This window comes from Psychrobacillus sp. NPDC093180 (assembly GCF_044754065.1).
Classification (GTDB): Bacteria; Bacillota; Bacilli; order Bacillales_A; family Planococcaceae; genus Psychrobacillus.
Genome location: NZ_JBIVOJ010000008.1, coordinates 190554 through 248224 on the forward strand (window position 1 = coordinate 190554; position 57671 = coordinate 248224).

The window sequence follows — 57671 nt, forward strand, 5'->3', positions numbered from 1 at the left end:
TAACATGATGTATACTGCTCACCAGAAATTAGAGGAAATCAGACAGGCGCTCAATTCCAAGTTTCTTGAACGAGAAAATGAGGTGGAGGGAATTCTAGTTGCATTGCTTTCCAGGCAGCATATGCTCATGATTGGGCCTGCAGGAACAGCTAAATCAGCTTTGTCGAGTGAATTATCCAAAATTATCGAGGGGACTACCTATTTTCAGTGGTTGCTGACAAAGTTCAGTACACCCGAGGAAGTATTTGGTCCATTATCGTTAAAAGATTTAGAACAGGGCGTATATAAGCGAATTACTAAAACTAAAATGCCAGAAGCGAATATAGTTTTCTTGGATGAAATATTTAAAGCGAACTCAGCAATTTTGAATAGCTTGCTGACCCTTATTAACGAAAGGCTATTCTATAATGACGGGTCACCGGCTAAAGTTCCCTTGATATCTGTAATAGGGACTTCCAATGAATACCCTGAGGAGGAGGAGGGACTTGATGCACTTGTTGATCGTTTCCTCTTACGATATGAGATTAACCCTATAGTAGATGAAAAAAATTTTATTTCGATGTTAAAAGCAGAGGAACAAATTATGCACATGCCGTGTATGACAATGGAAGAATTGATGCATCTTCAGTTCTTGACTGATAAAGTAGTCATTCCTGACGAGGTATATAAAGCACTATCAAAGATTCGCGTGGGATTAAGAGATGAAGGAATTCATCCATCAGATCGAAGGTTCAAGCAGTCTTTAAGTGTATTGCAAGCAAAAGCATTGATTAACCAACGGCAAATCGTTCAGATAGATGATATGAAGATTCTTGAAAACGTTCTTTGGGAAAAGGTGGAGCAAAAAGAGGTCGTATCATACATTATTCGAAACAATGCACATGATGCTTTAACTCAAACTTTGTATTCCTTGCAAAATGAAGCAGATGAAGTGTTCTACTCCATACTCCACGATCAGTCACCAGAGGCAGGTATAGAAGCAACTCAAAAAATGAAGGACCTAGTGGCTGATTTAAATAAGCTTAAAAGTCACTATTCAAGTAGAGAGGCTGATATCGATGTCTTACTAAATAAAGTAACCTTAATGCAACATGAAATTTTGAATAGGATTTTAGAACCTTCTTATTTAGATAATCTAGAAGAAAAAAGATGGTCTACAAGTATCTTTTTTAAAATGTGAAAAGGGGTGACATCTATGAATTCTTCTATAGGTTACAGAGATAACCTCTCCGTATTAAATACGGACTCATTCGATAAAAGGCGTTTCAAAGAAGTTTTGGAGATGTCACCTGGTCTTCAAAAGATTAGAGGAGAAGGTGTATTGCCCTTGTTCGAACCATTACTGGGAGACATTTGGGCTTCGTTATATAAGATGAAACCTAAAATTACGGAAATCGATATAGATAACGTTCTGATAGTCAATAAATCACTCATGGAAAGAATTATGAAGGATGAATATTTTGTAGACTACCGGCACTTCACTCGATTGGATGATTTGTCTTCGGCTATTGCCACGGTGAAATTCGGAGAGAGGACAAACCAATGGCTAGCTGAACAAGATGAAAAATTTCAGAACCAGCTGAAGGAACTTCACACCATTCACAGGGAATTTCAAAAGCAAAAAAGGCAAGAAGGTACAGCAAATGAGACAGTGTTAGAAGAGAAACTTAAAGAAGCGATGAATAAGTTTAATGAGAAATTGCAATGGCTGCTTCAAAGCAATTGGGAGACCTTTTCCCAAGCTATAGCACAAGCAATGGAGGAAACAAAACAAGTGAAAGAGGGGCTGAAATCGTTATTTGGAGGCTTCAGTGCAGGAAGTGGAGATGCAGAATTGAAAAAGATTCCTTTGCGTGATCAAATTTCCTTAGCTGAAAAAATTGCATCTAATAGGAAAATGAAAGAAATTGCAGAGTGGGCTGGAAGATTCAAACAGATAGCTCACAATAAGCAAAAGCCTAAGCAATGTGATTCAATAGGAAAAAGTGGAGTTACATTAGGCAATGATGTGGAGAAATTACTACCGATAGAGTTGAGCTTATATATGCACCCTTTAACAAAGAAAGACTTTCTCCGTCGTTTTGTGGAGGGTCAGACGATGCAATATGAGCAAAAAGGGCAAGAGGTATTGGGGAAAGGACCAATCATACTTTGTCTAGACCAATCGGGAAGTATGCAAAGGTTGGATACCCAATCCAAAGGTTTTGCGTTAGCTCTTATGTCCATTGCAAGGAGGCAAAGAAGAGACTTTTGTTTAATATTGTTCTCTTCCTCTATGCAAATATTAACATTCGAAAAAGGACATGTAAAAAGCTCTGACATGATCCAGTTAGCCCAAACCTTCTTAGGTGGAGGTACGAACTTTGTGCTTCCTCTTGATAGTGCATTAAATGTAATTAATGAAAGCCGTTTTAAACTAGCAGACATTGTGTTTGTTACGGACGGAGAAGATAAGGTACCGACTTCATTTATCGAAGCTTTTAATACAAAGAAAAAGGAAAAAGATTTTAATGTTCTTTCTCTTGTAATAGGAAATAGTATTGATGCCGTTAAACAATTTGCCGATAAAGTGATTCAAATTAATGATCTGGATGAAGAGGGAAGTTTTACTGCATTTGAAATATAGAGGATTGTTTCTAATTTGGCTCTTCTTTTCATCTACTTTAAAGAGAAAGAAGAGCCATCGATCATTTCAATATCTTTTCTTGTTTTTACTTCCTCCATTAATGTAAAAAGTGCCTCGTCTTTCTTTTTAGCCTCAATCATACAGTCAATTTGTGGAATGCTGCCTTTAATTGTATTAAGAAATCTAAAAAACATATCTATATCCACATAATCTGCATGATGACGAAAAGCTTTTTCACTCTTTGGACTCGATATATGCATTTTAATGGGAAGAGGAGAATGTCTCCATGTCTGCACAACTCTATTCCAGTTGTTTTCCCAATTAGCATCTTGGTGATAGGCAAGATGATGATGATAATCGAACACTAGTGGTATATCTAGTTTTTCACATAAGTAAAGTGTATCTTCTAAGGTAAAGGAGGTATCATCGTTTTCGAGCATAATCATATTTTGAATCACCTTTGGGACGTCCATCCAATTATCAACAAAACGTTCCAGTGACATTTCGGTTTCTTTATAATTACCACCAACGTGCATGACACAGCGATGAGTTGGATCAATTCCCATTGCTTTTAATAATAAGTAATGTAGCTTTAAAGTATTGATAGAGTTTTTGAAGATATGCTTTTCTTTCGAATTAATGAGAACAAAGTGATCAGGGTGAAAATCAATTCTAATCTTATATTTTATTGCAAAATTCCCAATCTCACGCAGTGTTTCTTTTAATGGCTTTATATAATTCCAATCGGGAAGCTCTTCATGGTTTGCTAAAGGGATAAGGTGTGAGGTTAATCGATAAAAATGGATATCAGAAGCAACATTATGTTTTAACAGTCTTAGGGTGTTGTGTAAGTTCGAAAGTGCGATCCGTTCTAATTTACGAATAGCGGCTTCCCGATCATCAATTTTTGTGAATTGGGTAAAAGTCATTGTTTGAGATGGGGATGCGTTTTTTAGTTCCATACTCATTGCGACATAACCAAGACGTACAATTGTCATTTATTTCACCTCATCAATTTTATTTATTCTATTCCATGCTGTTACCATTCCACAGATGAGCTTGTAATCCGTTTAACTCCCCGAAGTGCAGCTATTTCCTCTACGAGTTTTTGCATTGCAAGGTTCTTTTGTTTTGCTTCTATCATTATGTCAAAGTCCTGGTTAAGCTCTTTTGCTAACTTTAAAAAGGGAAGGATAAAGTCTAAGGAAACAAAATCCGCATGGGAACGATAGGCTTGGTCAGATTTTGGAGAAGAAATGTGGACTTTTGGTACCATATTAAAGTTATTCCAAGTGTTATATATGCGTTGTAAGTAAAGAGGGAGTTCATTCTCACCGGTATTTGCCATGTGGTGATGATAATCGAGTATCATTGGAATGTTTTCCTTTTCGCAAGTAATGAGTGTTTCCTTCACATCATACGTTTTATCATCATTTTCAAGCGTCATATGTTTCTTGATTTCCTTTGGTAGTTTTGTTAGATTTTGATGAAATCTGTTTATGGCATTATTTTTATCCCCGTAGGCTCCGCCGATATGAATATTAATTAATCCAGTATCGAGGGCGTTCATTGCTTGGAGCATTTTATAATGATATTCCATATCTTTTACCGCATTTATTGTAACTTCTTCTTTAGGACTGGTGAAAAGTGTAAATTGATTCGGGTGAAAGCTTACTCTTAGTTTAAATTGACGGATAATACTTCCGAGCTCATCCCATTCCTTTTTAAATGGAGTTAGGAAATCCCAACATACTTCGGGATGGGTTGCTAAAGGAACAAGGGAGCTGGAAAGTCGGTACAATTCTATTTCATGTGCGATATTGTAGTACAAAATTCTTTTTGTGTGCTGTAAGTTTTGTGCGGTAATAGATTTCAGCTTTTCTATTCGCTCATTTTTAGGAAGAGTTGAATACCGTGTAAAAGTTAAAGTTTTTGATGGACTTGCATCCCATAATCCTAATGCATTTGCCACATAGCCGAACCGAATCTTCATCTAGTTTCCCCTTTATCTATTGCTGTAGCAGATTTTTTAAGCATTTATAGCTTATCTTCCGCAAAACCTAATAATGTATACGTAAAACATATGAAATGGCAAATGCTGCGTTTATCTATGTAGAAATCCAGACTTCTTCCAAATATGTATAAACAATCAAAATGGTACTTGTTTCAGTTGAGCTGATTTTGTGTCTAAATTATGTATTAAGTTACAATTAGAGTGTTAAAAAAGACTTGAATTATAGCGTTTTTTTTTGTTATAGTTAAAAACAGACCGGTTGGTATAGTGGGGGTGTGCTACGGGAATGGATACAAAATCGCTGATAATAGAAATCGCGACGAATCTTTTTCAACAAAAAGGATATAAAGGAGTAGGACTAAATGAAATTATTAAAGCATGTAATATTTCAAAGGGTTCGCTTTATCATCACTTTCCAAATGGAAAAGAAGAATTACTCATTGCTTGTCTTCAAATGTTGAATGAAGAGATTACAAAGGATATTGTAGAGATTTTCGAACGATATTCGACTACACGTGAAGCCGCAGAAGCAATGATTTCAAAATTAGTGGAAAATTTTGAGGCGGAGGGAACCCTTACTGGATATACATTTAGCAGTATTGTGAGTGAAATGGCTTCGTTAAGTGAGCCAGTTCGAAATGCATGTGCTCAGTTGTATCAAAAGATACAAGCTATTTATATGGAAAAGTTATTAGCAGATGGATTTCCAAAGGATAAAGCTAATGCTATTGCACTTATGATGACAGCTTCCATTGAAGGGGCCATGCTTCTTTGCCTGACTCAAAAAGAGGCAGAACCGCTTAAGATTATTTCACAGTTATTACCCAAAATGCTTTAGAGGAGATTTATTAAGTGAAGAAAGAAATAAAAACTGGCCCTATAATGACAGCTCTATTAGTTGCTGGCTTTGTAGGACTTTTTAGTGAAACGGCATTAAATATTGCTTTGGGAGACTTGGGTACTATTTTCGAAGTTGGACCAACAACAGTTCAATGGTTGGCAACAGGTTACTTTTTAACGCTAGGTATTTTAATACCAGTTACAGGTATTCTTATGCAAAAGTTTACAACAAGACAGATGTTTTTAACTTCTATCATTCTAACTATTATCGGTACGGTTTTAGCAGCATTATCACCTTCATTTGGTTTTTTATTGGCGGGCCGTATTATCCAAGCGGCAGGACTAGCTATTAACTTACCGTTAACGCAAAATGTCATTTTCACTATTTTCCCTCCAAATCGACGTGGAGCGGCTATGGGGATTATGGGATTAGTTATGTTAGCTGGACCAGCTTTAGGTCCGACAATAGCTGGACTTATATTAGATACATTATCGTGGGATTGGATTTTCTGGGCTCAAGTACCATTCCTATTACTGTCACTTATTATCGGAGTCTTTTATGTACCAAATGTGAATGAAGTACGTAAAATTTCCATTGACCTATTATCCGTCATTCTTTCAACGATTGGATTTGGTGGAATTGTGTACGGATTCAGTGTATCCGGTGATAATGGATGGACTAGTTCAATAGTTATCGGATCAATTGTTATTGGTTTAATAGGAGTTATTTTATTCTCTATGCGTCAAATGAAAATGGAGCAGCCAATGATGAATTTAAGAGCATTTAAATATCCTCTTTTCGTTCTTGGTGTATTTATGAGTTTTATAACTTTCTTCAATATGCTTTCCATGCTCGTTATTTTACCTATGTATATGCAAATGGCTTTATTAATCGCAGCATTTACAACTGGACTTGTACTTCTGCCTGGTAGCTTACTTAACTGTATTTTAGCACCTATAATAGGTGGGTTATTTGACAAATATGGCCCAAGAGCAATTATCACTCCTGGTACAATTCTAGTAATTATTGCATATGCACTTTACGCACAATTAGGGACAGACGCGGCTCTATGGGTTGTTATCGTCATTCATATTATTATGATGTTAGGAATCGGTGCTGTACTTGCTTCTACACAAACAAATACACTAAATTCTTTGCCGAAACGATACTATCCAGATGGGATCGCTATCACCCAAACCATCCAACAAGTAGCAGGTGCGGTTGGAATTGCAGTAATGGTTTCATTGTTATCTGCTAAACAAAATAGTTATCTATCAACTGTTAACGATCATCTACCGGAGGCTGTGGCATCGGGCTCATCCTTTGTGTTTACGATAGGTTTGATATTTGCAGTGATTAACTTTGTATTGTCATTGTTCATGAAAAAACCAATAGATGTAAACTAAATATAAATACTAAAAAGAAGTCATGACGGAATGTCATGGCTTCTTTTTATGGAAATATTAAACCCATTTTGTAGTGATTACTTTTTTGCGTGTGTAAAATTGCAATCCATCTTTACCATTGGCATGTAGATCACCGTAGAAGGAATCTTTCCATCCAGAGAATGGGAAGAAAGCCATTGGAGCAGGAACACCAATATTTACACCTAACATACCTGCATCAATTGTTTCTCGGAATTTGCGAACACTTCCTCCATCATTTGTAAAGATACAAGCACCATTCGCAAAACGTGATTGGTTACTTAAAACGATCGCATCTTCCAGGTTTTTTACTCTTGAAATGGACAATACTGGCGCGAAAATTTCCTCCTGCCATATTTTCATTTCTGAAGTCACATTATCAAAGATAGTAGGTCCTACAAAATATCCTTCTTGTTTGGCTGCTTCATCTAGACGACCATCCCGGACAAGTTTAGCTCCTTCTTTTTCGCCACTTTCGATAAAGCCAAGTGTACGCGCTTTATGATTGTCACGGATGACAGGACCAAGGAAAATCCCTTCATCTAATCCGTTTCCAATTTGAATCTGGTTCGCTTTTTCTGTAAGTAATGCAATAAACTCATCGGCTATTGAATCTTCTACCGCAACTACAGAGGCAGCCATACAACGTTCTCCAGCAGATCCAAATGCAGCATTCATAATTTGTGTTGTAGCATTTTCCAAATTTGCATCACTTAATACGATGGAGTGATTTTTTGCTCCGGCTAAGGCTTGAACACGTTTCAGGTTACTTGTTCCTCGTTTGTAAACATACTCGGCAACAGGCTGAGAACCAACGAAAGAAATGGCTGCTGTTTGTTTGTGGTCCAATAAACTATTTACAACATCATGTGCACCGTGAACAATATTAAATACGCCTGCTGGTAAACCTGCTTCTTCTAGTAGCTCTGCCAAGCGATTTGCAAGTAATGGTGTGCGCTCTGATGGCTTCATAACAAATGTATTACCAGTAGCAATAGCCATTGGGAACATCCAGCAAGGTACCATCATTGGAAAGTTAAATGGTGTAATTCCAGCAATAACGCCAATTGGATAACGGTATACGCCAGATTCCAACTCTGTAGCTATGGATGGAAGAGATTCACCCATCATTAACGTTGGGGCTCCTGCCGCGAATTCCACATTTTCAATTCCGCGCTGCACTTCACCGTATGCTTCCGCAAAATTTTTACCATTCTCTATAGTGATCAATTTAGCCAACTCGTCATGATTGTCTACTAATAATTGTTGATACTTAAAGAGAATACGAGCACGTTTTGGAACAGGAACGTCTTTCCAAGTTTCGAACGCTTCTGCGGCAACCTCAATAGCATGGTCTGTATCTTTTGTAGTTGAAATTGGGACATGGGCGATTATTTCACCTGTTGCTGGATTATAGACTTCAAGTGATTGATTTGTATTTGCCTCTATCCATTTACCGCCTACATAGTTTTTTAGTGTTTTTAATGTTGTTTGTGTCAATGAAAAAACCTCCTGCTGATTTTCTTATTTTATTTTGTTACCATGCTTTCTGAGCTGAATTGATAGTCGAAGCATACTTCATAGAGTTCTTCGATTTCTTGTTTCGTAGGTACTTTTGGATTATTATTTGGACTCCCACTTGCTAGTGCATCTTCTGCCATTTTGCTAATTGCATTATTAAATGCCTCTGGTTGGATTCCCCAGCCTTTTAAATTAGGAATCTCTAATTCTTGGCAAAGTTTTTTTACTTCGTATACAGTTAGCTCAGCAGCCTCTTTAGTGGAAAGATTATCACAGTCTGGCTTAAATAATCTAGCTAAATCAGCTAAGCGTTCGATACAGGCATCGATACTGAATTCAAGAACAGCAGGCAGTAGCATTGCATTGGATATACCATGCGGGACATGAAACAATGCACCGATTGGTCTAGACATTCCATGGACAAGGCAAACGGATGCATTGGTAAAAGCCATTCCAGCTTGTAGGGATCCTAGTGCCATGGCTTCTCTTGCATCAATATTTTTTCCATCCTCATAAGCAGTTTTTAAGCTTTTTACTATTTTTTCTATAGCCGAGAGAGCAAGAGTATCTGTCATTGGCTGTGCTTTTATAGATAAGTATGCTTCGATTGCATGGCTTAGCGCATCAATTCCCGTAGCTGCTGTAACACCTTTGGGAGAAGAGAGTGTTAATAATGGATCGACAATGGCAACTTCCGGCATAAATGCGGGTTGCTTAATCATCATTTTTACGTCATTGGTTGTATTTGTAATAATGGTAGCATCTGTGGCCTCTGAGCCTGTTCCGGCAGTCGTCGGAATAGAAATATGGGGGATTGGCTGCTTATCAGCAAGTTTTTTCCCACCCATGTAATCGCCTATGTAACCACCATTGGTTGCCAACACTGAAATTGCCTTTGCAGTATCAATACAGCTTCCACCACCAAGGGAAATGATTACATCGCAGTTTTCTTTTTCAAATATTTCAAGTGATTCCGCTACATAAACATCTGTTGGTTCGGAAGCGACTCCTGTGTAAAAAGCACTTTCAATTTTCCAATTCAAAAGTAGATTGCTACATTCCTCTATATAGCCTAAGCTTTCCATCACTTTATCACTGATGATCAATGCTTTTTTCCCTTTGGCCGACGTTTCCTCACCGACTTTTTCAAAGGCTTTTCGACCATAGTGAATTGTTTGGGGTGTACGAAAAACAACAGGTTGATCCAATTAAATTACCTCCCTTTCTTTTCACATATAACTATGCAAGAACCATGCCAAGTTATAACGGTAGTAGGGGGAAGTACTCCAATAAAAAAAGTGTAGCTAATAAGCTACACTTTTGTAGAAGGTGTTGCTTTTAAACTACACTAATCGATTACTGCAAGCCGTGTTTCTTCAATTTTTTATATAATGTCGTACGGTGAATTCCCAGTCTATCGGCTGCTTTTGATTTATTTCCCAATGACTCCTTCAAGGATTGTATTAGCATTTCTTTTTCCTTATTATCCTCTTCCTTTTTCAATTGATTAATGGGGGACAGAGTAGGAATTTGAGAAAAATGCTGACGTTTAATATAATTTGGAAGATGATGTGAATCTATTATATTTTCCTCAGTTAAGATAACTACCTTCTCAATGATGTTTGCAAGCTCGCGTACGTTTCCATACCATTCATAACTCATTAAAGAGGAAATTGCATCAACTGTAATTTCTTTTTCTGCCATATCATATTTCTTACAAATCTCAGTTAAGTAATGAGCTATTAGGATTGGAATATCCTCCTGTCTATTTCTTAGCGGTGCTATATTAAGTTCAATCACGTTTATTCGATAATATAGATCCTCCCGAAAAGTGCCTGCAAGAACCATTTCCTTCAAATTCCGATTTGTTGCTGTAATAACCCGTGCTTTTAGTTGGATTTGTTTGACTCCTCCAACTCTTTCAAACATCTTTTCCTGTAAGACACGCAACAATTTTGTTTGCATCATTTGGGGCATTTCACCAATTTCATCTAGAAATATCGTGCCAGATGCAGCCAATTCGAATTTACCGGGTTTTCCACCTTTTTTGGCACCGGTAAATGCACCTTCTTCATAGCCAAATAACTCTGATTCAAATAGATGCTCTGGAATTGCCCCGCAATTTACACTTATAAAAGGCCCTTGATTGTAATGGCTAAGATCATGAATGCTGTGTGCAAACATTTCCTTTCCTGTGCCGCTTTCACCTGTAATTAAAACAGTAGCCTCCGTTTTAGCTACTTTTCTTGTCATACGTTTAAGATTTGCAATTGAATCACTAGTACCAATGATTTGTTCTATAGTCGAATTAGTCTCTTTTCTCTCTTCAAGCCGTTCTTGACTACTAAGATTTCCGGTAAGTGCCTTTTTTTCTAGAAAACGTTCATAAATACGATAAAGCTCTGTCACACCCTCAAAAATTAACATGCCAACAGCTCCTACCAACTCCCCATCCTTCCACAATGGGATTCTGTGGACGACCATTGGTTGGCCTTGAATATATTGGATGACACCTCGTTCAGAAATCCCTGACTTTACCGTATGATGAAGATTAGTATTATCAATCACCTCTGAGACAGGGCAACCAATAGCATCTTTTTTGTCGACTCCTATAAATCGACTGTAAGCTTCATTAAATTCAACAATAATTCCTTCCTTATTAACAACAGCTATACCTTCGTAGGCACTATTTAAAATGATATCTAAAATGTCAGTAGTATGTAAGTCTTGAGCTCTTCCCACCAAATTCTCACCCCGTATCATTATATCGAAAGACTAATTATTTATTAGTATACCTCTTTTTCTAAAGTAAAGATGAGTGTTTTTCACTAGGTGAGTTCGTATGGTAAAATGAGCTATATATTCGGTAGGAGCGATAGATATGTATAAAATAATGATAGTAGAAGATGAAGAAAAAATTAGAAGTATAGTAATGGACACCTTAGAGAAATGGCAGTATGAAGTGGTTGTTATCACAAAATTTGATCAGGTTCTTCTTGCTTTTGAAAAAGAACAGCCGCATTTAGTATTGCTTGATATCAATTTGCCAGTGTTTGACGGTTATTATTGGTGCCAACAAATTCGTTCCATATCAAAAGTGCCAATTATTTTTCTATCTTCTCGAAACCAAAATATGGACATAATTATGGCAATCAATATGGGCGGTGATGACTTTGTGCAAAAACCATTCGATTTATCGGTCCTAGCAGCAAAAGTTAATGCACTTCTTCGTCGTAATTATGATTATCAAGATGAATCAGACTTACAATTATTTCATAGGGGACTTGTGCTTTATCTGAACAATTCTACTGTCCAATATAAAGCACAAACAGAGCAACTTACACGCAACGAACTGGTCATTTTGCAATTATTAATGAGACAAATTGGTAAAATCGTTTCACGAGATGAATTAATGCAAACGTTATGGAATGACGAGCAATTCATTGATGATAACACATTAACGGTCAATGTTAATCGTCTTCGTCGTAAAATCGCTGCTATTGGTTTGGACGATTTTATTGTAACGAGAAAGGGAATGGGGTACTTGATTGAATGAAGTTCCTGCGCTTTCTATACTATGAAAAGCCTTATATTTACTTGTATCTAGCTTGTTTCTTAATCACTAGTGCTGTATTTTTTACTGATAGCAATGACGGTTGGAGGTCGGAGACCTTCTTTTATGCCTTCATCCTATCTGGGATTGTGCTACTGGTATTCTTATTGTTTCGTTATCAGCAAAATGTACGTGTAATCCGACGACTGAAACGGGAGGATCATGACAGCTTGTCGTTAGAAGGAGAATTAGCGAAAGTGTATATCGATGAGCTGAAAAGAAACCATATCCGTGAAATAAACGAAGTTCACGACAAGCAAAATCAACATTATGACTTTATTGTCTCTTGGTTTCATGAGATAAAGACACCGATTGCGGTTCTTCGGTTATTGCAACAAACCGATATGGACACAGATAGTTTAAGGGAAGAGATTACTAGGATAGAAAATTACGTCGATCAAGCTCTCTACTATGCTAAGCTTGATAGCTTTAATCAGGATTATGATATTCAAAACTGCGACGTTATCCATGTTTCAAAAGAGATTGTTAAGTCTCATTCTAAAACATTTTTTTCTAAAAAAATTCGTATCAACATCCAGACAGAAACACTTAAGGTTCAAAGTGACTCTAAATGGTTGCAGTTCATTGTCAATCAGTTATTGACAAATAGTTTAAAATATACAGAACAGGGCGGAGAAATTATCATTTCAGCAATAGAAACCCCGAAAGAAAAACAGCTGCTTATTCGGGATAATGGAATTGGTATTAGCCAAAAGGACCTTCCTCGAATTTTTAATCGCGGTTTTACCGGTGAAACAGGACGAACATATACGAAGTCTACTGGTATGGGGTTATATTTAGCTCAACAGTTAAGCAACAAATTGGGACACCACATCAGTTGTACTTCGAAAGTAGGGGAGTTCACTCAATTCATTGTTCACTTCCCGATAGATAGTGATCCGTTTTTTTCACTACAAAAAACACACGATGAGTAAAATAACTCATCGTGTGTTTTTGTCATTAATTATTTTATAGTAAATAGAAGTTGATGAAAAATAAAAGATGACATATGTTAACACATACAATCCCATGACAGCAATAATAATTGTAGTTAAGGAAGGTAGATCTTTTATTACTAGGATGACTGAGTAATATAACAGAAACCAACTGTGTACCAAACCAACAATTAGTGGCGGTAAAAATACGAATAGTAATTGTTTTCGTATAATTTTTTTCAATTCTTTGTCGCCTACACCAATTTTGCGTAAAATTGCGTAGCGTTCTCGCTCTTCTGTAGCTTCGCGTAGCTGTTTAAAGTAAATGACACTAGCTAAAGCACACAATGCAATGACTGCAAAGAATGCAACCGAGAACAAAATTAAAGATGAAGACTCTGTATCAATGGAATACATATCTACATAGGCTGAATAATAGGTTCCTTCTGTTTTCATAACGATATCATATATGTTTCTAGATACGTTATTAGATGTTTTGGGATTTTCTATTTGATAAATTTCAAAGGAAGAAAGGGTGTAATTTTCTTTTAAGTACTCAAAAGCTTCGTCTGAAATAACAAGTACAGAAGGTTGAGGTTCCGTATCACCACCAGGGCTCGTTGGAATACTTAGCAATGGGTATCTTATTTTTTCGACTATGTGAAATATGTTGTCTTCTAAAACGGTAATTTCAGGAAATGGACTTTTATATTTTGTTGATTCATCTATTCCTCTAGTTAAAATAATTGCTTCTTTATCTTCTAAACTAACTTTTTCACCTACCCCACGTAGATCTACAATTGCATTTAATTGTGACTCAGGAAAAAGGTAAAACGCTTCAGTGTAATATTCGGGATGGCTGAAGAATGTTTCTCTATTCGTGATGTTTTCTGTTTGAATTCCCCTTATTGTTTCATGGTCTATAATTGGATGCGAATCATTTATAATTTGTTCGATTTGTTTTTGAGTTTCATCGTCTTGTGTCGAAAATGCAATATGGTTTGGAAATTCTTTTTTTACAACATCACCTTTTACGGCATAATCCACAGCAATAAATCCAACTGTAAAAATGACAACAGCACTAATTATTGAATTAAACGTAAAGTTTACAGTATTTCCTCTAATAGAAAAACGAAGCGAGGAAATCCACAACATTTTGTTCCCATGAAAGTAGTTTTTAGTTAGACTCATTTTTTGTAAAATCCAACCGGAAAACTGGCGGAAAAATAAATAGGTTCCAATTATCAAAGCTACGGTTGTAGCAATTAATGTTTCGTTAAAATAATCTTTCCATATATTCGTATCGCCTGATATGGCAATCGTATAGTAAGATGCTCCGATTAAAAGCACAGAAAGTATCGCCAGAGGCATAGAAAACTTCAGCGGTTTGTCCATTTTTTCTTTTGCATGGAATAATTCAACTAACTGCACACGACGAATACTAAAATAACTTTGAATAGTAATAATTCCAATTAATAATGCGAACAATCCTATGGTTGAGATAATTGCTTCGAGTGGAAATGAAAAGGAAATATTGTCATTGTAGTGCATTAAATTCATTAATACAGCACCGAAAAATTTCGAAAGTAATCCACCTATTAATATACCGCTGAATACAGAAATGGTACTCAAAAATAATGTTTCGAAAAAGACCATTGTAGCAATTTGGCCTTCTTTCATCCCATAAAGTAAATACATACCAAATTCTTTTTTGCGCTGCTTCATAAAAAATGAGTTAGCATACAAAATAAAGAAAACGATAAACGAAAAAACGATAATGGAGGCAATGAAAATAACCATTTTGTAGTTTTCTTTATTTTGAATGGCTGCGACTACGTCTGCGTTATACATTAAACCGGAAAAGGTAAAGTAAATGACAACTCCAACGAGCATAGAGATGAAGTAGATGGTATATAATCGAAAGTTCCGCTTCATATTTCTCCATGATAAATCAAGTAAACTCATCGGGCGCCTCCTCCTGTAGCACTTTGAATGGTTAAAATCCGATCAAAGAATTCTTTTTCTGATTGTTCCCCTCTAAACATTTCATTGACAATTTTGCCATCACGAAGAAAAATCACACGCTGGCAATAACTAGCTGCATACGGGTCATGCGTAATCATTAAAACGGTTGTCTTAAAAATTTTATTGAGCATTTGAATTTGTTCTAGTAGTTGGGTGGCAGACCTTGAATCAAGTGCACCTGTCGGCTCATCAGCAAACACAATTGCAGGATTGGTAATAAGTGCCCGTGCTGCAGCAGTGCGTTGTTTTTGTCCACCAGATATTTCAGAGGGATATTGATGTAAGATGGATTCAATGTTCAATGCTTCACTCAACTTTGCTAATCGCAGCTCCATTTCGCGTACAGGTGTTTTTTGTAACGAGAGCGGTAGCAAGATATTTTCTTTTACCGTTAATGTGTCCAGTAGATTGTAATCTTGAAAAATAAATCCAATTCGTTTTTGGCGGAATTCTCTTAAGGATTTCTTTTTCAAATTTAACAGCGAATTTCCGTCGATCCAAACATCCCCACTATTAAAGCTGTCAATTGCCCCAAGCGTATTCATTAATGTTGTTTTACCAGAACCAGATGGCCCCATAATTGCGGTGAATTCTCCTTGATCAATGGTTAAATCAATATTTTTTAACACTTGTGTTCTCCCGTAAGATTTGGATAAGTTTTTGGTTTGAATAACAGTGTTCATGGAATAATTCCTCCTTCTACTGCTCCCACTATAACTCCTTTTTTGTTAGCCAACCATTCATATAACAGAAAAGTAAGTGACAATTTTGTCACTAGAAGAATATTAATTTAATTATAAATAATCTGAAAAATATTCTATAATGATTAATCTATTATGTGTATCATGTAAATATGGGGTTAAATTTATTAACAAACTCCTCAAGTAATTAAATGATTGTAAGGATAATAGGAGGATTATACGTGAAAACTTATAGCTATTTTTGCTCTACTCAAATCGAAATGGGAATTGGAAAAGCAAAACAACTACCGGAAATGTTGAAATCTATTGAAATTGGTTCGTCTATTCTACTAGTAAGTGATCCTGGTGTAGTCCGCGCAGGACTGGTTGGCCCAATCAAAGCTGCACTTGAGACAGCTGGTTATCGTACATTATTATTTGACTCCATTGAACAAAACCCTCGAGATGTGGATTGTTTGGAAGGCGCCAAAATATTTCGCGACTTTGCTGCAGACGCTGTAGTAGCTATCGGTGGTGGAAGTGCGATGGATACAGGGAAAACTATTGCACTATGTGGACCAAATGGTGGAAGTCCATCTGAGTATGCGGATGGTTTACGGGCATACACGGATATTGCTCCTATTATTTGTATTCCAACAACAGCTGGAACGGGGTCAGAAGTAACACGCTCTGCTGTGATCACGGAGAAGTCAACACACCGGAAGATGACACTCAAACATGCTTCCTTAAGACCAATCTTAGCTGTCCTAGATCCATCCCTAACCTTCAGTGTTCCATCTGCAGTTACCGCTGCAACCGGTGTGGATGCATTAGTTCATGCTATTGAAGGGTATACATGTAAAGTAACAAATCCCATTTCGCAAGCACTCGGTGCTAAAGCGATGGAAACGATTGTTTCTGCCTTGCCTATTGCTTTTCGTGATGGGCAAAATGAAAAGGCTCGTCATGACATGTTAGAAGGCAGTTTACTCGCTGGTTTATGTTTTGGTTCTGCGGATGTCGCAGCAGTTCATTGTTTAGCAGAAGCACTTGGTGGGCTTTACGATACTCCTCATGGTGTTGCAAATGCAGTGTTCTTACCGCATGTATTACGTTTCAATGCAGAAGAAGACAAACAAATGCATGCAACACTGGCACGTTATATGAAATTTGCAAATGATTCGGACACAGAGGATACGGCTGTTGAAAAGCTAATAGAAGGGATTACCTCCTTTACAGAGCAACTCGAAATCCCTAAATTAAAAGATTTAACGGGTGTACAGGAAGAAGATTTCCCACGCATTGTGGAGTTAGCAATGCAGAACAATTCGACCCCAAGCAATGTTCGTTCCGTTACATCTGCTGATTATTTAAAGATTTTGGAGCATGCTTACTATAATGTGCAGAGTAACTTTAAAGAAGTAAGTAGATAAATAAAAAATAACCATTTCTCCGAATTCGAGAAGTGGTTATTTTTCATAGATTAAGAGTGAAAAAGGTAACGAAAAAAGAGGTTTCAATACATTTCAAAAGACCTTTGTTTTGGAATAGTAAAATGACTTACGAAGCAATTGTAAGTGGATAGCTAGTTATCGATTGTTTGCGCTATATAATTGTGCTAATTATTAAAATATGAGAAAAAAATAATCTGCTAGTGATTTCTCTTTATATTACAAATTGGAGTCTTCGTCGGAGACCTAAATCAATTGTAAAATAACGTTTATTTCATTAAGGTGTGCTGACATGTGGAAAAACTTTAGACTACTATTATGTATAGTAATCATTGGTCTAGTACTTGGTGGTTGTCAAGTGACAAAAGAAAATGGAAAGGATTTAAAACCTTCTGAAATGAAGACGGAGGATTTACCCGATGTCCGAGCTCTGCAGGACGAATTTACGCGTAGTTTCATCGAGTCCACTGAAGAGGTAGAACCAGGATATTATTCATTCCTTTCCGGGACGAAGCGTTATCGAATGCTATTTCCAAAAGAAGGAGCGATCCATCAAGGATACGGGGTGAAAGAAGACCAATTTGAAGGTTTTTTAATGAGTACTATAAATGACAATGGAACCGATTCCCAAATTAAAATCAACTATTATGCCTATGGGACGTTAGAAAGCGTTGAAGGTGGATTGGAAATGTTGGAAGGGAGTATTGGACAAAAGCTAGAATTTGAAAAAATACTTAGTAAAAATACGGATATATACTATGCACCATTCCAGTTTGATTCAGAAACATTTGGCATAGCGGCATTGGTCGCCAGTCTAAATGATAACGGTGTGATTCAAATTGTTTATGATACACAATGCAAGAAGGACCAAAATGAGTGTCAGCAGATAAAGGAAGACGAAGTGGATAAAATGATCCATTGGGCCGGCTCTTTTGAGTTCGTTGATCAAGAAGTCAAATGAAAGTGGTGATGATAAATGGGATAGCAAACGATTCACTTGCAATGTAATGAATGGATATCTTTTGTTCATCCTGTAAAATCATGATAGCTATTAGATTATTGAATAAAATAGATCTATTAATGCTTTCACTTTTTAATGCAAGTGGAGTCTTCTTTGAAGAGCTCGATAAATTGAGAGTATAACATCTATTTCATTAAGGAGTGCTGACATGTGGGAAAATAAGAGGCTATTAGTATTTATAATAAGCATTGGTTTAGTGCTGGGAGGTTGTCAAATGGCAGAGGAAAACGGGAAAGATATAAAACCTTCTGAAATGCAAGTGGAAGATTTACCGAATGTTCGGGCACTACAAGACGAATTTACACGAAGTTTCATCGAGTCCACTGAAGAGGTGGAACCAGGCTATTATTCATTCCTTTCGGGGACGAAGCGTTACCGGATGCTATTTCCAAAAGAAGGAGCGATTCATCAAGGATATGGAGTAAAAGACGACCAATTTGAAGGTTTTTTAATGAGTACTATAAATGACAATGGAACTGATTCTCAAATTAAGATTAATTATTATGCTAATGAGTCGATTGAAAACGTCCCAGTAGTCTTGGAAATTTTAGAAGGGCGTGTCAATCAGAAGTTAGAGTTCGAAAAAATTACTTCTGAATCTTCGGAGGTCTACTATGCGCCAATTGAATTCGAACCCGATGTGTTCGGTATAGCAGCATTGGTCGTAAGTTTGAATGGTGAAGGTTCGGTCCAAATCGTTTATGACACGCAATGTAAGAACGATAAAAATGAGTGTCAGCAGATAAAAGAGAAAGAAGTAGATAAGATGGTCCATTTAGTTAAGTCGGTCGAGTTCATAGAAAAAGAAGTCAAATGAAAGCGGTGATGAAATATGGATAACGAGGTTTTAAATTCTAATAATCTTCGTCTGCGTTTAATTGATTTAGAATACAAAGGTCTGAAAAATGAAGAATTTAAATCGGAAATTAGAAGGATTTATTTTGAAGAAACTGGCCATGAATTGAAGGCTGATATCGAAATATTGAAATCGAGCGATGCGAAAAGTTTAAAAGACGACCAATCGGGATATGACGGCACAGCGATTTATTTCCAGACGGAAGGAAAGGAGAATGACCAATTATATATCCTTTCTCAAGGTAGTCAGCAGTCGAAGGATTGGGAGTACAATATGAATGCAATGTTGGCCGGGCAGGATGCATCGCAGGCGGATAGTACGTATATTTTCGTCAGAGAAGCGATTGAACACTTCAATGTAGATGACAAAAAAAATCAGGCCGATATCATCGGGATGTCCCATTCCCTCGCCCATAATAATAATGCGACGACACAATTGCTTCACAATGTTTTTGATAAAATATACAGCGTGAACGGTGCCCAGACGAATTATTATCAGCTTTATTCAGCAGACAATGCCTTCCGTCAAGAGGTGAATAAGCAATTCTCGTTGAACCGCAGCGACCTATTTGCTGTTTATAAGCTTGATCCAGTAAAATTGCGGGCATTCACCGAAGCGTATTATGAGAAGGAAGGAAATACAAAAGGTATCCACCAACTCATCTCAACCGATGATCCTTTATATGGGATTAGCGGGGCAAGAGGCTTTTTCCCCGTAGGTACCGTTGAGATGGTCGATACGAATACAGAAAGACCGGGAATCCGTGACATATTCGATCAGCTACACGATTCCGAAGTAGCACATTTGCAACAGCTTGCCATCACTTATTCGGTCGCCGAGAAAGCAGGCAGTACAAATGGACTTAAGGAGCTGACAGGGCTAGATATATCGATATTTGAAGGGGCAGAGGGAAACTGGGATTATGCCAAGTTGTACATGACAAAAGGCGATGAAATCAATGCGATGATCGCAGATATGAATACAAAAGTTCCCCCGCTCATAGATTCTATCAAAAAAATGACAAGTAATAGTGATGTCATTTTTAGTCACTTTGTCGATGCGGGATATTTGAGTGAAGCTGATAAAGATATTGTCGTCCATGAATTGACGAATATTGAGGGTCTTTTGGAAGAAATGAAGTCCCTCATCCAGACGAATAACTCCATCCGGGAATCCCAATACGATGTGAACTATTCGGGTAGTAATCCATTCTTGACAGTACTCGGTGCCGATATCGGCTCACTCATCCGTCTGTTGAATTTGAAAGATTCATTTATGGAGAGCTTCGAAAAGCTAAAAAGCGTATTAGGACCTATGCTTGCAGAAATCGGAGATAGTCATTCCATTCTCGAAATGCTTAATGCACTGGGACTCCAATCAGGTCGTGCTTATTCAGGGAGTGATCTGATTTTAGTGAAAGGGAGCGGAGCTGATAAAATCAAGGTAAATATTTCTGCAGCAGTTCGTATGTATCAGCAAGGCAACGAATCATTGGAAGTAAAAAACCGCCATGTGGAGGCGCTTATAGCAGCATTGGATGCCGAGTTGGTAGATGGGTTTGCGCTAGAGCGGACAAAAGTCGTAAGTCGGATCAATGAGATTGAAAGTAATCCATCTTCTTATGCCGACCATGTCAATGCATGTGTTGCCCCTTCAGGAAATAAAGCGGAGATCGTCGGGGCTAATGTCCATGAATATTTGCCGCCTTTAAGTGGTATTCAGTTCGACGGTATTCAATCGATTTTACAAACAGAAATTACGAATGCGAAAACATTTCTGACTACGTCAAGAACGGCCATCGAAACCCTTTTTGATAAGGATGAATTTGTTGCAGCGCTGTTCGACTATGTTCCAGGAGGTTAAATAGGGAATGTATCGTTATTATTCAGTTAATCTAACGGCAAGAATTTTACCATATGAGAGCCATTTGGATAAAAAAGATAAACTAGAGCTGTATGTGGATGCTATCCACGAAGAGGATCGGAAATTTTTGAAATTAGTGCAAGACATCATGGCGGACGACGCAAGTACTGGTAAAATTGTAGAAGCCATTGATCAAAATGCAAATGAGCAATATCAAAAAAACGAGGCGGCACTTCAACTTGTTAGTTCAGATATTTCGAAGATGGTTCAATCCTTCGATGATCAAGTGGATGATATGAAAACACAATCGATGACAATTGACTATCGAGTGTGGGAGGAAGAGGCGGAGGCCAACTAAATAGAAGGTTAATAATCTTTTATAGACGTCTGAACAAAGAAAGACATAATATAGTTTTACTATAGTAGAAATCGTCCACTCATATAATCGATGAACGATTTCTTTTTTCTTTTGTTAAAGTTAGTAGTTGATTTCTCCTAATGCATCCGTTAATGAAATAAGAGATTTTGTATCAATTGACCGGAGATAGTCTTCAAAAGTATCTCTCCATACACAAACTTAGTTAATCCAATGTGGAGGACGTTGTAGATGAGAGGGTAATATTGTCTCTACATCACCTTTAGCTGAATTAATTTGCATTTGAGTTAAGAACATGCTCGTTGATAAGTTTGCCCCACTTAAATTAGCATCACGCAAATCGGTACCAATAAAATTTACCGCTCTTAAATCTGTATTTTGCATATCGGCAGCAATTAAATAAGCTCCCCTGAAATCAGTTCCCCTCAAATCTTTATCCTTTAATTTTTTTCCTATCCAATCGGCTCTTGCATGGTCATAATCTTTCACCTTTTTAGCGCCAGGTAACTTTGCAATAATATTCTCTCTAATAATATCACTTGCTGCTGTAAGCAATTCATTCAACGTATATCGATACATCACTAGATCAAGAGATAATAGTTCATCAGAATCCAACTTGGTTAAATCCTGCAGCTCCATTAATTTCTGACTCAACTTATCAGATAAGTTAGCCGGAATATCGTACGAAATGGCTTCTGCTGCATACGCAATCATTTCATGGATTTGCTCCATTATAGGAAATGCTTGGAACATTTTTTCTCTAGTTTCAGGATTATCTCGCCAACTTTGGCCATTAAAAGTAACTTGAGAAACTACTTGCCCAGCACCTAAACAGTCAAATACTGTACAGCCTTTAAAGCCTTTTTCTCTTAACTGGCTATGAATTTGGCAACTATAATCAGATTGTAAATTCATGCAAGGAGTACCCGCGGGTTTAATAATTGGAAAATCACTAGATGGCATAATATTAAGTGCTGTGCAGCAGAGTCCAAAGCATTTAGTACAATCAGCAATTAACCCTTTTCTTATATTTTTGGCTGTTTCTTTATTCATTTTTAACCCTCTTTAAATTTCTACTTTTCAGTTGAGCAACTATGGTTTACCAATTACGGGATATACATCCGTTATATCTTCTAAATCTTTAATCAAATCCTTTAAATACGATTGATTTGACATAAATTCAAAGGACAGTACTGCACCAGTTCCTACTGGATAACAAGTCTCTCCAGACCATTCTATATGACCTAACCTATCCATTTTTCCCTCAAAGTGTATAAAGCTATCTAAATTATTCAATATAGCTTTACCCGATAAATGCTTGTCCATTAACTTCAAATCATCAACAAAATCTCTAATTTCATCTGTCCTTAAACTTGCATTAAAATCAACATAATACCCTGGAATTTCAACTTTTACATTTGAAACAACCCAGTTTCCATCCCAATAATCATAGCTATTCGGATGTTCACGTCCTAAGATCTCTATTTCAATTTTAGTTTTCTCTCCTGACAGACGAAACTTCACCTTACCACCTCAAACTTCAACTATTTTCCTTATTGGATTAAACTAAGGTATTAGTTTAAATGCAATTTAATGGAATTAATCAATTTTTCTCTTAAAGACAGCCTATTATTTATTCAACGAAAATGTTTCTATATTCGACCAATCTCTCGTATGCTTCAATGTAATTTCGATAAACATTGCTAGTGCTGGGGAAACCCATTTGTTTTTATGATAAGCAAATTGAGAGAAAATCGGATAAAAGCCTCCATCACAAGGAATCACTTTTAATTTCTCTTCTTTGATTTCTTCGTTTACTGCCATTAAAGGTAGGCAGGCAATACCTAAACCACTCATGACACAACGTTTCATCGCTTCTACACTCCAAAGCTTCATCGTATGAGAAGGTGTAATTCCTCTATCTCCTAGGTATTCTTCAAACATATTTCGGTAACTACAATCTTCCTCATTTACGATTAAACACTCGCTTAGTTTTTGATGTTCATAGCTTTTATCTAAGTTATTCAGCGAACAGTCAGGACTTCCGACTAGGACAATGGGCTCGGCTAATAATGGTTGAATGATTAAATCAGAATCCTGTAATTCTGGTAACATAAGAAATGCAATATCTGCACTACCACTAAGTATCGCTCTTTTGTTATCTCCGCAAGTGGCGTTACTTAAACTAATGCTCACATGGGGAAACTTCTTTCTATATTCTCTTAAAATTGGTTCTAAACGATATACAGTCACGGACTCTGGAGCGGAAATCTTTAACTCACCTCTGATTTCCTCTTCATTACTAGTAATACTTTCAATCCTTCCGTAGGTTTCTAATATTTCTTTCGTATAGGGTAATAACTTTTTGCCAACATCGGTCAATTTTAGTTTTCGCCCCATTCGATCAAATAAGGGTGCTCCTAAATGTTCTTCCAGTGCTTGTATATGAGAAGTTACCGTAGATTGTGTATATCCTAAATGTTCTGCAGCCTGGGTGAAGCTTCCCGTTTCTATCACTTTTTTAAACGTAACAAAATGGCGTATTTCCATTATTTCACCTACTTTGATTTTATGTTTATTACAATAGTATCAAAGAAATCAATACTTCACTTCATGAATTTCAATTTTACTGATAATTTAATATAGGTTAATGTTAAGAGAAATATCCAAAGTGGGAGGGGAATGTTTTGAAACGTATACATTATAGTTGGTTTATCCTTGCTGTAACATTTTTCTCCATTATAGTAGCGGGGATTACGATGTCGTCATCGGGAGTTTTTATAACTCCTTTCGAAAGCGAATTTGGCTGGGATCGATCGGTTATTGCAATTGCTTTTGCGATTAGCTTGTTCTTATATGGAATATCTGGCCCGTTTATGGCGGCATTACTCAATGTGATGGGCTTAAGGAAAATGATGATGATATCGATGGCCACTTTACTAATGGGGATGCTTCTCACTTTTATTATGCAACAAGCATGGCAGCTAATCCTCATTTGGGGAGTCATTATTGGGCTTGGATCTAGTCTTTTTTTAACGGTGTTAAGCCCGTATGTGGCGAATCATTGGTTTGAGAAAAGAAGAGGTCTTGCAGTAGGGATTTTAACTGCGAGTACAGCGACTGGACAGCTCATTTTACTTCCTGTTTTAGCGGGAATTATTGAGAACTATTCGTGGCGTCCAGCGATGGGATTAATCATGACTTTGAGTTTGATTATGCTCCTCATCATTTTAGTTTTTATGAAAAACAGTCCAAAAGATATCGGACTTCTTCGATATGGGCAGGAAGAGGAAGTAGAAGACGGTGAGGAAGAGCAAAAGGAAAACCCTATTGTAACTGCTTTCAAGGGGTTAAAGGAAGCGGTGAAGGTGAAGGAATTTTGGTTGCTAGCAGGCAGTTTCTTTGTTTGTGGGTTTTCTACAAACGGTTTATTGGGTACGCATTTTGTTTCCTATTGTATCAGTTTTGGTATTCCTTTAGTTACAGCAGCGTCACTTCTGTCGTTTATGGGAGTTTTCAATTTGATAGGTACGACATTATCTGGTTGGTTATCAGATCGGTTTGATAATCGCTGGTTATTATTTACCTATTATGCTTTAAGAGGAGCCTCGCTTGTTTTTTTACCTTGGGCGTTAAAGGAAGGTTCTATGACTTTATTATTTATCTTTTCTATATTTTATGGATTAGATTGGATTGCTACTGTGCCACCCACAATTAGTATTTCTAGACAAGTTTTTGGCATTAAGAAAAGTGGTGTAATTTATGGATGGATTTTTGCATCTCACCAGGTAGGTGCGGCAGCTGCAGCCTACGGAGGGGGTCTCGTTTATAAGTTTTTTAATACGTACACTTTGTCCTTCTTATTGGCGGGAGTTTTCTGTTTATTGGCAAGTTTTTTTGTCATTTTCATAAAAAAACAGTATTCTGGTCGATTGGCCTAATTACAGAAAACATATGTCACAAAATAAAGGCATACTCCTTAATAAAGGAATATGCCTTAAAGTGATGATCTGAGAGGGATTCGAACCCCCGACCCCGTCCCTGTCAAGGACGTATTCTCCCGCTGAACTATCAGATCGTTATATGTTTCTTCCGCTATTATATAAGTTTGGTCTACAGAGTACAATACTTTAAATGACTATTTTTCTATTACGGCTTTAGATGTATTTGTAAACAATGCTCTAGTCTATTTATTTATATAGCAGTTAGCCTATACTAGAAAGTATAAGTTAGTACGGCGAAAGGAGAGGACATATGGTTGATTATACAAAAGAAGTAGAGCAACAACTTCAATTTTGGAAGCATAGAATGACAAAAAAATCTGGTATTTTAGGCCGGGCTTCTAAAAATGTACAGAACAAGGTTAATGGTCTTATTCCGGAAAAGTTCCATCAAGTGATGACAGAAAGTATTAAAAACATGGTAAAAGCAACGCTTGTAGGCTCCAACATAACAACGAAAAAACGTTTGCCATTTGAGCTCAGCCTATATGAACGAGACGAGTTACTGAAAGAAAAACTTTCTACTTTCAGAAAAACAGCTGTTATTGAAGGTGCTGGTACAGGAGCAGGCGGAATACTGCTAGGGCTTGCTGATTTCCCATTACTATTATCGATAAAAATGAAATTCCTTTTTGAAGCTGCCGCGATCTATGGATTTGATACGGATGATTATGAAGAACGACTTTTCATTCTACATATTTTTCTATTAGCTTTTTCAAGTGAGGAAAAACGAAAAGATGCATTGTATATTATTGAAAACTGGGAACACCAAAAGCATTTGATTGCGGATATGGACTGGCGAGAGTTCCAGCAGGAGTATAGGGATCATATTGATTTGGTTAAAATGTTTCAGTTACTGCCTGGTATCGGAGCGGTTGTTGGGGCGTTTGCCAACTATAAACTGCTTGACCAACTTGGAGAAACAGCTATGAATTCATATCGGATGCGTTTAGTGAGCGATATCTAATTGACTCTCATAAAAAATGATGTTATATTGTAAATATTCTAATTAAAGGTGTGGTGAAGTATGTCGGTTGTAGGTATAAACTAATTTAGTTTAATAAGGCTTTTAATCACTGGTTTGAACCAGTTTATTAAGTATGCCTTGTTCCATGATGTGTAAGCAACATTGTGGATACCTACCTAAAGACTGCTTCCTTTTCCATATAATCGTTTGACATAATAGTATGTTAAAACGAAGAGCGTGGTGGGATTTGTCCTGCTATGCTCTTTTTTCTATCCTATTATTGGTTGACGATTCAAAATGTCTTGTGACGACCACAAGGCAAATGCCCGCAGGAGCTTTCTATCCATTTTTCGGTTTGAATCCGTAATTATGGAAAGGTAGGAGAGTTCTTGCGGGCATTTTCTAATTTCATTCAGTAGAGGTTTAAATCCCTACTGAATGAAATTAGAGCCTCCGGCGGATGTCACAGATTTTGAAAGGAGTGAATTGAGCTTGCTCAATTCAAAATCTGGACGCAAATACGCCAAGGCGAATTTGATTAGATAAGGAGGAGTAAAAATGAATAAGATGACATTTGAAAAATTACAATATAACGAACTAAAGGAAATGGTGAAATCCCATTGCGTAAGTAGTTTAGGGAAAGAATTACTGGATAAGCTACAGCCTAGCACCAATAGTAAGGTTGTAAAAAATAGACTATATGAGACAACAGAGGCTCGAAAACTATTGGATACGGAAAGCCATCTCCCATTAAAGGGGATTTCCAATATAAATTATTTGATGGAAAAGCTTGAAAAAGGGATGATCTTAGGTCCTTCTGAGCTAGTAGCTATTTCCGATTTTTTAAGAGGGTGTCGGGTGATAAAGAAGTTTATGTTAGGAAAGGAGTTTTTTGCTCCTGTCTTACATGCTTATGCATATTCGATGATGGAATTTCAAAGTATTGAAGAGGATATTAATTACTCCATTAGAGGGAATAGAGTCGACTCGGAGGCTAGCAAAGAATTAAAGCGAATCCGAAACCAAATGGCAAAAACAGAAGAAAAAATAGAAGAACGATTAAATAAGTTTTTAAAAAGCAGTGCGAACAAACAATATATTCAAGAATTTTTCATAAGCAAAAAAGACGATCGGTTTACAATTCCGATTAAGGCTTCCTATAAAAACCAAGTGGAAGGCACCATTATCGAAGCTTCTTCCAAAGGTTCTACGGTATTTATAGAGCCAGCTGCTATTTCTAAATTGAATGCAGAACTAGCTGCTTTAAAGGCTGAAGAGTCAATGGAAGAGTATCAGATTCTAGCTACCCTTTCAGGAAGCATTCTTGAGCAAACAAGCCAGATCAATATCAATATCGAACTTATTGCTCAGTATGATATGATTTTTGCCAAAGCAAAGTTTAGTAAAACGATGGATGGAATAGAACCAAAGTTAAATAATCATGGGTACATTAAGCTGATAAGCTGTAAGCATCCACTATTGTCAGGAAACATTGTGCCTTTAGATTTTGAGATTGGAAAAGATTATCGAAGTTTAATCATTACTGGGCCTAATGCTGGAGGAAAAACAGTCGTGTTAAAAACGATAGGAATCCTAACTTTAGCCATCATGTCAGGCTTTCATATAGCAGCAGCTGAAGGTACGGAGCTAGCAGTTTTCGATCAAATCTTTGTAGACATCGGGGACAATCAAAGCATTGAAAATTCCCTAAGTACATTTTCATCTCATATGAAAAACATATCCGAAATTATGAATATGTCCACGAATAATACCCTCCTCCTTTTTGATGAGATAGGAAGTGGGACAGAACCGAACGAAGGGGCAGCACTAGCAATTGCCATACTCGAGGAATTTTATCAAATGGGCTGTATGACGGTTGCGACGACTCACTACGGAGAGATTAAACGTTACTCAGAAATGCATAGTGACTTTATGAATGCTGCGATGCAATTTAATAGCGAAGCGTTAGAACCGATGTATAAGCTTTTAATCGGAAAATCTGGTGATAGCAATGCACTGTGGATTTCTAAGAAAATGAATTTACGTGAAAAGGTGCTACAAAAAGCACAGCGTTATATAGAAAATAAAACATATGACCTTGAGCGAGTAAGAGACAATAAAATAAAAAAACCACTCCTTGTTGCCAACCAGGAAGAAGTAACATATGAATTTGAAGTAGGAGACAGAGTAAAACTAACTGAACACGAGGATTTTGGAATTGTGTATGAGAAAAAAGATAATTATAATAATGTGGCCGTGTTTTATAAAAATGAAATAATAAAAGTAAATGCAAAGAGAATGCAACTGGAAGGAAGAGCAAGCGATTTATATCCAGAAGGATATGACTTAAATAGTTTATTTGTTAGTTACGTAGAACGGAAATTCCAACATGACATGGAAAGAGGCTCTAAGAAGGCAGTGAAAAAGGTTTCAAAAGAAATGAAGAAAAGGCTCAGTGAATAGTACCTTCAAATAGTTTAGGTAAATTCATACCCAATATGGGTTAATCGATGGTTTAGAGGGTAGAATAAATTAGGAAATTCTATTTTATAAGATGTTAGGAGGAAATTGGGATGGATGAAAAAATGGGTGGTATTGAAGTAGGCGAAATTCTTACTGTGATGGATGAAGATAATCGAGAACAAGAAATAGAAGTAATTGGTCTATTAACGATTGAAGATAAGGAATATGCAGCAGTTGCATTTGCAGATGATGCTCAAGCAGAAACGATAGATGAGGTAGACGTATTCTTTTTCCAAGTGATAGATGGAGAGGAATTAGCGGAAATAGAGACGGACGCGGAATTTGAAAAAGTATCTGCAGCATTTTTAGAAGCTCAAGAAGCTGAAGATGAGGAATAAAAAAATGATTAAAAAGAGAGGGGATTAATTCCTCTCTTTTTTAAAGCAATCCCTCTCGACAATTTGATTTTCCTTGCAATTTATTATATTTTTTAACTTCGCTTATTGTCTCCTCTATTTCTTTCATGTAATGCTCAAATAGATGATCATTTCCTGATTCGTTAAAATTCTGTCGATCAATAGAATTTAACAATGCAATTATTCCTTTACACTTTAAATCATCAGAAGACGGGATTTTAGATTCTCCCTCAATTTCCCCTTTTACTACTAACTCCCCATTGCTATCTTCCATTTTAAATGAGAATTTTTTTGTGTCATTAAGGTGCATTTCAGAACACTCCTAACATAATAATCGAATCCCTTAATATAATATATCCGCGATGAATAGTTTTACTCATATATTGTATTTGTACCAGTATATCTAAGCGATTTTAATCAATATTATTACTATTGGAATTGGACGTCATTGTTTAAGGTATATACTACTAAATAATTGAATCTATATTGAGGGACAATACCAATTTTTGTATTGCTAAAAAGCCTGTATTATATGATAATCCAAAGGTACGTTATATAGAGAGTTAAACATTTTACGTGAGGAGGAGTTAAGATGGAACAAAATCAAGAGACAATTAAAGTAGGACAAATTTTCACCGTGCTAGATGAAAACGATCAGGAGCAAGAAATGGAAGTGCTCGGATTGCTAACTGTTGAGAGTACAGAATACGCCGCTGTAGGATTTGTAGAAGATATTCAATCTGAATCAGACGAGGATATTGATGTGTTCTTTTTCCGAGTAGAAGATGAGGAGTTATCTTTTATCGATACAGATGAAGAATTTGAAAAAGTATCCTTAGCATTTTCAAAATTAGAGGATGATACGATTTTATAAAAAAGGAAGGGCTTAACAAAGCCCTTCTTTTTTTTATAGGAATGTTCTCCAGTCACTTAACATAGAATCTTAAGGATTGTGCATGAGCGCCAAGAAAGGAAGAGAATAACAGAATTATAAAATATTTTATTCACAATTTACAGAATATAATGTACAATTTAGAGATTACAAGTTTAGGAGGATTATTTTGGCGAAATTAAAGAAATTTGGAATTGTATTAGCTTCATCTGCTTTATCTTTTGGCATGTTTTCTTCTATTGCAAGTGCTTCCCTCAATGAAGAGGGGCAACAAGAAAGAATCCAAATTCAAGTTGCTTCAACAGAAAATGTTTTTACGAAGAATGATTTAATTAAAAAGTTTCATGAGTTATTTCCAAAGAAGTTTGATTTTTTAACGAGTAGTGACTTTTATATGGGCGGTGCTCACGTTTACCCTGATGATAATACTGTACGTTATGATTTGTCTTTTAACAAAACGATTGATGGAAAACGAGTGTATGGAAGTGTTGGATTTGTTGGAGAAAAATTAGAAATTGAGCAATTCTACTATCAGCCAGCTCTTGAAAAAGACTCGTTATTTCCAGCAAAAGTCTCTAAAGAAGCTGCAAAGAAAATAGCGATTGATTTTGTAGCACAATTTTTGAATGCAGAAGATTATGAGCTAGAGCCAAACTATTATAACTATTATCCTCAACAAATTTTAACAGAACCGATTCGTTACTCCTTTTCTTTCGCACGTACGGAAAATAAAATTTCTATCGCTGATCAAAGAATAGAAGTATCAGTTCTTGGAAATGGGGAAATCGTTAACTTTTACAAAAATCCTATTAAATCGGAAAAAGCTACATTTGACGATGCAAAACAAATAAAGGATCAAAAAGTGATATTAGAAAAAGTAAAAGAAAATCTATCAGCAAGTTTGCAGTATCAGCTAAATAACGATTACCAAACTGGTGAACGCAATGTTCAGCTTGTCTATCAACCAACAATGAAATGGCAAGGTGTACATGCATCTACAGGTAAATGGCTTACTTCCAATGGTTACGTAGAAGAAGTTCCCAAAATAACGAAAATCGAAAAGTTAGCTGCTAATCCATTGCCTCCAAAACAAAAGGGTATTACAGTCGAGTCTGCAAAAAAAATAGCGGAACAGTTCCTGAATTTTAAATCCGATAAAGTTAAATTGACTATTTCATCACTAGATGAGATTGAAAACTATAACGGACAGCCTGTTATTAGTGTCCAGTATATGTATAACTATGCGACCGGTGGAACTGGTGGAAGTATAGAAATAAATAAAAATACAGGTGAAATTATTCAGTACTATGATGTTAAAAGCCACCTTCTTGAACAAATTGGAGAAAAACAGAAAACAGAAAAACCAATTTCTAAAGAAGCAGCGCTTGCTCAAGCAGTGAAATATTTAAAAGAGTGGGCACCATCTTATCTACACAATTACGCTATGCCTGTAGAGGAGCCTTTTTTTGAAAAGGGAATAAATAGTTATTATTTCAATTTCCCGAGAATTGTAAACGGTATTGTTGTGCAAGGTGATCAAATAGGAGTACAGATAGCAGCAGATGGTTCTTTAGGTAGCTTAAATATTAATTTCCAAGAGGTAGAAAACTGGCCTACGATAGATAAAATCATTTCTGCAGAAGATGCAAAAGCGAAATTAAAAGAGGCATTAAGCCTTAAATTGAATTATATGAAACAAGGAATAGATGAAGACAATCATCATTATGATTTAGTGTATTCTCCAACTTTCAATGAGGATCCAATGAGTTATTTAGATGCACAAACAGGAGAATGGAAAAGTATTTATGGGGCAAACAATACAACTGTCATTTCACATCCTTGGGCTGAAGAGGAACTTAACTATCTGATTAGTGCAAAAATATTGGATGTCAAAAACAACAAAGATTTTAATGCAGATGCTTCTATTACAAAAGGAGAAGCGTTAAAAGTAGTAATGAATTCCATTTCTTATTTTTATTCGGGTGGTTATTATGGGAACAGAGAAAATATGCCCCAAACATTTGATAATATAGATCCAAAGCATCCACTATATCAATCCGTAGAACGGGCAGTTGAAATGGGTGTTATTAAACCAGCGAAGAGCTTTGATATGGATGCTAAAGTGACACGAGAAGAACTAGCGGCTTGGTATATACGTGTGCTAGGACTTGAGCAAGCAGCTAAACATAGCGATATTTATAAACTAAACTTTGCGGATGCAAATAAAGTGAACAAGGAATATACTGGATATGTTGCACTAGCAAGCTCTTTGGGATTATTAGAGACCGATCAAGACAAGTTTAATCCTGAACAGGAAGTAACCTACGCGGAGCTAGCAGCCTCAACAATACGCTTAGCTCATGAAATGTCCGAAAAAAGAAATGGTATCTATTATTAATAAATAGTTGAAAGTTTTAATGGCTTCTGCCGTGTATTTATACGGTAGAAGCTTTCACTTTGACTGAGGTGGAGATTGTGTGAGGATAACTGTTAGCATTCTTTCTATGTTATTTGGAGCAATATTAGTAAATACAACTTTTGGGTCCCATAATGTTATAGAAAATTTTATTTCCCATGCTTATGGAATAGTTTTTATCGTTTTAGGCGCATTACTTCTAATTCATCGGAAGAATAAAAAAGGAAAACTATATGCTAGACCAATGGGGATAGCGATAGCTGTGAGTGTATTTGGGATTGGAATGATATTAAAGCCGGTACTAACTTCAAGTAGTGGATTAGTGGGATTAGGAGTATTTTTTGTGATTGTCGGCTTGATTATAGCATTGCTTGACTATTTAGAAGAATAATACATAAAAGAAGACAAAAGCATCGATGCAGGAAAATACACATCGATGCTTTACTATTTAACGAAGAACTACTTCGTGTTCCCCTTCACTATCTACTGCTACTAATACTAATGAATTGTCTCGCTCTGAAATAGGTAACGGAACTTTTGCATACAGGTGGATAGTTTGTTCTTGTAAAGAATCAACATTAGATGCACCAAACTCAGTTCCATCCAGTGATTCGGTAGTTGCAATGAAATCGAATTCATGTTTGTTATCATAAATCGCTTTAAAACTTACAGAGCCAAATGAGTGGCCGTAGTGGAATGTCTCCATTGTGTCATTACTAACTTTCCCCGTTAAATGAAGATAGATTTCGCTATCTGTCATTATGCTGTGCGGGTCTGCCCCGGTTGATGTTGTAAATTCTTTTGTAAACTCGGCATGATCTAGTGTCATTATAACGTCACCGTCTTCATATTCCAAGACGATATCCTCTTTCAATAGGTTTTCGCCTAGCGGTTGCGCTTCTGGATTCTTTTCTTCCACTTTGGACTCCGTATTATTTACTGCTTTTTCGGTATTAATGGGTTTATTTTGTTTTTCTTTTGACGGGTTGTCCACTTCTTCTGTAAGCTTTTTATTTTCGTTTTCTGCTACAGCAACTTCCCCGTCGTTACTACATGCTGCTAAGACAATAGCTAATAATGTTAATAGAATAGCAATACTTTTCTTCATATACTTATCTCCCTATCAATAATAATGTTCTATTTACTTTATTATAGTCAGCTAATTTTTGAGCTTGCAAGCCTATATGGGGATAGTTGGTAAAAATGGTTCTTTAGAAATCTAAGTTGAAAATAAGTCGAAATACCGTGTTTTATCGAAATAAATGAATTAAGTGAGAAGGAAGTACTACTTTGTGTATTAGTGACCATTTACTGGATACTGCGAAAAAGCAGATTAGTATACATTTCAGATATGTGAAGGTACTCTAGGTATAGAATGTACATAACTTTTTAAAAGGAGAGAAAAAAATGCAAGTAATTACTGGTAAAACTGCTCTAATTACAGGGGCTGGTCGTGGAATAGGAAAAGCAACAGCAATCGCATTTGCAAAAGAAGGTATTCACGTTGGGCTGCTAGCTCGTACGATTGAAAATTTAGAACAAGTAGCAGCCGAATTAAAGGATTTCGGAGTAAAGGTTTCCATTGCAACCGCAGACGTTGCTGACATGGATTCCGTTAACCAAGCTGTAGAGAAGATAAAAGCTGATCTTGGTTCTATAGACATTTTAGTAAATAGCGCAGGCATTAGTAAATTTGGTAATTTCCTTGAACTAGATCCAGCTGAATGGACGAAAATTATTCAAGTAAATGTAATGGGGACTTACTACGTAACACGAGCAGTATTACCTGAAATGATTGAAAGAAAAACAGGCGACATTATTAATATCTCATCTACTGCAGGGCAAAAAGGTGCACCAGTAACAAGTGCTTATAGTGCATCAAAAGCAGCTGTTATCGCATTAAGTGAATCATTAATGTTAGAAGTAAGAAAGCATAACATACGTGTCGTTACACTGACGCCAAGCACAGTTGCTACAGATATGGCAGTTGAGTTGAACTTAACCGATGGCAACCCAGAAAAAGTGATGCAGCCAGAAGATCTTGCAGAATTTATGGTTGCTCAGCTTAAGATGAATCCGAGAATCTTACTCAAATCTGCGGGATTGTGGTCGACCAATCCATAAATTAAGTGAATAGAAGAAAAAGGAAAAGCGGTTAATATTGCTTTTCTTTTTTTGAAGAAAAAAGTGTATTTGTCTATTCTCTATCAAAAAAGGGAGTGATTGCGAGAATGTAAGGGATAGTGTAAGATTGTTTTTATGAATAATGCTATATAAGCGGGTGGAAAAAAGTGCGCTACCATGGAAGGTTATTGGCAATTGGAGTGGTTCTTTTATTTAACTTACTCCGTTATTTTTATTATCATCAATATTTAGCGTTGCCTTTTAAATGGACTTTTTTTATTTTAACCGTTATTTTTTTGGTTGTAGCATGGTGGAGCGGAAAGCAATTTGATCATGTAAAATACATGTCTGAAAGAGATCCGTTGACCGGTACATATAATCGTCGCACGGTAGAAAAATCCTTCCAAAAAGTTGCAAAAAAATGTGATCAAAAAGATCAATCACTCGGAATTATTATGTTGGATCTAAATAATTTTAAAGAAGTGAACGACGAATTTGGGCACCAAAGAGGCGATGAACTGCTCATACAAACTGCAGCTACATTAAATCATTTTGTGGGGAAAAATGGTATCGTTGCAAGATGGGGTGGGGACGAATTTATCATACTAGTTTCCAATGTAAAAGAAAACTTTGCTGAAAGTTATGTGAAGAAACTTCAAAAAAGGATTAAAGAGCAAAGTTCTGAAGCTTTTTCGAACGTTGGGGCTTCTGTTGGGTATTCCATTTATCCAAGACAAGGTGTAAGTTTTCAAAAGTTAATTCAAAAAGCTGATGCGAAAATGTATAAAGAAAAAAAGGAAAAGTGACGATATCGCTTTTCCTTTTTTATTGGTTAAGAAACTGTGTGGTAAAGCTTTAAAAGATGATTACTTCGATTTTCACTTCAGGCGTTCGTTTTCCGCAGCGTAAGCGAACTCCTGTAATGACTCATTCTGCAAACTGGTATACGTGGAGCTACTTCAGAGTGAAAAATATAAACCCTCGTCTAAATCGTACGAGGGTTTATATTTCAGTGGGGGATGACGGGGACTAAAAGTGCGACGTCCATGTCGCAACGTCCCCACTAGCACGTCCAGTGCGTCGAAAAACCCCGGCTGATTGAAGTTTCACTTTATCCAATACGACTTTCTGTTTCCTTATCGAAAAAATGGCTTCTTGATAGATCAAAGAATAGTTTAATTTTTTGATCAGGCTGAATAGGTGAATCTGAATTTATACGGGCAATGTACTGTTGACCTTCGAGGGAAGAATAGATCATCATTTCTGCTCCCGTTAATTCCGATACTTCGATAGTTGCTTTTACGGTTGAATCGGAAGATTGAGCTATTAACTCAGGGTCTTCTGATATATGTTCAGGTCTTATTCCTAGAAGGATTTCTTTATTGTTATATCCTAGCGAGTTTAGAAACGAGAGCCTCTCTTGAGGAATCTTCAATGCAACATTTCCAATTTTGAAGTAGCCATCCGTGATTTTACCTTCAAAAAAGTTCATCGCAGGCGAGCCGATAAATCCACCTACAAATATGTTTTCTGGATTCTCATATACTTCTTTAGGCGTCCCGATTTGCTGGATTAGTCCGTCTTTCATAACGACAAGACGTGATGCCATTGTCATTGCCTCTGTTTGGTCGTGTGTTACATAAATTGTTGTCGTTTTCAGTCGTTGATGTAACTTTGCTATTTCAGCACGCATTTGGACACGTAATTTTGCATCTAGATTCGATAATGGTTCATCCATAAGAAATACTTTTGCATCGCGAACAATTGCACGACCAAGTGCCACACGCTGACGTTGACCACCCGACAATGCTTTTGGCTTTCTATCTAAGTGTGCTTCGAGGCCAAGAATACTTGCAGCGTTTTTCACACGTTTATCGATTTCCGCTTTAGAGAATTTCCTTAGCTTCAAACCGAAAGCCATATTGTCATATACAGTCATATGGGGATAAAGTGCATAGTTCTGAAATACCATTGCTATGTCACGATCCTTTGGCGGGACATTATTCATCGATTTTCCATTGATACGAAAATCACCTTCCGAAATTTCTTCAAGTCCTGCAATCATACGAAGTGTTGTTGATTTTCCGCATCCAGAAGGACCGACCAGAACGATAAACTCTTGATCTTGGACACGCAAATCAAAATTAGAAACTGCTGTTGCGCCATCCTCGTATACTTTGTAAATATTTTCAAGAACTATTTTCTCCATTTTGAGCAACTCCTCTATTATTTCTTTCTATAGATAGGTTACCAAGCCTAGAGAAATCTCAAAATGTAATATTTGCACAATTCTAATCATTAAGTGTTGTGCGATTTGTATACTCCTCCATTGCAATCAAACTGGCGCAATAAGCAACAAGTGCCCCATCGAAATTACGTACATTAATATCTGTCACAACTTGAAATTTAGAAAGTCGATATTGAAGAGTGTTTCGGTGCACGTGCAATTTTTTGGCTGCGACTGAAGCATTGAAGCCATTTTCAAAAAGGAGTTGAACTGATTGTAATAACTCCATATCGTATTCAATTGGTTCTAATATCTCCTTGTGAATTATTTGTTTTAGTTCTTCTGATATTTGATCTATCAAGATAAAAGGAAAAGTATTTTGCATCGAATATATTTGTTCAGCTCGATTCCGCGACAGACCTTTGAAGAACCACTTTTGTTCTGTTATAAAATGTGAGGCAAAGGGCTGGGTTGTTGGATGAAATTTCCCGATATACATTTTAACTGTGATGAAAAAATCACTTTCAAGCGCAACGATAAAAGAAGAGAAGTCATCTAAAGTATGTATATAGGAAGACTTCTCTTCAATTAGGACCGCATCTTCTGAAGAGATAAAAATGAGTCGCATGGCATCGTCAAAAAATAGTTTGACTGCCTCTTCCAAATGGGATTCTATAGCTTCTTTCACATTAAAATGAAGTTGAATAATGCGGATCTCCGTATCCTTTTTTAGAGGGACAGGTCCTTTGTCATGAAGAAACTTAATCCATTTTTCTGCTAGAGATTCATTGGTGAGACCGGCTGGCTTGACTTCTTGAAACAGAGAACAAAGCAGTGCATATTCACGGTCAGATACTTCATTTTTGTCGATGGTCATCCAACAGTTTAATTTTTCATTGTGAAAGATATATGTATATGTTTCATTTAAATTTGGACATTCAGATAATAGTTCGATAGATGGAAAAAGTGTTGCTAAGTTAGTGGACACTATATGACATCTCCTATCCTGAAGCTATTGGAACCTTAAATGTTCTATTTTAGCTTTTAGTATTAATGGGGGGATTTATGAATATGAAAAAACCTCCAAAGAAATTTTTCTTTTTTGTCAACTCAGCGGTCATATGCTTGAACGTAGGACATTTATAGTTGAATTGACACTCTCTCACTTAAAGTCTATCATTTATTTTAATAGAAAGAAAATTGGGAATTTTAAAAGAGGATGGCGATACTAGGAATGAAAAGAGATACAACAGAGAAAAATGCAAGGAAATTAGACGAGCAAGATACTTTGAAAAAGTTTCGGACTGAGTTTTATTTACAGCCAGATGTTGTGTATATGGATGGGAACTCTTTAGGATTGCTGTCAAAAAGGGCAGAGCAGTCATTGTTATCATTATTAGATTCTTGGAAGAAATACGGGATCGACGGATGGACGAAAGGGGAACATCCATGGTTTTATTTCTCTGATAGGTTAAGTGAAATGTGTGCACCACTTGTGGGGGCGGAGAAAGAAGAAGTAATCATTACTGGATCAACGACTTCGAATTTACATCAGTTAGTCGCAAGCTTTTATCATCCAGAAGGAGCACGCACGAAGATTTTAGCGGATGAGTTGAATTTTCCTTCTGATTTATACGCGATTAGTAGTCAGTTATCTTTGCATGGGTACGATCCTGAAGAGCATATGGTATTAGTGAAAAGTCGTGATAGGGATACGTTAGATGAAGCAGATATTATAGAAGCTATGCAAGAGGATGTTGCGCTTATCGTATTGCCGAGTGTTTTATATAGAAGTGGACAAATTTTAAACATAAAAGAGTTGACGAAAGCTGCACATGAACGAAATATTTTGATTGGTTTTGATTTATGTCATTCAATTGGCTCGGTTCCACATGAGCTAAGTGACTGGGATGTGGATTTTGCTTTTTGGTGTAACTACAAACATTTGAACGGCGGACCAGGAGCAGTTGGGGGATTATATGTGAATCAAAAACATTTCGGTCAAAAACCAGGGCTTGCAGGATGGTTTGGTTCTGATAAAGAAAAACAGTTTGACCTTTCGATTCAAATGACACCAGCCGCGAATGCAGGTGCCTATCAAATTGGAACGCCCAATATTTTAAGTGCAGCTCCATTATATGGATCACTGGAAATATTTGCGGAAGCAGGAATAGATGCCATCCGAGAAAAATCCTTAAAATTAACAGATTTTATGACATTGCTGATAGAAGAAGAGTTGTGTGACTATCATTTTACAATCGCAAGTCCAAAGGATCACGACCGTCGCGGTGGACATATTTATTTGGTCCATGAAGAAGCAGCTCGCATTTGTAAAGCATTAAAAGAGTATCAAGTCATTCCAGATTTCCGTTCTCCAAATGGTATACGTTTAGCACCTGTTGCCTTATATAACTCATTTCTAGATGTGTGGAAAACCGTACAAATTCTAAAGAAGATAATGAAAGAAGAGTCATATAAAAAGTTCGAAAATAAACGAGAAGTTATAGCGTAAAAGGAGGGGCTCCATGACGGAGGATATTTCGAAACTGCATGAGAAATTGAAGGGTGAAACAGGCATTCACACTAATTTTAAAGAAGATATGACGTACGGTGATTATTTACAGCTAGATAGCATTTTATCTAGTCAGAAACGGTTATCAGGTCATCACGATGAAATGCTATTTATCATCATTCATCAAGTAAGTGAGCTTTGGATGAAGTTAATACTGCATGAATTAACTAGTGCTATTCAAGCGATTCAAGAGGATAAAATGCAGGCGGCTTTTAAGATGCTTGCACGTGTGACGAAAATCCAAACACAGATCATTCAAGCTTGGGATGTACTTTCGACATTAACACCAGCTGAGTATTTGGAGTTTCGTGATAAACTAGGGAAAGCATCAGGATTTCAATCTTTCCAGTATAGACAAATTGAGTTTGCTCTAGGCTATAAAACGAAGCAAATTCTTAAAATCTACGAGCAAGATACTGTGTTGTATAAACAGCTAGAAAAAGCGTACAATGCACCAAGTATTTATGATGTGTCAATTCAGGCATTAGCAAAAGCAGGATTTCAACTTAGCCCAACTGCTTTGAACCGTGATTATTCCGTAACTTATGGGGGAGATGAGTCGGTTGCTAATGCATGGAAAGAAGTATATCGAAATGTAGATAAATACTGGAATTTGTATCAGTTAGCAGAAAAACTCGTAGATGTGGAGGACTGGCTACAGCAATGGCGCTTCCGCCATATGAAAACAGTGGAACGAATTATTGGGTTTAAAACTGGAACAGGTGGTTCATCCGGTGTGAATTATTTACGTAAAGTGCTAGATCATCGTTTTTTCCCTGAACTGTGGGATTTGAGAACTAGTCTTTAGGAAGAAAGAAGGAAGTATATGAATTCGAATAGAGGACAATGGTCAACCAAACTAGGCTTTATCCTGTCTTCTGCTGGAGCAGCAATTGGACTCGGGGCTATCTGGAAAATGCCATATGTGACTGGACAAAACGGTGGGGGTGCTTTCTTTTTAATCTTCGTCTGCTTAACATTATTAATTGGACTTCCGATGTTAATATCTGAGTTTATTATTGGAAGAGGAGCTGGCGAAGAAGCGATTACTGCTTATAAAAAGTTAGTGCCACATAGCGCATGGGTGTGGATTGGGAGGCTTGGTGTCGTTGGATGCTTCCTTTTATTATCTTTTTATAGTGTGGTAGGAGGATGGATATTAATATACAGCGGCATGTCGGTTGTTGGAAATGTCATTACAGACAATACAAGCTCGGATGTGTTGTTTGGCACAATTATCGGAACTCCTTGGATTACGTTAGTAGGATTGCTTGTGTTTACATTACTAAACGTATGGGTTATTTCTTCAGGGGTACAAAATGGTATAGAAAAAGCAAACAAATTAATGATGCCCTTATTATTTATTTTTTTCTTTATACTCGTAATTAGATCGTTGACGCTAGACGGTGCCATGGAAGGTGTGAAATTTTTTCTTTCCCCCGACTTTTCGAAGACGACAGGGGAATCTATTTTGTATGCGTTAGGGCAATCCTTTTTTGCCTTAGCTGTTGGGTTTTCTTGTATGGTCACCTATAGCTCTTATTTAAAGAAAGATGTAAGTTTACCGTATTCTGCGGGGTCCGTTGTCATTATGAATATTTTCGTATCGTTGCTTGCAGGGTTAGCCATTTTTCCTGTCGTTTTTGCTTTTGGCTATGAGCCAGCGGAAGGACCAGGATTACTTTTTATCGTACTGCCAACAGTATTTGGTCAAATGCCTTTTGGGGAAGTATTTTTAGCGTTATTTTTAATTCTGTTTTTATTTGCGACATTGACATCTTCTTTTAGCATGTACGAAATTATTGTTGCTGCACTTATGGAGAAATGGAAGAACGCACGTAAAGGGATCACTTGGATAATAGGAGGAATAATTTTTGTTGCATCAATTCCATCCGCATTATCATCCAGTTTACTTAAGGACGTGACAATCTTTCAAAAAAGCGTCTTTGATGCAACGGATTTTTTAGTAAGTAATATGATGCTTCCTCTTGGAAATCTGTTAATAGCTATTTTTATCATTCACAAGATGAATAAAGTATTAGTCGAGGAAGAGTTTAAGCTTAGCAGCACACTAGCTCCTGGATATTATACAGCTTGGCGCTTTTTGATGACCTGGATGGTACCGGTTGTAATAGTAGTTGTGTTGGTTTATTCACTTCGCCCTATTTTAGGAGGATGACAATGAAAAAACAATGGATCGATATTTCACAGCCTTTTTCCCATAAAATCGGAACATGGCCGGGCGATACGCCGTTTCAATTTGAACTATCCTACTCAAAAGAAGAGACCGGCTCCGTTAATATTGGTCGTTTCACCACAAGTGTACATACTGGAACGCATGCCGATGCACCCTTTCACTTTGACAGCGACGCGCCGACAATAGAACAACTCGACATTAATGTTTATATTGGACGTGCAAAGGTAGTAGATGTCACAGGGCTAGATTTAATAGGAAGGGAAGAGTTGGAAGCATTTGAACTAGATGGAGTGGAACGATTACTTTTGAAAACTGCTAAAATGGTTAACGAGGAACAATTTCCAACACAAATTCCCATATTAAAAGAAAATATCGGTGCTTTCTTGCAAGAAAAAGGTATTTTTTTAATAGGGGTTGAACATCCCTCTGTTGATGCATTAGATGATAAACAATTGCCAGCGCATCATGCACTTTATCGACATGGTGTGCATATTTTAGAAAATTTACTTCTACAAGACGTAACACCTGGCAATTATGAACTGATTGCTTTGCCATTAAAGATTCAAGGAGCGGATGGTAGTCCAGTAAGAGCTGTAATCCGAGCAATATGAGAAAAGTCTTCTATTTGCGATATCAGCTGATAGAAGACTTTTTTTGCAAATTTGACGAAATGGTAAACTACGGATGAATTTTAATGGAAACAGGGAAGAATAGTGACGTAAATCATACCGCATTTATTATTTAGTGTTTATACTAGAGGAAGTGAGTGACACCGGATTTTAGACGAGGAGTGAGCATTTTGAAAAAAGTAGTTGTGGTAGGCGGAGGTATTACAGGACTTTCTGTAATGCATTATTTGCAAAAACTTAAAATAGAAAAAGCGCTAGATATGGAAATGGTATTGGTAGAGTCGAATCAATACTTAGGCGGGAAAATTCACTCGGTAAAGCAAAAAGAGTTCATTATGGAAACAGGAGCAGATTCGATCGTTGCACGTCATGAAGAGGTACTACCTCTAGTGGAGGATCTACAGTTGGAAGATGAGCTTGTATATAACGCAACAGGTATTTCTTATATATATACGAATAACGAACTACATGCCATTCCAGCAGATACAGTGTTTGGAATACCGATGAGTGAGGAATCGTTAGAAAGTAGTACACTAGTTTCCGATGAGGGAAAGGAAGAAGCATTAAAGGATCTTAATCTATCCAATGAAAGCTTTACAAAAGACAGCTCAATCGGATCGTTCCTAGAGCATTTCTTAGGAAAAGAGTTGGTCGAAAAACAAATAGCACCTGTATTATCAGGTGTATATTCAGGGGATCTAGATAAGCTTACGTTGGCCTCCACATTACCATATTTAATAGACTATAAAGAAGATTACGGTAGCATTATGAAAGGATTAGGAGCCAATAAAGAAAAATTCCAAGCAGCTTCCAATAAAAAATTTATTTCTTTTAAAAATGGTCTTTCTGCTTTGATCGACCGCTTAGAAAAAGAGCTTAGTGATGCTACTATTTTAAAAGGGATACATACAACGAAAGTGGAGAAAATGGACGATCGATATGAGGTTTCCTTTGCAAATCATGAGTCGATCGAAGCAGATTACGTTATATTAACAACTCCGCACGATGTTACACAAAGAATATTGCAAAACGAAGTTTTGAACGCTGATTTTAATAAGCTGAAAAACTCATCGCTTATAAGCATTTATCTCGGTTTTGACATTCCAGACGAACAGCTTCCTGCAGAAGGCACTGGCTTTATCGTTTCTCATAATAGCGATGTGAAATGCAATGCATGTACTTGGACAAGTCGTAAATGGAAGCATACATCAGAAAATAGTCATTTGCTTGTTCGTATGTTTTATAAAAGCTCGAATCTTGCATTTGAAGAAATGAAACATATGAGTGAAGAAGAACTAGTTCAAATTGCATTGCAAGATATTGAGAAAAGCTTAAAGCTGAATGGGAAACCGAGTGTCGTAGAAGTGACCAAATGGAATGATTTAATGCCAAATTATCATTTAGAACATGGGAAAGCGGTTAAATCCTTACGAGATAAGATGTCTTTTCAGCTGCCTAATGTAATACTTGCAGGATGCTCTTATTATGGTGTTGGTATAGGGGCATGTATTAAAAATGGAAAAGAAACAGCTGAATTAGTTGTTAATAATTTTTAGCTACAAATGATGAGAGTGTCCTAAAAAGTACTTTTTAGGATACTTTTTTTCATGTTGAGAAACTAAACCATGGGATTTATATAGTAAAGAAAATTCAAAATTAACTTGACGCTTTAGTTTAATAAAGGTACGATATCACTAATTGTTGAAAACTGAATATTGAATTCTTATCAAGAGAAGCTGAGGGACTGGCCCTGTGAAGCTTCAGCAACCTGCCGAATAGGTTAGGTGCTAAATCCAGCAGACAACTAATAGTCTGAAAGATGAGAAGGGACGCATTTCGTATGCTTATGAAGCCTTCTTTTAAAAAAAGAAGGTTTTTTTATTTTAAGGAAGGATGGGTGCAAGTGGGATTATTAGATAAGTTACGAACAAATATGTTAACGGCAGATGGAGCGATGGGAACACTCCTATATTCATATGGAATTGAATATTGCAATGAAGAATTAAATATCCAAAGACCTGAAATTATTAAAAAGATTCACCAGGAATATATCAAAGCTGGTGCAGATATTATTCAAACGAACACATATGGTGCAAATGCGATTAAATTAGCAAGATATGGACTGGAGAATCGTGTGAAAGAAATCAATGAAGCGGCAATTCAAATTGCCAAACAGGCAGCCGCACCAGGTGAACAGTTTGTGCTAGGGACAATCGGTGGTATTCGTGGCATTCGAAAAAGTGATGTAAGCTTAGAGGAAATCATTCAAAAGGTCGACAAGCAAGTGAATCACTTACTCTCTGGGGATCCGGATGGACTATTGCTTGAAACGTATTATGATTTTGAAGAGCTAGCTGCTACTGTTACGCACTTACGAAAATTAACAACTACGCCAATTATAGCCCAAGTATCGATGCATGAGCCTGGCATATTACAAAATGGGTTATCGTTGAACGATGCATTGCAACAGCTGGATACATTAGGAGCAGATGTCGTTGGTGTCAATTGCCATCTAGGGCCATTCCACACGATACAGGCATTAGAGGAGGTTACACTGCCGAAAAATGCATATCTTTCTGCTTTTCCAAATGCAAGTTTGTTAGATATAGAAGACGGCCGTATTGTATACGAGTCAGAAGCAGATTATTTCGGTAAGGCAGCGCTACTTCTTAGTGAAGAAGGGGTTCGATTAATCGGTGGATGCTGTGGGACGACACCAAAGCATATCGAAGCTGCGAAAAAAAGAATTGGTCATTTATCCCCGTTAACAACAAAAGTCGTAGCTCCTAAAAAGCCAATCATTATCCGTGAGGCAGAGCCGAATATCAATGAACCACTTCATGAAAAAGCGCAAAATGGAAGGACTATTATTGTAGAACTAGACACACCGCGTCATTTAGATACGACAACTTTTATGGAAGGTGCAACAAAGCTCTATGATGCCGGTGTTGACGCAGTGACAATGGCGGATAATTCACTTGCTTCTCCGCGCATCAGCAATATGGCGATGGGATCGATGTTAAAGCTACAAAATAATATTCGACCACTTGCACATATTACTTGTCGCGATCGTAATCTAATTGGGCTTCAATCACATTTAATGGGGCTTGATGCGCTTGGAATTCATGACATATTAGCAGTAACAGGAGACCCAACAAAAATTGGAGATTTTCCCGGTGCTACAAGCGTATATGATGTTTCCAGTTTGGAATTGATTCAATTAATAAAACAGTTAAATGAAGGAATTTCATTCTCCGGAAAATCGCTTCGAAAAAAAACAAACTTCTCTGTTGCGGCGGCATTTAACCCAAACGTCCGAGTACTTGACCGAGCAGTAAAAAGGTTGGAGAAGAAAATTGAGTGTGGAGCTGATTATTTCATTACGCAGCCGGTTTATACAAAAGAAAAAATTCAAGAAATCTTTGAAGCGACGAAACATTTAGCAACTCCTATTTTTATCGGTATTATGCCACTAACAAATATTCGAAACTCAGAGTTTTTACACAATGAAGTGCCAGGTATCAAATTATCCGACGATGTGCTAGAAAGAATGCGTGCTTGTGGGGAAGATAGAGAACGTGCAACAGCGGAAGGTATTCAAATTGCTAAAGAACTAATAGACACTGCCGCTGAATTGTTCAATGGTATTTACATTATTACGCCATTCTTCCGTTATGATATGTCATTGGAATTGATTAAGCATATTCAAGAAATTGACAGTAAGAAAGTGAGAGAGAGCAGCTATGTCCAAACATCTAATTGAGCAACAACTTGAAAAGAGGATTCTCCTCATCGATGGAGCTATGGGGACGATGATCCAAAATGCGAATCTTACGGCGGATGATTTCGGAGGCGAGCAGTATGACGGATGCAATGAGTATTTAAATATAGTGAATCCAGGTGTTATTGAGCAAATTCATCTTGAATATTTAGAAGCCGGTGCTGATATTATTTGTACGAATACGTTTGGGGGAACACCGGTAGTATTGAACGAATATGATTTAGGTAGCCAAGCATACGACATTAACTTTCGTGCCGCTCAATTTGCCAAGAAATGCACGGAAGAATATTCAACATTGGAATGGCCACGATTTGTAGCTGGGGCGATTGGACCGACGACGAAGACGTTATCTGTTACTGGTGGGATTACGTTTGAAGAGCTAACGCATGATTTTTATGTGCAAGCAAAAGCATTAGTGGAAGGCGGTTCTGACTTGATTTTACTTGAAACAAGTCAAGATATGCTAAATGTTAAAGCCGCAACGATAGGGATTAAACAAGCATTCACAGAAACTGATAAAGAGCTTCCGATTATGATTTCTGGAACAATTGAACCAATGGGAACTACCCTTGCAGGGCAAAGCATTGAAGCTTTCTATATTTCGATCGAACATATAAAACCGCTTTCTGTTGGGCTGAATTGTGCGACAGGTCCTGAATTTATGACCGATCATATTCGCTCACTTTCAGAGCTGTCAGATGGTTATGTAAGCTGTTATCCAAATGCAGGATTACCAGACGAGGAAGGTCATTATCATGAGTCACCAGACTCCCTGTCTAAGAAGTTGAAAGGTTTTGCAGAAAAAGGATGGTTAAATCTAGTCGGTGGATGCTGTGGAACGACACCAGCACATATCCGTGCGGTACGAGAAGCGGTGGAGGGCATTGCCCCAAGAAAACCATCTGAAGCCAGTCATGGTCATGTCGTTTCTGGAATCGAACCACTTCTTTATGATGATTCGATGCGTCCTTTGTTAATAGGGGAGCGAACGAATGTAATCGGATCTCGAAAGTTCAAGCGACTTATAATAGAAGAAAAATTCGAAGAAGCATCTGAAATTGCACGTGCCCAAGTAAAAGGCGGTGCTCATGTAATAGATATTTGCCTAGCAAATCCAGACCGTGACGAGCTTACTGATATGACAAACTTTATGAAAGAAGTCGTGAAAAAAGTAAAGGTGCCGCTTGTAATAGATTCTACAGATGAAAAAGTTATTGAAGAAGCTATGAAGTATTCTCAAGGGAAAACGATTATTAACTCCATCAATTTAGAAGATGGAGAAGAACGTTTCGATGCTGTCCTACCGCTTGTCAAAAAATATGGTGCATCTGTCGTTGTTGGAACAATCGATGAAATAGGGATGGCTGTTACACGGGAGCGTAAACTGGAAATTGCAGAACGTTCGTATGATTTACTTGTGAATAAATGGGGGCTTGCGCCAGAAGATATCATATTTGACCCACTCGTATTCCCAGTAGGTACAGGTGATCAACAATATATTGGCTCTGCAGTGGAAACAATTGAAGGAATTCGCTTGATAAAAGAAAAAATGCCACGAGTCTTAACCACTCTAGGAGTCAGTAACGTGTCATTTGGACTTCCACCGGTTGGTCGAGAAGTGCTTAATGCAGTTTATCTTTATCATTGCACACAAGCAGGTCTCGATTATGCGATTGTAAATACGGAAAAACTAGAGCGATATGCATCCATTCCTGAGCAGGAAATTGAAATGGCGAATGACTTATTATTTACAACGACTGACAAAACACTTGCAGATTTCACAGACTTTTATCGAGATAAAAAGAAGGAAAAAACAGAAGCAGATATTCCAAAAACGGTACCGGAGCGTCTAGCCTATTACATTATCGAAGGAACGAAAGAAGGGCTAATTCCGGATTTAGAAAAAGCACTCAACATGTATGATACCCCTCTTGCAGTCATTAATGGCCCCCTTATGGATGGAATGGCGGAAGTAGGGCGTCTCTTCAACGATAACCAATTAATCGTTGCGGAAGTGCTTCAAAGTGCAGGAGTGATGAAAGCATCTGTATCTTATTTGGAGCAATTTATGGAGAAAAATGAGGATGACTCTGGAAAAGGAAAAATCGTTCTCGCAACGGTAAAAGGGGATGTGCATGACATCGGAAAAAACCTTGTCGATATTATTTTAAGCAATAATGGATACAAAGTGCTGGATATAGGAATAAAGGTAACACCAGCGGAACTAATAGAAGTGATTCGAAAAGAAAAGCCGGATATTGTAGGACTTTCCGGGCTACTTGTTAAATCAGCTCAACAAATGGTCATTACAGCACAGGATTTTAAAGAAGCAGGAATTGATATCCCGATGCTTGTGGGGGGAGCGGCTCTTTCCAGACGCTTCACGGAAACAAAAATTTCAGCAGAATATGAAGGCCCGGTACTGTACGCAAAAGATGCGATGCAAGGGCTAGAACTGGCAAATCGTTTGCAAGATGAAGGAGATAAAATAACTCTATTAGAAGAACTAACGATACAACAAGAAAAACGAAAAGTAGCAGAAGCAAACAGAGCTTCGAAACAAGCAGTGGCAGTTTTAACAAAGCCTGTGAAAACTGTGCGAGAGGATGTGCAAATATACAGACCAAAAGACTTGCGCAGACATGTATTAAAAGAATACTCCGTGGCTCATTTATATCCGTATGTAAATATGCGAACGCTTATTGGTCATCATTTAGGCTTAAAAGGATATAGCGATAAACTGCTTGAACAAAAGGATCAGCGCGCTGTGGAATTACATGAGCTTGTAACTGCGTTTCTAGGAGCAGACCTATTGAAACCATCTGGACTGTATCAATTTTTCCCGGCACAATCAGATGGAGATGATGTCATTATCTATGATCCAAGCGACGCAAAAACGGAAATAGAAAGATTTACGTTCCCACGGCAATCTGTTGAACCTTATCTTTGTCTTGCGGACTATTTGAAATCAGTCGAAAGTGGCGAAATGGATTACGTCGCATTCATGCTCGTTACTGCTGGCCAAGGTGTACGCACTGCAGCAAACAAATTAAAAGAACAAGGAAAGTTTCTAGAAAGTCATGCGTTGCAAGCAACTGCTCTAGAGCTAGCAGAAGGATTTGCAGAACGAATTCATCAAGAAATCCGAGACCAATGGGGCTTTCCAGACGCAACCGACTTTACAATGCGCGAGCGATTCGCCGCTAAGTACCAAGGACAACGTTTCTCATTTGGCTACCCAGCATGTCCTAATTTGGAAGACCAAGCAAAATTATTTGGACTATTAAAACCAGAGGATATCGGTGTAGAGTTAACCGAAGAGTTCATGATGGAACCTGAAGCGTCCGTGTCAGCCATTGTATTTGCGCATCCTGATGCGAGATATTTTGTTGTAGATTAACCAAAAACACAGGCAGCAGATTTTACTTCTGTCGCCTGTGTTTTTAGTTTATACAATTCCATAAAATGTATAAGCGCAATCAAATTATGTTGGAAAGCAACCATTACACCGGTGAGAGCAATCAATTCATGCTTTAAAGCAATTAGTTACCATGTGAGAGCAACCAATTCAAGCGCAAAAGCAACCAACTCCCAATTACTAGGAAGACTTCATGCCGCTCTTCACTCGCTTCAACTGAGCCACAATAATAACGCTGATAATCACTAGTAAAAACCAAGAGCTAATTTTCCCGATATGCACAATCGACCATGTAGTTTCCTGATTAGGATATTGCCAAGCGCCTAAAAATGTGGTGATATTTTCAGCAATCCATATAAAGAAACCGATCAATAGAAAAGCTAAAATCATAGGCATTTTATAAATACTTTTATTGACCCGAAAAGTTACAAACGTTCGGAAGAATATAATGACCAATAAAGCTTTTAAAGCCCATCTTACATCATAACTAAAATGATGTGTAAAAAAGTTCAAGTAGATAAGAGCGCTAATACTAACGGCAAAAAAAGGTTTTGGCCAGTTATACATATGTAAATCCATTCGTCTCCAACTTTGACAAATATAGCTTGCAACACTCGCATACATAAATCCACTATATAAAGGCACCCCAAAAAACTTGCTATAAGCTTCTTCCGGATACGCCCAAGAGCCCATATGTACTTTAAATATTTCAAGTGCCAAGCCGATTACATGAAACATACAAATGACCTTTAATTCATCAAAGGTTTCTAATTTCGATACAATCATAAAAATCTGAGCAGCTATACAAACGAGTAAAATAAAATCATAGCGCGGCAAAAATGGAATAGTAAAATATTTAGATAACGCAAGTGCACCAAAAATGATAACAGGAAATATACAACACAATGCTTGTAAATATCCGAATTTTAGAAAGTTCTTCATGGCAAGCCAAACCCCGACCTTCTTTTAAATAATGTCTATAAAATTTAGACGAAACGGCTTCTTACAAGTTGCTAAGAATCGAAATCAAAAAGCCAGCTATAGGTGATAAATAGCTGGCTCCCTCTGTTATTTTTTTTTCTTAGCTTCTGGATCATTGTCTTCTAGTTTGAATTCATCCGTAACATCATCCATTATTTCTTTCGTGGAAGTTTTGAATTCTTTTAAAGTTTGTCCCACAGCTCTACCTAATTGAGGTAGTTTGGAAGGACCGAAAATGATTAAAGCTAACGCTAGCAAGATTATTAAACCAGGTACACCGATATTTGGCAAGGTATTACCTCCTTTTAGCAGTCAATTTTAATATTAACTAATTTCAAATCTTTTATACTATTGGCTGCTACTAACTAATTACCGTCATCATTAAACGAATTATTACGAATGGTTGTAGGATAAAAGACTTAATAGTTAAGGAACATTTGTTGTCTAAATAACTAGTGACAGAATATCCAAGTCGGTATAATTTAGAACAGAAAGGACGAGATGTATGAATTCAGCAAAACCTAATGATGAGAGCAGAAGTATAAGAAGAACGAAGCAAATTTTTAAGCTGCACATTATTAGTTTAATCCGTGAAAAAGGGTACAAGAATGTAACTGTTACGGATATTGTGGAACGTGCCCATTTCATATATAGATATTAAAAATGAAGAGATTCAAAATCAAACATTTTCATACGTATAAAATGTATGGGTCATATGGAGTAATATTCAAGGCGAATACTAGTTCTTTTCGGTTTAATTAAAAGAACCAGCTATTGACTAAAATAGCTGGTTCTTCCTATAATTTATTTCTTTTCAAGCTCTATTTCTTTTGCTTCGGATTTAACTTCCTCTTTTTCTTCATCATTTATAATATCTCGTGTCGAGGTTTTAAATTCTTTTAATGTTTGTCCAACTGCTCTACCTAGTTGAGGAAGCTTTGATGGGCCAAAGATAACTAAAGCAATGATTAATACGAGGATTAAACCCGGTATCCCTATATTTGGCATGGAAATTCCTCCTTTTCATTTTAGACTCGATACAAATATAACATACTTCGTTAAAAAAGTGTTATTTGGCGTTGTCTAGTTAACTACGTCTTAAGCCTTACTAATTTTCCTCCCAGAGTCTGTTTAGAAAAAGATGCTTTTGAGAGATGATTAGAAAAGCAGATATGAGGGCAAAATGCTTCTTATGAACGAGGTGAAAAAGATGGAAAAGACGATTTATATCGTGTTGACTAATACAGGGACACTGTTTTCTAAAGCAATAGGAATGTATACGAGAAAAGACATGAATCATGCATCCATCGCTTTTGATGAAGAACTGAATGAGATGTATAGTTTTGGTAGGAAAAATAAACATAATCCATTTAATGCAGGATTCATAAGGGAAGAACCGACAGAAGGGCTTTTCACTCATGCATCATGTGCGATTTATAAATGTGAAGTAACCTGTAAAGAATATAATCGAATGCGAAATAAAATCCGTCATATGGAACAGGATAGAGAATTATATAAATATAATTTAATCGGATTATTTGGAGTAGCTATGAATATAAAAATTGAAAGAGAGTATGCATTTTTCTGTTCACAATTTGTTGCAACAATGATGAATGAATGCAAATCTATGCAATTACAAATTGCACCCTACTTAGTGCAACCACATCATTTTGAGCAGCACTCTTCGTTAAATCTTTTATATAAAGGCAAATTACAAACATATGTATATAATAAACGCGGCGTAGAAGAGAGCGTGCAAAAGAATAATTGGAGACGTTTTGCATTTCCAATCTAGTGAATATCTGTTCATTGCTAAAACTACTATTAATAATTCCTTGCTTATGTCATATTAATAATTGAAGCATTATATTGAATTATATGAAAAGTGATTTCAGGGGGGTAAACAATGGAGAAGCTTGTAAAACTTAGAGAAGCATTTGAGGAGTTAGGAATAGATGGAGTATTAGTAACGGATGGTATTAATAGAAGATACTTAACAGACTTTACTGGAAGTGCGGGAACTGTGCTTATCTCAAAAACGGAAGCATATTTATTAGTAGATTTTCGTTATACTAGCCAAGCGAATGCACAGACGAAGAATTTTACAATAAAAGAAATAGATAGAGCGATTATCTATAAGGAAATTGCTAATCTTGCAGAAAGCTTAGGGATTAAAAAGCTAGGTTTCGAACAACAACGCGTATCTTATCAGTACTATTCTGAGTTTAGTAAATATGCTAAAGCTGATTTAGTACCGCTCTCTGGGACAGTAGAAAAATTACGCATGTTTAAAAGTGAATCTGAAATAGCAATTCTTAAAAAGGCAGCCGAAATTTCAGATGCCGCATTTTCACATATTTTAACGGTTATTCGTCCGGGGATTACTGAAATTGAAATAGCAAACGAACTAGAATTCCATATGCGAAAACTAGGAGCTACTTCTTCTTCCTTTGATATGATTGTTGCTTCAGGTGTTCGCTCTGCATTACCGCATGGAGTAGCAAGTGAAAAGATAGTAGAAAAAGGAGATATGATCACATTAGACTTTGGTGCGTATTATAACGGTTATTGCTCCGATATGACGAGAACGATTGCTGTAGGGGAACCAGACCCTAAGTTGAAAGAAATTTATGCGATTGTATCAGGAGCTCTCGAACATGCACTTGGTGGGATAAAAGCTGGAATGACAGGAAAAGAAGCAGATGCATTAACTCGTGATTTTATAAGTGAAAAAGGGTATGGCGAGTTTTATGGACACGGCATGGGTCATGGGATTGGCTTGTATATCCATGAAGATATTTTTATGAATCCAAAATGTGAGCAGCATATTGAAGAAGGAATGGTTTTGACGGTAGAACCGGGCATTTACATTCCTGATCTTGGTGGAGTTCGAATTGAGGATGATATTATCTTGAAGAAAGATAGCATAGAAATTATTACAAAATCCACCAAAGAATTAATTATTTTGTAACGGAAAAAGCTTCCTACTAGAGTGGGAGGCTTTTAATAATTTACTTTTTGTTTATATAAATGAAAACTGGACAGTATATAAGAGAAGTAGAATCTATATGATGTTTAGGAGGATAACAAGTGACAAACGAACAACCGGATTTTGAAACAAATATAGAAGACGAGGACACGTTAACCAATAGACAAGGACATCCTATAACGAACAATCAAGACATGAGAACAGTTGGAAACCGTGGTCCTGCCACACTTGAAAACTATGATTTTATCGAGAAAATAAGTCATTTTGACAGGGAGCGAGTTCCGGAGCGGGTTGTACATGCACGTGGTGCTGGGGCACATGGTTACTTTGAAGCATATGGAGCAGCTGGCGATGAAGAAATCTCGAAATATACTCGTGCAAAATTGTTTCAAGAAAAAGGAAAGCGCACCCCTGTGTTTGTTCGATTTTCTTCTGTTATTCATGGAGGTCATTCTCCGGAAACATTACGTGATCCAAGGGGATTTGCGGTAAAGTTTTATACAGAGGATGGAAACTGGGATTTAGTTGGAAATAACTTGAAGATTTTCTTTATTCGAGATGCGATAAAGTTTCCGGATATGATTCATGCATTTAAACCTGATCCAGTTACGAATATTCAAGATTCAGAGCGATTTTTTGATTTTTGCGCGAGTTCTCCTGAAACATTTCATATGGTTACTTTCATTTATTCGCCATGGGGTATTCCGGCAAATTACCGAATGATGCAAGGCTCGGGTGTAAACACATATAAATGGGTGAATAAAGAAGGCGAAGCGGTACTTGTGAAATATCATTGGGAACCGAAACAGGGTATTCGAAACTTAACGCAAGCAGAAGCAGAGGAAATACAAGCGAAAAACTTTAACCATGCAACGCAAGATTTATATGATGCAATCGAAAAAGGTGATTTTCCGGAATGGGAACTACTCGTGCAAATAATGAGCGATGATGAACATCCAGAGCTAGACTTCGATCCGCTAGATGACACGAAGCTATGGCCAGAAGACAAATTCCCATGGATGGCTGTTGGAAAAATGGTGTTAGATCGAAATCCAGAAGATTATTTTATGGAAGTGGAGCAAGCTGCATTTGGTACAGGAGTACTTGTGGACGGACTAGACTTCTCGGATGATAAAATGTTGCAAGGTCGAACATTTTCTTATTCGGACACACAACGTCATCGTGTAGGAGCAAACTATTTACAGCTACCGATTAATGCACCAAAAAAACGAGTAGCGACTAACCAAAGCGGTGGGCAAATGCAATATAAGTTGGACCGCGCACCTTTTCAAAATCCACATATTAACTACGAGCCTTCTATACTAGATGGTCTAAAGGAAGCAGAGCAACTTGGAAAAGAATACACACCGATGATAAAAGGAAATTTAGTGCGACAATCGATCGACAGACAAAGTAATACTAAGCAAGCAGGAGAAACATATCGAAACTTTGAGCAATGGGAAAAAAACGAACTCCTTGCCAATCTTGTCAATGACCTGTCCAGCTGTGATATACGAATTCAAGAAAAAATGATTGCACTGGCAGAAGAGGCAGATGAAGAGTACGGACGCCATTTAAGAGAAGGTCTTGCTCATGCCAAATCAGGTGGATCTAGCCAAAAGCCTTTAGGAAATCGTGAAGGCGACGAGGCTCCCAAAAGTGCAATAGAAAATAGTAACGAAGCGGAACCATATTAATAACCTACTGAGGTTAACATTAAAGAAAGAGAGAGGAATCATCTGAAATGATGACCTCTCTCTTTTACTTTTTGCATTATATGTTATACGCCTACAGATACCAACAAATCTTTATGTGCTCCTTTAAGTAACGCAGTCAATTCTTCGATTTTGTATAGTGTTTCTTCACGTTCTTGTTTTTGTTGTTCCAATGCAGCTTTAACAGTTGACTCTAAGTGATTTTGTGATTGAACGAAAAGATCCAAAACCGCATAGCTTGGTTTCCAAGAGAGAGCTTGTGCTTTATCGTTAATCTCTTGAACGTTATTTAACCATGTAGTAACTTGTTCTAATTGTGCGTTTGCACTGATTCCATTTACGCTCGTTTGAACTTTATTTTGCCACTCTTGCGTCGCTTTTTTTGTCTCTTCTTCCATAGCGTTCAACGTAGCAACTGTTGAATCAAGAAGTTCTTTTTGATACGTAAATGCTTGAAATGCTTTTTTCTGCACGTCATCTTGTAAGCTTTGTAACGTTTTAAATCCATTTAACCATCCATCCCACAATAAATCGACACCATTAGTTAATTGCTCTCTAGCCATCTGTAATTCCTCCTTTGATTTAGCAAAACATGTTTATTATTTATAACTACTCCTCATCTTCTTTCTTATTAGAAGAAGATTGGAGTGGGTTAAAAAAAGGGTTATAAATATTGAAAAATTGATTCAACATTTTTTGGTACTGACTCAATGATCCAGCCCACAAATCTAAATATTGCTTTCCTGCATCCGTAATGGAATAAATACGTTTAGCAGGACCCCCTGATGTCGTATCCCATTCAGAAGTAACCAATGCATCTTTTTCTAATTGCCGAAGGAGACGGTAAAAGTTTCCTTGGTCAACGGATTCCATACCAAACTGTGAAATTTTCTCCATTAGTTCATATCCATGTGTATTCCAATCACGCAAATGCAGCAACATGATTGGGATCAGGAAATTTTTTGGAGCACCAATATTGGTGTTCTTATTTTTTTTAGTTTCTTCTTTCGATTCCATTATCAATCACCTACTTATTTAGTTGTTGCATATAAGTGTAATTTACACCTATATGTTTGATAAGTCAAGGGAGATATTTTTGAAAAAGTATGACAAGCTTTGTCGAAAAAAGGGGAATGTATTAGGAATTTATCGAATAGTCACAATCTTTACAATTTTAATATACACTACCATGTTAAAGTGTGATAAAGTTATGGTGAATTTAAGAAAAGGAGATGATTTCCATTGACCCAGACAACTTCATTTGATGCTTTTACAATGTGGAAAAACGTGTATGAGAAAACAGAAAGTACATGGAGAGATGCCATCCAAGACACACTTGGAAAAGAATCCTTTGCAGAAAGTTTAGGACAGATTCAAAGTCAATATTTACAATATCAAGGATTTGTGAATAAAATGACCGAATCTTATTTGAAACAAGCTAATATGCCTTCTAGGGATGAAATTGCAAACGTTGCTTCCCTTGTAATAAATGTAGAATCTAAAGTAGATGATTTAGAAGATCAAATGGATGTGTACAAGATTGATACTTCTAGAGAGATAGAACAACTTAGAAAAGGACTAAATAGTCTAGATAAGAAATTGGATAAAGTAATTGAACTGCTTGATAAAACAATACTTGCACAAAATACCCCTAAAGTAACAGATGGACCTTTAACTACAACAGCTTTAAATGCTACAGGTACTAAGAAGTAATCCTCTACTAGATTAAATGATTTCTTAAAAAAACATATATTGGGAGTGTATTAAATGACAAAATTGCAAACAACCGTATTGGAACAAACAAATCCATTAAAACCTCTTGCAGGGAAAGTAGCTGTTGTAACAGGAGCTTCACGAGGAATTGGAGCTGAAATAGCTAAAGCATTGGCAAAAAATGGCGCACAAGTTGTAGGTAATTATCTTAGTAGCACTTTAGATATGGAAAATGTTATGCAAGAAATCGAGCAAGAAGGTGGCAGTTTGTTTGCTATTCAAGCAGACGTATCTATAGAAGAGGACTCACAAAAGCTTATAGAGGAAGTATTGAACCGTTTCGGAAAAATCGATATCCTCATTAATAATGCAGGTGTGACAAGAGATCGTACCTTCCGTAAAATGTCCAAACAAGAATGGGATCAAGTGATCGATATAAACTTAAACAGTGTTTTCAACACAACATCTGCTGTTATCAACCATATGTTAGAACAAAAATCTGGTCGGATTATTAATATCAGCTCAATCATCGGTCAAGCTGGTGGTTTTGGACAGACGAATTATGCTGCATCAAAAGCTGGATTGCTAGGCTTTACAAAGTCGCTGGCTCTAGAGACTGCTAGAAATGGTATTACAGTAAATGCGATTTGCCCAGGATTCATCGAAACAGAGATGGTTGCAGCAATGCCGGAAAATGTAAAAGATGCAATCATTGCAAAAGTGCCTGTACAAAGATTAGGCAGTACGAGTGAAATTGCAGATGCTGTGTTATTTTTAGCGCAAGCAAGCTATATTACAGGTCAAGAAATCAATGTAAATGGCGGTCTATATATGTAACAACAAGTTTCCATATCGAAAAATAATGGTAGGAGGGATTTTATGGTTACGTTAGATACCAAGCAATTTGACAATTGGATCGACCGT

At 37.0% G+C, this 57671-nt stretch carries 53 protein-coding genes, 1 tRNA gene and 1 riboswitch (1 of these 55 only partly in view); of the genes, 34 read left to right on the top strand and 20 right to left on the bottom strand.

Features of this window, described 5'->3' with window-relative positions; translation table 11 throughout:
• Positions 1–4 precede the first annotated feature (4 nt).
• Together ACIP9W_RS13775 and ACIP9W_RS13780 are read left to right on the top strand one after the other, a co-directional pair.
• Entirely contained in the window at positions 5–1180 is a 1176-nt protein-coding gene (locus ACIP9W_RS13775; RefSeq protein WP_400790343.1) for an AAA family ATPase, read from the top strand.
• A gap of 15 nt (positions 1181–1195) precedes the next feature.
• Positions 1196–2626 carry a VWA domain-containing protein gene (locus ACIP9W_RS13780; RefSeq protein ID WP_400790345.1) on the top strand — a complete coding sequence of 477 codons (1431 nt, stop codon included), beginning with the start codon at positions 1196–1198 and terminating at the stop codon, positions 2624–2626.
• Positions 2627–2658: 32 nt separating this feature from the next.
• Here ACIP9W_RS13780 and uvsE (ACIP9W_RS13785) read toward each other — a convergent pair whose 3' ends face one another.
• On the bottom strand, positions 2659–3624 hold the full coding sequence (gene uvsE / locus ACIP9W_RS13785; protein WP_400790348.1) for a UV DNA damage repair endonuclease UvsE: 966 nt from the start codon (positions 3622–3624) through the stop codon (positions 2659–2661).
• 41 nt (positions 3625–3665) lie between these two features.
• Entirely contained in the window at positions 3666–4619 is a 954-nt protein-coding gene (uvsE, locus tag ACIP9W_RS13790; RefSeq protein WP_400790350.1) for a UV DNA damage repair endonuclease UvsE, read from the bottom strand.
• A 307-nt stretch (positions 4620–4926) separates the two neighbouring features.
• Between uvsE (ACIP9W_RS13790) and ACIP9W_RS13795 the strand changes: the two genes are divergently transcribed.
• Entirely contained in the window at positions 4927–5478 is a 552-nt protein-coding gene (locus tag ACIP9W_RS13795; RefSeq protein WP_400790353.1) for a TetR/AcrR family transcriptional regulator, read from the top strand.
• 44 nt (positions 5479–5522) lie between these two features.
• Positions 5523–6887: a DHA2 family efflux MFS transporter permease subunit gene (locus tag ACIP9W_RS13800; protein ID WP_400790536.1), complete on the top strand. Its 1365-nt coding sequence runs from the start codon at positions 5523–5525 to the stop codon at positions 6885–6887.
• Between the two features lie 57 nt (positions 6888–6944).
• On the opposite strand, the gene ACIP9W_RS13805 is transcribed toward ACIP9W_RS13800, so the two are convergent.
• The 3 genes from ACIP9W_RS13805 to ACIP9W_RS13815 form a co-directional block, all read right to left on the bottom strand.
• On the bottom strand, positions 6945–8405 hold the full coding sequence (locus ACIP9W_RS13805; protein WP_400790356.1) for a CoA-acylating methylmalonate-semialdehyde dehydrogenase: 1461 nt from the start codon (positions 8403–8405) through the stop codon (positions 6945–6947).
• Positions 8406–8434: 29 nt separating this feature from the next.
• Positions 8435–9634 carry an iron-containing alcohol dehydrogenase gene (locus ACIP9W_RS13810; protein WP_400790359.1) on the bottom strand — a complete coding sequence of 400 codons (1200 nt, stop codon included), beginning with the start codon at positions 9632–9634 and terminating at the stop codon, positions 8435–8437.
• Positions 9635–9782: 148 nt separating this feature from the next.
• Positions 9783–11168, bottom strand: coding sequence for a sigma-54 interaction domain-containing protein (locus ACIP9W_RS13815; RefSeq protein WP_400790361.1), 1386 nt, complete (start codon positions 11166–11168; stop codon positions 9783–9785).
• 139 nt (positions 11169–11307) lie between these two features.
• Here ACIP9W_RS13815 and ACIP9W_RS13820 point away from each other — a divergent pair, with 139 nt between their 5' ends.
• Entirely contained in the window at positions 11308–11982 is a 675-nt protein-coding gene (locus ACIP9W_RS13820) for a response regulator transcription factor (protein ID WP_400790364.1), read from the top strand.
• Entirely contained in the window at positions 11979–12974 is a 996-nt protein-coding gene (locus ACIP9W_RS13825; protein WP_400790367.1) for a sensor histidine kinase, read from the top strand. Before ACIP9W_RS13820 ends, ACIP9W_RS13825 begins: the two co-directional genes overlap by 4 nt.
• Positions 12975–12980: 6 nt before the next feature.
• Here ACIP9W_RS13825 and ACIP9W_RS13830 read toward each other — a convergent pair whose 3' ends face one another.
• Both ACIP9W_RS13830 and ACIP9W_RS13835 read right to left on the bottom strand, forming a co-directional pair.
• The gene (locus tag ACIP9W_RS13830) at positions 12981–14939 is read right to left on the bottom strand and encodes an ABC transporter permease (protein ID WP_400790369.1); all 1959 of its coding nucleotides are present in this window, start codon (positions 14937–14939) and stop codon (positions 12981–12983) included.
• The gene (locus ACIP9W_RS13835; RefSeq protein WP_400790372.1) at positions 14936–15682 is read right to left on the bottom strand and encodes an ABC transporter ATP-binding protein; all 747 of its coding nucleotides are present in this window, start codon (positions 15680–15682) and stop codon (positions 14936–14938) included. The genes ACIP9W_RS13830 and ACIP9W_RS13835 overlap by 4 nt, the downstream gene beginning before the upstream one ends.
• 239 nt (positions 15683–15921) lie before the next feature.
• On the opposite strand from ACIP9W_RS13835, the gene ACIP9W_RS13840 reads away from it, so the two are divergent.
• From ACIP9W_RS13840 to ACIP9W_RS13860, 5 genes are all read left to right on the top strand, one after another.
• Positions 15922–17112, top strand: coding sequence for an iron-containing alcohol dehydrogenase (locus ACIP9W_RS13840; protein ID WP_400790375.1), 1191 nt, complete (start codon positions 15922–15924; stop codon positions 17110–17112).
• Between the two features lie 310 nt (positions 17113–17422).
• Positions 17423–18091, top strand: coding sequence for a hypothetical protein (locus ACIP9W_RS13845; RefSeq protein ID WP_400790377.1), 669 nt, complete (start codon positions 17423–17425; stop codon positions 18089–18091).
• Positions 18092–18365: 274 nt separating this feature from the next.
• Positions 18366–18968: a hypothetical protein gene (locus tag ACIP9W_RS13850; protein ID WP_400790380.1), complete on the top strand. Its 603-nt coding sequence runs from the start codon at positions 18366–18368 to the stop codon at positions 18966–18968.
• A 15-nt stretch (positions 18969–18983) separates the two neighbouring features.
• The gene (locus tag ACIP9W_RS13855; RefSeq protein WP_400790382.1) at positions 18984–20870 is read left to right on the top strand and encodes a DUF6792 domain-containing protein; all 1887 of its coding nucleotides are present in this window, start codon (positions 18984–18986) and stop codon (positions 20868–20870) included.
• A 7-nt stretch (positions 20871–20877) separates the two neighbouring features.
• On the top strand, positions 20878–21228 hold the full coding sequence (locus tag ACIP9W_RS13860) for a hypothetical protein (RefSeq protein WP_400790384.1): 351 nt from the start codon (positions 20878–20880) through the stop codon (positions 21226–21228).
• 219 nt (positions 21229–21447) lie between these two features.
• Here the strand turns inward: ACIP9W_RS13860 and ACIP9W_RS13865 are convergent, their stop codons facing one another.
• From ACIP9W_RS13865 to ACIP9W_RS13875, 3 genes are all read right to left on the bottom strand, one after another.
• Positions 21448–22299, bottom strand: a complete 852-nt coding sequence (locus ACIP9W_RS13865) for a pentapeptide repeat-containing protein (protein ID WP_400790386.1) — start codon at positions 22297–22299, stop codon at positions 21448–21450.
• 39 nt (positions 22300–22338) lie between these two features.
• On the bottom strand, positions 22339–22770 hold the full coding sequence (locus tag ACIP9W_RS13870; protein ID WP_400790388.1) for a WapI family immunity protein: 432 nt from the start codon (positions 22768–22770) through the stop codon (positions 22339–22341).
• 105 nt (positions 22771–22875) lie between these two features.
• Positions 22876–23796 carry a LysR family transcriptional regulator gene (locus tag ACIP9W_RS13875; protein ID WP_400790390.1) on the bottom strand — a complete coding sequence of 307 codons (921 nt, stop codon included), beginning with the start codon at positions 23794–23796 and terminating at the stop codon, positions 22876–22878.
• A 137-nt stretch (positions 23797–23933) separates the two neighbouring features.
• On the opposite strand from ACIP9W_RS13875, the gene ACIP9W_RS13880 reads away from it, so the two are divergent.
• A complete protein-coding gene (locus ACIP9W_RS13880; protein ID WP_400790393.1) occupies positions 23934–25187 on the top strand; it encodes an MFS transporter in 1254 nt (417 codons plus the stop codon).
• A 65-nt stretch (positions 25188–25252) separates the two neighbouring features.
• Here ACIP9W_RS13880 and ACIP9W_RS13885 read toward each other — a convergent pair.
• Positions 25253–25324: transfer RNA gene (locus ACIP9W_RS13885), tRNA-Val, on the bottom strand.
• 176 nt (positions 25325–25500) lie between these two features.
• On the opposite strand from ACIP9W_RS13885, the gene ACIP9W_RS13890 reads away from it, so the two are divergent.
• The 3 genes from ACIP9W_RS13890 to ACIP9W_RS13900 all read left to right on the top strand — a co-directional run bounded on the left by ACIP9W_RS13890 (position 25501) and on the right by ACIP9W_RS13900 (position 29075).
• Complete coding sequence (locus ACIP9W_RS13890) at positions 25501–26214, top strand: EcsC family protein (protein ID WP_400790395.1); 714 nt, start codon at positions 25501–25503, stop codon at positions 26212–26214.
• Positions 26215–26772: 558 nt separating this feature from the next.
• A complete protein-coding gene (locus tag ACIP9W_RS13895; protein ID WP_400790398.1) occupies positions 26773–28677 on the top strand; it encodes an endonuclease MutS2 in 1905 nt (634 codons plus the stop codon).
• 110 nt (positions 28678–28787) lie between these two features.
• Positions 28788–29075 carry a DUF1292 domain-containing protein gene (locus tag ACIP9W_RS13900; protein WP_400790401.1) on the top strand — a complete coding sequence of 96 codons (288 nt, stop codon included), beginning with the start codon at positions 28788–28790 and terminating at the stop codon, positions 29073–29075.
• A 40-nt stretch (positions 29076–29115) separates the two neighbouring features.
• Here ACIP9W_RS13900 and ACIP9W_RS13905 read toward each other — a convergent pair whose 3' ends face one another.
• Entirely contained in the window at positions 29116–29403 is a 288-nt protein-coding gene (locus ACIP9W_RS13905) for a hypothetical protein (protein ID WP_400790403.1), read from the bottom strand.
• Positions 29404–29685: 282 nt separating this feature from the next.
• Between ACIP9W_RS13905 and ACIP9W_RS13910 the strand changes: the two genes are divergently transcribed.
• The 3 genes from ACIP9W_RS13910 to ACIP9W_RS13920 all read left to right on the top strand — a co-directional run bounded on the left by ACIP9W_RS13910 (position 29686) and on the right by ACIP9W_RS13920 (position 32792).
• On the top strand, positions 29686–29967 hold the full coding sequence (locus ACIP9W_RS13910) for a DUF1292 domain-containing protein (RefSeq protein WP_400790406.1): 282 nt from the start codon (positions 29686–29688) through the stop codon (positions 29965–29967).
• A gap of 187 nt (positions 29968–30154) precedes the next feature.
• Positions 30155–32383: a YcdB/YcdC domain-containing protein gene (locus ACIP9W_RS13915; protein ID WP_400790408.1), complete on the top strand. Its 2229-nt coding sequence runs from the start codon at positions 30155–30157 to the stop codon at positions 32381–32383.
• A gap of 79 nt (positions 32384–32462) precedes the next feature.
• On the top strand, positions 32463–32792 hold the full coding sequence (locus ACIP9W_RS13920; RefSeq protein WP_400790411.1) for a hypothetical protein: 330 nt from the start codon (positions 32463–32465) through the stop codon (positions 32790–32792).
• 57 nt (positions 32793–32849) lie between these two features.
• On the opposite strand, the gene ACIP9W_RS13925 is transcribed toward ACIP9W_RS13920, so the two are convergent.
• Positions 32850–33509 (bottom strand): hypothetical protein, encoded by a 660-nt coding sequence (locus tag ACIP9W_RS13925; protein ID WP_400790414.1) that lies wholly within the window; start codon positions 33507–33509, stop codon positions 32850–32852.
• A 299-nt stretch (positions 33510–33808) separates the two neighbouring features.
• Between ACIP9W_RS13925 and ACIP9W_RS13930 the strand changes: the two genes are divergently transcribed.
• Positions 33809–34525 (top strand): 3-ketoacyl-ACP reductase, encoded by a 717-nt coding sequence (locus tag ACIP9W_RS13930; protein WP_400790416.1) that lies wholly within the window; start codon positions 33809–33811, stop codon positions 34523–34525.
• A gap of 167 nt (positions 34526–34692) precedes the next feature.
• The gene (locus ACIP9W_RS13935; protein ID WP_400790419.1) at positions 34693–35331 is read left to right on the top strand and encodes a GGDEF domain-containing protein; all 639 of its coding nucleotides are present in this window, start codon (positions 34693–34695) and stop codon (positions 35329–35331) included.
• Between the two features lie 305 nt (positions 35332–35636).
• Here ACIP9W_RS13935 and ACIP9W_RS13940 read toward each other — a convergent pair whose 3' ends face one another.
• Both ACIP9W_RS13940 and ACIP9W_RS13945 read right to left on the bottom strand, forming a co-directional pair.
• Positions 35637–36734, bottom strand: coding sequence for an ABC transporter ATP-binding protein (locus tag ACIP9W_RS13940; protein WP_400790422.1), 1098 nt, complete (start codon positions 36732–36734; stop codon positions 35637–35639).
• A gap of 82 nt (positions 36735–36816) precedes the next feature.
• Complete coding sequence (locus ACIP9W_RS13945) at positions 36817–37740, bottom strand: PucR family transcriptional regulator (protein WP_400790425.1); 924 nt, start codon at positions 37738–37740, stop codon at positions 36817–36819.
• Positions 37741–37986: 246 nt separating this feature from the next.
• Between ACIP9W_RS13945 and kynU the strand changes: the two genes are divergently transcribed.
• The 7 genes from kynU (at position 37987) to metH (ending at position 49331) form a co-directional block, all read left to right on the top strand.
• On the top strand, positions 37987–39264 hold the full coding sequence (gene kynU / locus ACIP9W_RS13950; protein WP_400790428.1) for a kynureninase: 1278 nt from the start codon (positions 37987–37989) through the stop codon (positions 39262–39264).
• A gap of 13 nt (positions 39265–39277) precedes the next feature.
• Positions 39278–40132, top strand: a complete 855-nt coding sequence (gene kynA, locus ACIP9W_RS13955) for a tryptophan 2,3-dioxygenase (protein ID WP_400790431.1) — start codon at positions 39278–39280, stop codon at positions 40130–40132.
• Between the two features lie 18 nt (positions 40133–40150).
• Entirely contained in the window at positions 40151–41503 is a 1353-nt protein-coding gene (locus ACIP9W_RS13960; RefSeq protein ID WP_400790433.1) for a sodium-dependent transporter, read from the top strand.
• A 2-nt stretch (positions 41504–41505) separates the two neighbouring features.
• On the top strand, positions 41506–42132 hold the full coding sequence (gene kynB, locus ACIP9W_RS13965) for an arylformamidase (RefSeq protein WP_400790435.1): 627 nt from the start codon (positions 41506–41508) through the stop codon (positions 42130–42132).
• A 188-nt stretch (positions 42133–42320) separates the two neighbouring features.
• Positions 42321–43706 (top strand): protoporphyrinogen oxidase, encoded by a 1386-nt coding sequence (locus ACIP9W_RS13970; protein WP_400790438.1) that lies wholly within the window; start codon positions 42321–42323, stop codon positions 43704–43706.
• Positions 43707–43870: 164 nt separating this feature from the next.
• A riboswitch (SAM riboswitch) is annotated at positions 43871–43976 on the top strand.
• Between the two features lie 77 nt (positions 43977–44053).
• A complete protein-coding gene (locus ACIP9W_RS13975; RefSeq protein ID WP_400790441.1) occupies positions 44054–45913 on the top strand; it encodes a bifunctional homocysteine S-methyltransferase/methylenetetrahydrofolate reductase in 1860 nt (619 codons plus the stop codon).
• Positions 45894–49331, top strand: a complete 3438-nt coding sequence (gene metH, locus ACIP9W_RS13980; protein ID WP_400790443.1) for a methionine synthase — start codon at positions 45894–45896, stop codon at positions 49329–49331. Before ACIP9W_RS13975 ends, metH begins: the two co-directional genes overlap by 20 nt.
• 198 nt (positions 49332–49529) lie before the next feature.
• On the opposite strand, the gene ACIP9W_RS13985 is transcribed toward metH, so the two are convergent.
• Entirely contained in the window at positions 49530–50291 is a 762-nt protein-coding gene (locus ACIP9W_RS13985; protein WP_400790446.1) for a DUF817 domain-containing protein, read from the bottom strand.
• Positions 50292–50417: 126 nt separating this feature from the next.
• The gene (gene tatA, locus ACIP9W_RS13990; RefSeq protein WP_400790449.1) at positions 50418–50621 is read right to left on the bottom strand and encodes a twin-arginine translocase TatA/TatE family subunit; all 204 of its coding nucleotides are present in this window, start codon (positions 50619–50621) and stop codon (positions 50418–50420) included.
• A 214-nt stretch (positions 50622–50835) separates the two neighbouring features.
• Between tatA and ACIP9W_RS13995 the strand changes: the two genes are divergently transcribed.
• The gene (locus tag ACIP9W_RS13995) at positions 50836–50991 is read left to right on the top strand and encodes a hypothetical protein (RefSeq protein ID WP_400790452.1); all 156 of its coding nucleotides are present in this window, start codon (positions 50836–50838) and stop codon (positions 50989–50991) included.
• 143 nt (positions 50992–51134) lie between these two features.
• Here the strand turns inward: ACIP9W_RS13995 and ACIP9W_RS14000 are convergent, their stop codons facing one another.
• Positions 51135–51338, bottom strand: a complete 204-nt coding sequence (locus ACIP9W_RS14000) for a twin-arginine translocase TatA/TatE family subunit (protein WP_093274514.1) — start codon at positions 51336–51338, stop codon at positions 51135–51137.
• 202 nt (positions 51339–51540) lie between these two features.
• Here ACIP9W_RS14000 and ACIP9W_RS14005 point away from each other — a divergent pair, with 202 nt between their 5' ends.
• The 3 genes from ACIP9W_RS14005 (at position 51541) to ACIP9W_RS14015 (ending at position 55016) form a co-directional block, all read left to right on the top strand.
• Positions 51541–52125 carry a hypothetical protein gene (locus tag ACIP9W_RS14005; RefSeq protein ID WP_400790456.1) on the top strand — a complete coding sequence of 195 codons (585 nt, stop codon included), beginning with the start codon at positions 51541–51543 and terminating at the stop codon, positions 52123–52125.
• Positions 52126–52236: 111 nt separating this feature from the next.
• On the top strand, positions 52237–53301 hold the full coding sequence (locus ACIP9W_RS14010; RefSeq protein WP_400790459.1) for a M24 family metallopeptidase: 1065 nt from the start codon (positions 52237–52239) through the stop codon (positions 53299–53301).
• Positions 53302–53420: 119 nt separating this feature from the next.
• Complete coding sequence (locus tag ACIP9W_RS14015; RefSeq protein WP_400790462.1) at positions 53421–55016, top strand: catalase; 1596 nt, start codon at positions 53421–53423, stop codon at positions 55014–55016.
• Between the two features lie 83 nt (positions 55017–55099).
• Here ACIP9W_RS14015 and ACIP9W_RS14020 read toward each other — a convergent pair whose 3' ends face one another.
• Complete coding sequence (locus tag ACIP9W_RS14020) at positions 55100–55597, bottom strand: PhaP protein (RefSeq protein WP_400790465.1); 498 nt, start codon at positions 55595–55597, stop codon at positions 55100–55102.
• A gap of 46 nt (positions 55598–55643) precedes the next feature.
• Entirely contained in the window at positions 55644–56051 is a 408-nt protein-coding gene (gene phaQ, locus ACIP9W_RS14025; RefSeq protein ID WP_400790468.1) for a poly-beta-hydroxybutyrate-responsive repressor, read from the bottom strand.
• 225 nt (positions 56052–56276) lie between these two features.
• Between phaQ and ACIP9W_RS14030 the strand changes: the two genes are divergently transcribed.
• The 3 genes in view from ACIP9W_RS14030 to phaC are tightly spaced (at most 54 nt apart) and all read left to right on the top strand, a layout consistent with a single transcriptional unit that may run on beyond the window.
• Positions 56277–56747, top strand: a complete 471-nt coding sequence (locus tag ACIP9W_RS14030) for a polyhydroxyalkanoate biosynthesis repressor PhaR (RefSeq protein ID WP_400790471.1) — start codon at positions 56277–56279, stop codon at positions 56745–56747.
• Between the two features lie 54 nt (positions 56748–56801).
• Positions 56802–57584, top strand: a complete 783-nt coding sequence (gene fabG / locus ACIP9W_RS14035) for a 3-oxoacyl-[acyl-carrier-protein] reductase (RefSeq protein WP_400790472.1) — start codon at positions 56802–56804, stop codon at positions 57582–57584.
• Between the two features lie 42 nt (positions 57585–57626).
• Positions 57627–57671: the start of a class III poly(R)-hydroxyalkanoic acid synthase subunit PhaC gene (gene phaC / locus ACIP9W_RS14040; RefSeq protein WP_400790475.1), read on the top strand. 1038 nt of this gene lie beyond the right edge of the window; 45 of the gene's 1083 nt are visible here — the first part of the coding sequence; the start codon lies at positions 57627–57629; its stop codon lies off the right edge, out of view.

Excerpts from the sequence above, each read along its gene's own strand:
- ACIP9W_RS13775 (WP_400790343.1), top strand. The coding sequence starts at position 5 with ATGATGTATACTGCTCACCAGAAATTAGAGGAAATCAGACAGGCGCTC.
- ACIP9W_RS13780 (WP_400790345.1), top strand. The coding sequence starts at position 1,196 with ATGAATTCTTCTATAGGTTACAGAGATAACCTCTCCGTATTAAATACG.
- uvsE (WP_400790348.1), bottom strand. The coding sequence starts at position 3,624 with ATGACAATTGTACGTCTTGGTTATGTCGCAATGAGTATGGAACTAAAA.
- uvsE (WP_400790350.1), bottom strand. The coding sequence starts at position 4,619 with ATGAAGATTCGGTTCGGCTATGTGGCAAATGCATTAGGATTATGGGAT.
- ACIP9W_RS13795 (WP_400790353.1), top strand. The coding sequence starts at position 4,927 with ATGGATACAAAATCGCTGATAATAGAAATCGCGACGAATCTTTTTCAA.
- ACIP9W_RS13800 (WP_400790536.1), top strand. The coding sequence starts at position 5,523 with ATGACAGCTCTATTAGTTGCTGGCTTTGTAGGACTTTTTAGTGAAACG.
- ACIP9W_RS13820 (WP_400790364.1), top strand. The coding sequence starts at position 11,308 with ATGTATAAAATAATGATAGTAGAAGATGAAGAAAAAATTAGAAGTATA.
- ACIP9W_RS13825 (WP_400790367.1), top strand. The coding sequence starts at position 11,979 with ATGAAGTTCCTGCGCTTTCTATACTATGAAAAGCCTTATATTTACTTG.
- ACIP9W_RS13830 (WP_400790369.1), bottom strand. The coding sequence starts at position 14,939 with ATGAGTTTACTTGATTTATCATGGAGAAATATGAAGCGGAACTTTCGA.
- ACIP9W_RS13835 (WP_400790372.1), bottom strand. The coding sequence starts at position 15,682 with ATGAACACTGTTATTCAAACCAAAAACTTATCCAAATCTTACGGGAGA.
- ACIP9W_RS13845 (WP_400790377.1), top strand. The coding sequence starts at position 17,423 with ATGTGGAAAAACTTTAGACTACTATTATGTATAGTAATCATTGGTCTA.
- ACIP9W_RS13850 (WP_400790380.1), top strand. The coding sequence starts at position 18,366 with ATGGCAGAGGAAAACGGGAAAGATATAAAACCTTCTGAAATGCAAGTG.
- ACIP9W_RS13855 (WP_400790382.1), top strand. The coding sequence starts at position 18,984 with ATGGATAACGAGGTTTTAAATTCTAATAATCTTCGTCTGCGTTTAATT.
- ACIP9W_RS13860 (WP_400790384.1), top strand. The coding sequence starts at position 20,878 with ATGTATCGTTATTATTCAGTTAATCTAACGGCAAGAATTTTACCATAT.
- ACIP9W_RS13865 (WP_400790386.1), bottom strand. The coding sequence starts at position 22,299 with ATGAATAAAGAAACAGCCAAAAATATAAGAAAAGGGTTAATTGCTGAT.
- ACIP9W_RS13875 (WP_400790390.1), bottom strand. The coding sequence starts at position 23,796 with ATGGAAATACGCCATTTTGTTACGTTTAAAAAAGTGATAGAAACGGGA.
- ACIP9W_RS13890 (WP_400790395.1), top strand. The coding sequence starts at position 25,501 with ATGGTTGATTATACAAAAGAAGTAGAGCAACAACTTCAATTTTGGAAG.
- ACIP9W_RS13895 (WP_400790398.1), top strand. The coding sequence starts at position 26,773 with ATGAATAAGATGACATTTGAAAAATTACAATATAACGAACTAAAGGAA.
- ACIP9W_RS13900 (WP_400790401.1), top strand. The coding sequence starts at position 28,788 with ATGGATGAAAAAATGGGTGGTATTGAAGTAGGCGAAATTCTTACTGTG.
- ACIP9W_RS13905 (WP_400790403.1), bottom strand. The coding sequence starts at position 29,403 with ATGCACCTTAATGACACAAAAAAATTCTCATTTAAAATGGAAGATAGC.
- ACIP9W_RS13910 (WP_400790406.1), top strand. The coding sequence starts at position 29,686 with ATGGAACAAAATCAAGAGACAATTAAAGTAGGACAAATTTTCACCGTG.
- ACIP9W_RS13925 (WP_400790414.1), bottom strand. The coding sequence starts at position 33,509 with ATGAAGAAAAGTATTGCTATTCTATTAACATTATTAGCTATTGTCTTA.
- ACIP9W_RS13930 (WP_400790416.1), top strand. The coding sequence starts at position 33,809 with ATGCAAGTAATTACTGGTAAAACTGCTCTAATTACAGGGGCTGGTCGT.
- ACIP9W_RS13940 (WP_400790422.1), bottom strand. The coding sequence starts at position 36,734 with ATGGAGAAAATAGTTCTTGAAAATATTTACAAAGTATACGAGGATGGC.
- kynU (WP_400790428.1), top strand. The coding sequence starts at position 37,987 with ATGAAAAGAGATACAACAGAGAAAAATGCAAGGAAATTAGACGAGCAA.
- kynA (WP_400790431.1), top strand. The coding sequence starts at position 39,278 with ATGACGGAGGATATTTCGAAACTGCATGAGAAATTGAAGGGTGAAACA.
- ACIP9W_RS13960 (WP_400790433.1), top strand. The coding sequence starts at position 40,151 with ATGAATTCGAATAGAGGACAATGGTCAACCAAACTAGGCTTTATCCTG.
- kynB (WP_400790435.1), top strand. The coding sequence starts at position 41,506 with ATGAAAAAACAATGGATCGATATTTCACAGCCTTTTTCCCATAAAATC.
- metH (WP_400790443.1), top strand. The coding sequence starts at position 45,894 with ATGTCCAAACATCTAATTGAGCAACAACTTGAAAAGAGGATTCTCCTC.
- ACIP9W_RS13985 (WP_400790446.1), bottom strand. The coding sequence starts at position 50,291 with ATGAAGAACTTTCTAAAATTCGGATATTTACAAGCATTGTGTTGTATA.
- ACIP9W_RS13995 (WP_400790452.1), top strand. The coding sequence starts at position 50,836 with ATGAATTCAGCAAAACCTAATGATGAGAGCAGAAGTATAAGAAGAACG.
- ACIP9W_RS14000 (WP_093274514.1), bottom strand. The coding sequence starts at position 51,338 with ATGCCAAATATAGGGATACCGGGTTTAATCCTCGTATTAATCATTGCT.
- ACIP9W_RS14005 (WP_400790456.1), top strand. The coding sequence starts at position 51,541 with ATGGAAAAGACGATTTATATCGTGTTGACTAATACAGGGACACTGTTT.
- ACIP9W_RS14010 (WP_400790459.1), top strand. The coding sequence starts at position 52,237 with ATGGAGAAGCTTGTAAAACTTAGAGAAGCATTTGAGGAGTTAGGAATA.
- ACIP9W_RS14020 (WP_400790465.1), bottom strand. The coding sequence starts at position 55,597 with ATGGCTAGAGAGCAATTAACTAATGGTGTCGATTTATTGTGGGATGGA.
- phaQ (WP_400790468.1), bottom strand. The coding sequence starts at position 56,051 with ATGGAATCGAAAGAAGAAACTAAAAAAAATAAGAACACCAATATTGGT.
- fabG (WP_400790472.1), top strand. The coding sequence starts at position 56,802 with ATGACAAAATTGCAAACAACCGTATTGGAACAAACAAATCCATTAAAA.